44 protein-coding genes and 1 pseudogene (1 of these 45 only partly in view) are annotated in these 49,981 nt (G+C 76.0%); 21 read left to right on the forward strand and 24 right to left on the reverse strand.

From position 1 onward, the window contains the following. Positions 1-413, forward strand: the 3' portion of a protein-coding gene (locus ACZ7LB_RS18730; RefSeq protein WP_471469468.1) for a DUF5709 domain-containing protein. The gene continues 112 nt to the left of window position 1, outside the view; 413 of the gene's 525 nt are visible here — the last part of the coding sequence; its start codon lies beyond the left edge, outside the window; the stop codon is at positions 411-413. 303 nt (positions 414-716) lie between these two features. Here the strand turns inward: ACZ7LB_RS18730 and ACZ7LB_RS18735 are convergent, their stop codons facing one another. Beyond that, positions 717-938 (reverse strand): hypothetical protein, encoded by a 222-nt coding sequence (locus ACZ7LB_RS18735; RefSeq protein WP_471469470.1) that lies wholly within the window; start codon positions 936-938, stop codon positions 717-719. A gap of 423 nt (positions 939-1,361) precedes the next feature. On the opposite strand from ACZ7LB_RS18735, the gene ACZ7LB_RS18740 reads away from it, so the two are divergent. Then, positions 1,362-2,255 (forward strand): GNAT family N-acetyltransferase, encoded by an 894-nt coding sequence (locus ACZ7LB_RS18740; protein ID WP_471469472.1) that lies wholly within the window; start codon positions 1,362-1,364, stop codon positions 2,253-2,255. A 199-nt stretch (positions 2,256-2,454) separates the two neighbouring features. On the opposite strand, the gene ACZ7LB_RS18745 is transcribed toward ACZ7LB_RS18740, so the two are convergent. Next, positions 2,455-3,336, reverse strand: coding sequence for a Gfo/Idh/MocA family protein (locus tag ACZ7LB_RS18745; RefSeq protein ID WP_471469474.1), 882 nt, complete (start codon positions 3,334-3,336; stop codon positions 2,455-2,457). A 351-nt stretch (positions 3,337-3,687) separates the two neighbouring features. Between ACZ7LB_RS18745 and ACZ7LB_RS18750 the strand changes: the two genes are divergently transcribed. Both ACZ7LB_RS18750 and ACZ7LB_RS18755 read left to right on the forward strand, forming a co-directional pair. Then, the gene (locus ACZ7LB_RS18750; RefSeq protein WP_471469475.1) at positions 3,688-4,506 is read left to right on the forward strand and encodes an SAM-dependent methyltransferase; all 819 of its coding nucleotides are present in this window, start codon (positions 3,688-3,690) and stop codon (positions 4,504-4,506) included. Between the two features lie 606 nt (positions 4,507-5,112). Continuing rightward, a complete protein-coding gene (locus ACZ7LB_RS18755; RefSeq protein ID WP_471469476.1) occupies positions 5,113-6,489 on the forward strand; it encodes a TolB family protein in 1,377 nt (458 codons plus the stop codon). 100 nt (positions 6,490-6,589) lie between these two features. Here ACZ7LB_RS18755 and ACZ7LB_RS18760 read toward each other — a convergent pair whose 3' ends face one another. Then, the gene (locus ACZ7LB_RS18760; protein WP_471469478.1) at positions 6,590-7,504 is read right to left on the reverse strand and encodes a helix-turn-helix domain-containing protein; all 915 of its coding nucleotides are present in this window, start codon (positions 7,502-7,504) and stop codon (positions 6,590-6,592) included. 154 nt (positions 7,505-7,658) lie between these two features. Continuing rightward, complete coding sequence (locus ACZ7LB_RS18765; RefSeq protein WP_471469480.1) at positions 7,659-7,886, reverse strand: DUF397 domain-containing protein; 228 nt, start codon at positions 7,884-7,886, stop codon at positions 7,659-7,661. A 358-nt stretch (positions 7,887-8,244) separates the two neighbouring features. Here ACZ7LB_RS18765 and ACZ7LB_RS18770 point away from each other — a divergent pair, with 358 nt between their 5' ends. The 4 genes from ACZ7LB_RS18770 to ACZ7LB_RS18785 all read left to right on the forward strand — a co-directional run bounded on the left by ACZ7LB_RS18770 (position 8,245) and on the right by ACZ7LB_RS18785 (position 10,080). After that, positions 8,245-8,643 (forward strand): ATP-binding protein, encoded by a 399-nt coding sequence (locus ACZ7LB_RS18770; protein WP_471469482.1) that lies wholly within the window; start codon positions 8,245-8,247, stop codon positions 8,641-8,643. A gap of 28 nt (positions 8,644-8,671) precedes the next feature. After that, positions 8,672-9,214 carry a hypothetical protein gene (locus ACZ7LB_RS18775; protein WP_471469484.1) on the forward strand — a complete coding sequence of 181 codons (543 nt, stop codon included), beginning with the start codon at positions 8,672-8,674 and terminating at the stop codon, positions 9,212-9,214. Between the two features lie 165 nt (positions 9,215-9,379). Beyond that, on the forward strand, positions 9,380-9,640 hold the full coding sequence (locus tag ACZ7LB_RS18780) for a DUF5133 domain-containing protein (protein WP_471469486.1): 261 nt from the start codon (positions 9,380-9,382) through the stop codon (positions 9,638-9,640). A 209-nt stretch (positions 9,641-9,849) separates the two neighbouring features. Further along, the gene (locus tag ACZ7LB_RS18785) at positions 9,850-10,080 is read left to right on the forward strand and encodes a hypothetical protein (protein WP_161224264.1); all 231 of its coding nucleotides are present in this window, start codon (positions 9,850-9,852) and stop codon (positions 10,078-10,080) included. Between the two features lie 181 nt (positions 10,081-10,261). Here the strand turns inward: ACZ7LB_RS18785 and ACZ7LB_RS18790 are convergent. Continuing rightward, positions 10,262-10,582, reverse strand: a pseudogene (locus ACZ7LB_RS18790) (DUF1232 domain-containing protein); the annotation flags it as partial. A 210-nt stretch (positions 10,583-10,792) separates the two neighbouring features. On the opposite strand from ACZ7LB_RS18790, the gene ACZ7LB_RS18795 reads away from it, so the two are divergent. Then, the gene (locus tag ACZ7LB_RS18795; RefSeq protein WP_471469488.1) at positions 10,793-12,061 is read left to right on the forward strand and encodes a hypothetical protein; all 1,269 of its coding nucleotides are present in this window, start codon (positions 10,793-10,795) and stop codon (positions 12,059-12,061) included. A gap of 205 nt (positions 12,062-12,266) precedes the next feature. Here the strand turns inward: ACZ7LB_RS18795 and ACZ7LB_RS18800 are convergent, their stop codons facing one another. From ACZ7LB_RS18800 to ACZ7LB_RS18820, 5 genes are all read right to left on the reverse strand, one after another. Continuing rightward, on the reverse strand, positions 12,267-14,417 hold the full coding sequence (locus tag ACZ7LB_RS18800) for a xanthine dehydrogenase family protein molybdopterin-binding subunit (RefSeq protein WP_471469490.1): 2,151 nt from the start codon (positions 14,415-14,417) through the stop codon (positions 12,267-12,269). After that, on the reverse strand, positions 14,414-15,433 hold the full coding sequence (locus ACZ7LB_RS18805) for an FAD binding domain-containing protein (RefSeq protein ID WP_471469492.1): 1,020 nt from the start codon (positions 15,431-15,433) through the stop codon (positions 14,414-14,416). The genes ACZ7LB_RS18800 and ACZ7LB_RS18805 overlap by 4 nt, the downstream gene beginning before the upstream one ends. Then, complete coding sequence (locus ACZ7LB_RS18810; RefSeq protein WP_471469494.1) at positions 15,430-16,002, reverse strand: (2Fe-2S)-binding protein; 573 nt, start codon at positions 16,000-16,002, stop codon at positions 15,430-15,432. Before ACZ7LB_RS18810 ends, ACZ7LB_RS18805 begins: the two co-directional genes overlap by 4 nt. A 409-nt stretch (positions 16,003-16,411) precedes the next feature. After that, entirely contained in the window at positions 16,412-17,641 is a 1,230-nt protein-coding gene (locus ACZ7LB_RS18815; RefSeq protein WP_471469496.1) for a hypothetical protein, read from the reverse strand. Positions 17,642-18,182: 541 nt separating this feature from the next. Further along, positions 18,183-19,547, reverse strand: coding sequence for an FAD-dependent oxidoreductase (locus ACZ7LB_RS18820; RefSeq protein WP_471469498.1), 1,365 nt, complete (start codon positions 19,545-19,547; stop codon positions 18,183-18,185). A 416-nt stretch (positions 19,548-19,963) separates the two neighbouring features. On the opposite strand from ACZ7LB_RS18820, the gene ACZ7LB_RS18825 reads away from it, so the two are divergent. From ACZ7LB_RS18825 to ACZ7LB_RS18845, 5 genes are all read left to right on the forward strand, one after another. After that, complete coding sequence (locus ACZ7LB_RS18825; protein ID WP_471469547.1) at positions 19,964-21,364, forward strand: MFS transporter; 1,401 nt, start codon at positions 19,964-19,966, stop codon at positions 21,362-21,364. 175 nt (positions 21,365-21,539) lie between these two features. Continuing rightward, on the forward strand, positions 21,540-21,713 hold the full coding sequence (locus tag ACZ7LB_RS18830) for a CsbD family protein (protein WP_161224270.1): 174 nt from the start codon (positions 21,540-21,542) through the stop codon (positions 21,711-21,713). Between the two features lie 169 nt (positions 21,714-21,882). Further along, positions 21,883-22,161: a hypothetical protein gene (locus tag ACZ7LB_RS18835; RefSeq protein WP_471469499.1), complete on the forward strand. Its 279-nt coding sequence runs from the start codon at positions 21,883-21,885 to the stop codon at positions 22,159-22,161. A 240-nt stretch (positions 22,162-22,401) separates the two neighbouring features. After that, a complete protein-coding gene (locus tag ACZ7LB_RS18840; protein ID WP_471469500.1) occupies positions 22,402-24,000 on the forward strand; it encodes an FAD-binding oxidoreductase in 1,599 nt (532 codons plus the stop codon). Positions 24,001-24,137: 137 nt separating this feature from the next. Further along, positions 24,138-25,019, forward strand: a complete 882-nt coding sequence (locus tag ACZ7LB_RS18845) for a diacylglycerol/lipid kinase family protein (RefSeq protein WP_471469502.1) — start codon at positions 24,138-24,140, stop codon at positions 25,017-25,019. Between the two features lie 130 nt (positions 25,020-25,149). On the opposite strand, the gene ACZ7LB_RS18850 is transcribed toward ACZ7LB_RS18845, so the two are convergent. The 4 genes from ACZ7LB_RS18850 to ACZ7LB_RS18865 all read right to left on the reverse strand — a co-directional run bounded on the left by ACZ7LB_RS18850 (position 25,150) and on the right by ACZ7LB_RS18865 (position 29,974). Then, the gene (locus ACZ7LB_RS18850; RefSeq protein WP_471469503.1) at positions 25,150-27,429 is read right to left on the reverse strand and encodes a catalase; all 2,280 of its coding nucleotides are present in this window, start codon (positions 27,427-27,429) and stop codon (positions 25,150-25,152) included. Between the two features lie 501 nt (positions 27,430-27,930). Further along, complete coding sequence (locus tag ACZ7LB_RS18855) at positions 27,931-28,569, reverse strand: class I SAM-dependent methyltransferase (protein WP_471469505.1); 639 nt, start codon at positions 28,567-28,569, stop codon at positions 27,931-27,933. Between the two features lie 100 nt (positions 28,570-28,669). Further along, positions 28,670-29,122, reverse strand: coding sequence for a hypothetical protein (locus tag ACZ7LB_RS18860; protein ID WP_471469507.1), 453 nt, complete (start codon positions 29,120-29,122; stop codon positions 28,670-28,672). 255 nt (positions 29,123-29,377) lie between these two features. After that, positions 29,378-29,974 carry a TetR/AcrR family transcriptional regulator gene (locus ACZ7LB_RS18865; protein ID WP_471469509.1) on the reverse strand — a complete coding sequence of 199 codons (597 nt, stop codon included), beginning with the start codon at positions 29,972-29,974 and terminating at the stop codon, positions 29,378-29,380. Positions 29,975-30,088: 114 nt separating this feature from the next. Between ACZ7LB_RS18865 and ACZ7LB_RS18870 the strand changes: the two genes are divergently transcribed. The 3 genes from ACZ7LB_RS18870 to ACZ7LB_RS18880 all read left to right on the forward strand — a co-directional run bounded on the left by ACZ7LB_RS18870 (position 30,089) and on the right by ACZ7LB_RS18880 (position 32,823). Continuing rightward, a complete protein-coding gene (locus tag ACZ7LB_RS18870; RefSeq protein WP_471469511.1) occupies positions 30,089-31,102 on the forward strand; it encodes a zinc-binding dehydrogenase in 1,014 nt (337 codons plus the stop codon). Between the two features lie 395 nt (positions 31,103-31,497). Next, complete coding sequence (locus tag ACZ7LB_RS18875; RefSeq protein WP_265291849.1) at positions 31,498-31,884, forward strand: BlaI/MecI/CopY family transcriptional regulator; 387 nt, start codon at positions 31,498-31,500, stop codon at positions 31,882-31,884. A gap of 6 nt (positions 31,885-31,890) precedes the next feature. Beyond that, entirely contained in the window at positions 31,891-32,823 is a 933-nt protein-coding gene (locus ACZ7LB_RS18880) for a M56 family metallopeptidase (RefSeq protein ID WP_471469512.1), read from the forward strand. A 69-nt stretch (positions 32,824-32,892) separates the two neighbouring features. Here the strand turns inward: ACZ7LB_RS18880 and ACZ7LB_RS18885 are convergent, their stop codons facing one another. The 4 genes from ACZ7LB_RS18885 to ACZ7LB_RS18900 all read right to left on the reverse strand — a co-directional run bounded on the left by ACZ7LB_RS18885 (position 32,893) and on the right by ACZ7LB_RS18900 (position 36,637). Continuing rightward, entirely contained in the window at positions 32,893-33,345 is a 453-nt protein-coding gene (locus ACZ7LB_RS18885) for a flavodoxin family protein (RefSeq protein ID WP_471469513.1), read from the reverse strand. A gap of 242 nt (positions 33,346-33,587) precedes the next feature. After that, a complete protein-coding gene (locus ACZ7LB_RS18890) occupies positions 33,588-35,144 on the reverse strand; it encodes an MDR family MFS transporter (RefSeq protein ID WP_471469549.1) in 1,557 nt (518 codons plus the stop codon). 133 nt (positions 35,145-35,277) lie between these two features. Next, positions 35,278-36,027 (reverse strand): TetR/AcrR family transcriptional regulator, encoded by a 750-nt coding sequence (locus ACZ7LB_RS18895; RefSeq protein WP_471469515.1) that lies wholly within the window; start codon positions 36,025-36,027, stop codon positions 35,278-35,280. Positions 36,028-36,058: 31 nt separating this feature from the next. Next, positions 36,059-36,637, reverse strand: coding sequence for a rhodanese-like domain-containing protein (locus ACZ7LB_RS18900; protein ID WP_471469517.1), 579 nt, complete (start codon positions 36,635-36,637; stop codon positions 36,059-36,061). Between the two features lie 74 nt (positions 36,638-36,711). On the opposite strand from ACZ7LB_RS18900, the gene ACZ7LB_RS18905 reads away from it, so the two are divergent. The 3 genes from ACZ7LB_RS18905 to ACZ7LB_RS18915 all read left to right on the forward strand — a co-directional run bounded on the left by ACZ7LB_RS18905 (position 36,712) and on the right by ACZ7LB_RS18915 (position 42,735). Continuing rightward, a complete protein-coding gene (locus tag ACZ7LB_RS18905; RefSeq protein WP_161224282.1) occupies positions 36,712-36,990 on the forward strand; it encodes a metal-sensing transcriptional repressor in 279 nt (92 codons plus the stop codon). A 944-nt stretch (positions 36,991-37,934) separates the two neighbouring features. Beyond that, positions 37,935-40,319 (forward strand): phosphoketolase family protein, encoded by a 2,385-nt coding sequence (locus ACZ7LB_RS18910; RefSeq protein WP_471469519.1) that lies wholly within the window; start codon positions 37,935-37,937, stop codon positions 40,317-40,319. Positions 40,320-40,359: 40 nt separating this feature from the next. Next, on the forward strand, positions 40,360-42,735 hold the full coding sequence (locus ACZ7LB_RS18915) for a glycoside hydrolase family 65 protein (RefSeq protein ID WP_471469521.1): 2,376 nt from the start codon (positions 40,360-40,362) through the stop codon (positions 42,733-42,735). A gap of 5 nt (positions 42,736-42,740) precedes the next feature. On the opposite strand, the gene ACZ7LB_RS18920 is transcribed toward ACZ7LB_RS18915, so the two are convergent. From ACZ7LB_RS18920 to ACZ7LB_RS18940, 5 genes are all read right to left on the reverse strand, one after another. Continuing rightward, the gene (locus ACZ7LB_RS18920; RefSeq protein WP_471469523.1) at positions 42,741-43,196 is read right to left on the reverse strand and encodes a hypothetical protein; all 456 of its coding nucleotides are present in this window, start codon (positions 43,194-43,196) and stop codon (positions 42,741-42,743) included. A gap of 174 nt (positions 43,197-43,370) precedes the next feature. Further along, the gene (locus tag ACZ7LB_RS18925) at positions 43,371-44,234 is read right to left on the reverse strand and encodes a DMT family transporter (protein ID WP_471469524.1); all 864 of its coding nucleotides are present in this window, start codon (positions 44,232-44,234) and stop codon (positions 43,371-43,373) included. A gap of 70 nt (positions 44,235-44,304) precedes the next feature. Beyond that, positions 44,305-45,198 (reverse strand): hypothetical protein, encoded by an 894-nt coding sequence (locus ACZ7LB_RS18930; RefSeq protein WP_471469526.1) that lies wholly within the window; start codon positions 45,196-45,198, stop codon positions 44,305-44,307. 642 nt (positions 45,199-45,840) lie between these two features. Then, entirely contained in the window at positions 45,841-46,851 is a 1,011-nt protein-coding gene (locus tag ACZ7LB_RS18935; RefSeq protein ID WP_471469528.1) for a hypothetical protein, read from the reverse strand. Then, positions 46,848-47,435: a DUF488 domain-containing protein gene (locus ACZ7LB_RS18940; protein ID WP_471469529.1), complete on the reverse strand. Its 588-nt coding sequence runs from the start codon at positions 47,433-47,435 to the stop codon at positions 46,848-46,850. The genes ACZ7LB_RS18935 and ACZ7LB_RS18940 overlap by 4 nt, the downstream gene beginning before the upstream one ends. Before the next feature lie 297 nt (positions 47,436-47,732). Between ACZ7LB_RS18940 and ACZ7LB_RS18945 the strand changes: the two genes are divergently transcribed. Continuing rightward, entirely contained in the window at positions 47,733-48,473 is a 741-nt protein-coding gene (locus ACZ7LB_RS18945) for a class I SAM-dependent DNA methyltransferase (RefSeq protein ID WP_471469531.1), read from the forward strand. 174 nt (positions 48,474-48,647) lie between these two features. On the opposite strand, the gene ACZ7LB_RS18950 is transcribed toward ACZ7LB_RS18945, so the two are convergent. Further along, positions 48,648-49,772, reverse strand: a complete 1,125-nt coding sequence (locus tag ACZ7LB_RS18950; RefSeq protein ID WP_471469533.1) for a lipid II:glycine glycyltransferase FemX — start codon at positions 49,770-49,772, stop codon at positions 48,648-48,650. Positions 49,773-49,981 lie beyond the last annotated feature (209 nt).

The raw sequence follows: 49,981 nt of genomic DNA on the forward strand, positions 1-49,981 counted from the left end.
ACGAGGTCCTCGACGAGGGCTGCTCGCCGCCGGAGAAGCCCCTCGGCGTCACCCGGCACGGCACCACGGCCGCCGAGCAGCGGGACGGCGAGACCCTGGACCGGCGCCTGGCCCAGGAGGTCCCCGACATCGCCCCGCCCCCCGGCGACGGCCTCGGCGACACCCCCGGCGGCGAGGGCGAACCCGCCGACCCCGGGACCGGCGCGGAACGGGCCGGCCGCCTGGTCGCCCCCGACGAGGGCGTGCGGGCCGACACCACCGAGGAGTCCGTCGCCGAGGACGTCGGCGTCGACGGCGGGGCCGCCGGGGCGGAGGAGGCCGCGGTGCACGTCGTCGAGGAGCACGACGCGGAGTCCCCGTCCGGCGGGGGCGCGGGTTCCGGCGGCGCGGACCGTCCCGGCGGGGGCGGCTGAGGGCTGACGCCCCGCCCCGGGCGGATGCGCGGGGGTGCCGGTCCCTCCGGGGCGACCGGTTCCGCGCCGGTGCCGGTCACCCCGGGAGCCGGACGCCGCGCCCGCCCGCCGGCGGGGAAACGGAACGGGACGGAGGGCATGGCGACGGCCCCGCGGGCATCCGGCGCCGCCGCGCCCGGGGCGTCGCCCCTCGGCACCGGAGGGAAAGGGCCGGGGGAGCCCCGCGGGCGCGGGCCGGAGTCCGCGCGCCGCGGCGCCGGGCCGTCCGGCCCCGCCCGGATCCTCCCGCCGCGTCGGGCCGCGTCAGGGCAGCAGCTTGTCCATCGCCGCCGGGCCCTCCTCCGCCAGCTTTCTGCGGGCCCATTCGAGGTTCTTCTCGGTGACGTCCCGGCCGGCCGCGAGCACCAGGTCCTCCGGGGACACCTCCGTGCCGTTGCGGGTGTGCAGCAGTGCGTCGGGGGTGGCGCGGTCGCCGTTCCCCCCGTCGCCGGACGGACGGGAGGCACCGGGCTGTGACGTCGACATGATGACTGCTCCTCGCATCCGCATCGCTGCTCCGGTCCGGCCCCCGGACAGCGCCGGTACCGGTCCCGAATATCCCGATAACACCATTCAACGCCCGGGCGGCCCGCGCATCCGGAGCGCCGGGCGCGGACCCGCCCCACCGGGGTCCCCGGCGTCCCCTGCGTCCGGCGGACGTGCCGGGCGGCCGCCCCGCGCGGGCCCGCTCACCGCCCCGGGCCCCACCGTCGCCTCCGCCGTCCCGCCCGGAACAAACCGGTGGCGCCCCGCCCGCCGTGGCGCCTACGGTGTGCCCACCACGCCCCGGACCGACGGAAGGAGGACAGAGCCGTGCCGTTCACACCCCGCCCGCGCTCCCTCCCCGTTGTCCCGGCGTGCCGGATCTGACCGGGAGCGCGCCCCGCAGTACGCGACCCGGAGGACTCCGTGACCGATCTGGTCATCCGCGCGCTCGACGCGAGCGACGCCCATCTCTTCGACACCCTTCCCGACCCCCTCGGCGCCCGCGAGGGACACCGGCTCACCCGCTTCCGCCCCGAGTGGCAGCGCGTCGCGCTGCGCGACGGCACCGTCGTCGCCCGGGGCGCCTGGTGGGGCGGCCCCGACGACACCGAACCCCTCACCGTCAACTGGTTCGACGTGGCCGAGGGCGAGGAGGAGGCGGGAGCCGCACTCCTGCGCACCGCCCCCTGGCGCGTCGAGCTCGAACTCAACCCGCCCGGCGACTGGCGCGAGGACCCCGCGCTGCGCGCCGCCGCCGAGGCCCGTTTCGCCGCCGCCCGCGCCGCCGGGTACGAACCGCTGGTGGAGCGCTTCCTGTACCGCTGGACCCCGGAGTGCGGGCTGCCCGGACGCCCCGGGCGTCTGGAGTTCCGCCCCGAACCCGACGACGAGGTCTTCCTCGACGCGCTGCGCCGCATCCACTCCGTCACCCTGGACGCCCACGCGCTGCTGGACATCGAGCAGGGCGGTCCGGACCGGGCGGCCCGGTCCGAGCTGGAGTTCTTCCACTGGTGCCCCTCACCGCGCGCGTGGTGGCAGGTGGCGTACACCCCCGGGGGCGACCTCGCGGGCATCCACATCCCCGCGCACAACCCCTCCGGCCCGTGCGTCGGGTTCATCGGCGTCGTACCGGAGCAGCGCGGACACGGCTACGCCCTGGACCTGCTCGCCGAGTGCACCCACTTCCTCGCCGCGCGGGGGGCCGCGTTCGTCTCCGCCGCGACCGACCGCGGGAACGTGCCCATGGCCAGGGCCTTCGCCCGGGCGGGCTATCCGGTGACGAGGGAACGGATCAACTTCCGGGCTCCGCGCGGGTAGGCGGCCCCGACGCCCCGGCCGGTCCCGGGCACGCGGGGCCGGCCGGGGCGGGGCACCCGTCCCCGTACCGCCCACGTCCGCCGCCGACCCCGGCCCGACGCGCCTACCGGGACCCCGTGCCCCTGGGCTCCGGTGCCGCGTCGCGGTCCCGGACCCCCCGGGTCCGGCCTCCGCGGTCCCGGGCCCCGGGGGTCCGGGCTCACGCGTTCAGCAGCGCCTCCGCCTCGGCGAGGACCTCCGTGATCCGCAGTCCGAACGCGGCGTCGCAGGGGTGCGGTGCGCCGGTGCGGGCCGAAGCGAGCAGGGCGTCCACCGCGCGCAGGTACGCGGGCTCCACCCCCTCGCCCGGGTCCGGAGGGAGCCGCGTGACCCCCGCGGGCCCCCGCAGCTCCAGCTCGACCCCCGCGGCGGCGGGCGGCGCGGTCAGGCTGAGCGCCAGGGTGCTGGTCGCGCCGCCGGCGTGCTCGACGACGAGGTGCGTGGTGTCCCCGGGCCCCTGGGCGGCGGCGGCCACCCGCCGGGCGTCCCCGAGCGCCGGCAGCAGGACGGAGAGGGCGTGCGGGCCCACGTCCCACAGGGCGCCCCTCTCCCGCCGCCAGGGCGAGTGGGCGAACGGGCTGTCGCTGGTGAACACCGAGCCCAGCCACTGCGCCCGCGCGGTGAACCAGCCCTCCCGCGCGGCCTGTTCGGCGACCCACGCCTCCACCCCGGGCCGGAAGCGGAGGGTCAGGAAGACCACGGCGGCGACCCCGGCCTCCCGCACCGCCGCGACCACCTCCCGCCCCTCGGTCACCGACGCGGCGAGCGGCTTGTCCAGCAGCAGATGGCACCCGGCCCGCGCCGCGCGCACCGCCAGCCCGGCCTGCACGGACGGCGGCAGCGCCACCGCCACCGCGTCCACGTCGGACAGCAGGGCGTCGACGTCCCCGTAGGCGCGGGTGCCGTGGCGGGCGGCCAGCTCCTCGGCTGCCTCCGGACGCCGTCCCCACACCCCGGCGAAGTCCACGTCCGGATGGTGCCGCAGGGCGGGGGCGTGTGCCATGTCGGCCCAGGGGCCGGTGCCGAGCAGTCCGATGCGCATGCCGCCGCCTCTCCGTTTCGCCGGGACCCGCCCGGGCCCCGCCGGCCGGGGGCGCGCGGGAGCGCGGTCCGGCCGGTGCCGAGCCTGTCACACGGACGCCGGGCCCGCACCGCCCCTGCCGCGCCCGCGCGGCGGCTCCGCGCGCTCCTGAGCGCGCCGCCGGGGATGGCGCGAATCGGGCGCTCGTCGGCACCGGCCCGGTTCACCACCCCGAGTGACGATCAACTCGACCTATGGGTAATGATGTTGACGGTCATTCAGTCCGACCTCTGGTTTCTTCGAACGGTGCTTCCCTAGGATGTACTGTCAGTCAGGCCAGCACGGTTGGCGCGATGGAGAGCTGGGGGAACGATGCGGTCCGAGAAGCGGTTGTCCACGGAGATCGACGCCAAGGTGCCGACCGCCGCGCGGATGTACGACTTCTACCTGGGCGGCAAGGACAACTACGCGGCCGACCGCCAGGCCGTCGCGGAACTGGACAAGGTCGTCCCCAGCACCCGTCGGCTCGCCCTGAACAACCGGAGGTTCCTCGCGCGGGTCGTCAAGACCCTCGCCGAGGACTACGGTATCCGCCAGTTCCTCGACCACGGCTCCGGCCTGCCCACCCAGGACAACGTGCACCAGGTCGCGCAGCGCATCGCGCCCGACTCCCGCGTCATCTACGTCGACAACGACCCGATGGTGCTGGTCCACGGCCGGGCCCTGCTCGACCAGAACGACCGCACGGCCGTCATACACGCCGACATGCGGTCCACCGACGAGATCTTCGACCACGCGGACACCCAGCGGCTGATCGACTTCTCCCGCCCGGTCGCGGTGCTCTTCAACTCGGTCTTCCACTGCATCCCGGACAGCGACACCGACGGACCGCAGGCCGTGGTCCGCCGGGTGGCGGAGCGGCTGGTGCCCGGCAGTTGCGCCGTGATGTGCCAACTGGTCAGTGAGGACGCCGAGGTCCGCGACTCCGTGACGCGGTTCATGGACGACGCGACCCACGGGAACTGGGGCCGGGTGCGCGAACCCCGGGACGTGGACGCCCTGTTCGAGGGAATGGAGATCCTGGAGCCGGGTCTCGTCGAGGTCTCCACCTGGCGTCCGGACAACGAGGTGGCTCCCCGCCAGCTCACCCAGGAGTGGATCGAGTACGGCGGCGTCGGCCGCCTCGCCTGACCGGCCCGGACCGGCCCGCGCGCCGGGTGACGGCCGGGGTCGGAGCCGCCCGGGCGGGGCGCCGTTACCGGCCGATCCGTCGCACGGCTGACGAGGTCCCGCACCGCCCTCCCGGCGGCGTCGACGGGCGGACCCACCCCTTCGCGCCCTCGGGAGCGTCCGCGCGGCCGTGCCGTCCGGTCCGCCCCGTCCTCCGCTCCGCCGGTCCCGTGCCCGGCGCCCAACGCGGTTCGTCCGTCCGTACATCCGGCCAGGCCGCACCGGTGATCCGCGGCGGCGGACCGGGGACCGCGCCGCCGGGGAGCCGCGGACGCGGTCCCCGCCCGTACGGCCGGAGTCGTCCCCTCCGCGAGAGGGCCGCCCCGGCCGGACGGCCGGACCCTCCCGCCGTCGGCCCGTACGCGGCACGAGGATTGCCCGCCGTCCTCCCCGGCCGGGCCGCCGGAGTACGGCCGGTTGTGGCCGGTGGGGTCTTGACGACGCGTCAGATCCGGCTGTTTGCTCTCCCGCAGCCCGGCCGCCGGGGGGAGGTCGGTGCGCGCACACGGCCGTCGTCCCTGCCCGGTCACGCCCGGCCAAGGTGAGGAACCGTCAAGGGGAGGGACCATGGCGAGGACACGCAGGAGAATCAGGGACACGGGAAGCGACGGGCCCCCGAGGGCCCGCTCGGGCCGTCGCTGGCTGGTCCGGGGCGGGTGCGCCCTGGCGACCGCCGCCCTGGCCGCGTCGGCGCTGCCCGCGCACGCCGAGCCGCTGCCCACGGGCACCATCCGGGTGAGCGCCGGTCCCGGCGGGGTGCCGGCCGACGCCATGTCGTGGGGAGTGGACGTGAGCGGCGACGGCCGCTACGCGGTCTTCGTGTCGGACGCGGACAATCTGGTGCCCGGCGACACGAACGGGCAGAGCGACGTGTTCGTCAGGGACCTGTGGACCCGGCGGACCGAACGCGTCAGTGTGGGCGACGGCGGCGAGCAGGCCGACGGCGCCTCGTACGAGAGCGCGATCAGCGGCAACGGCCGGTACGTGGCCTTCACCTCCGACGACACCTCACTGGTGCCCGGCGGCCCGCCCGGTGACACCGCCGTCTACGTCCGTGACCTCCGGACGCGCCGAACCGAGCGGCTTCCCACCGGGGCCACCTCGGAGGAGTGGTCCAGGGGATCGAACCCCAACCTGCCGTCGCTGAGCTGGAACGGCCGGCAGGTGGCCTTCGCCGCGCAGGGCGGCGTGTTCGTCACCGACCGCCGTACCGGCACCACCCGGCTGGCCAGCGTCGGCACCGACGGCGCCCCGGCCAACCGGCTCGTCACCCTGCCGGTGATCAGCGGGGACGGGAACCTCGTCGTCTTCATCTCGACCGGGACGAACCTGCCGCAAGGGCAGGAGCCCGGCACCGAGGAGGGCGAGGGCATCCTCAAGCCGGCCTACCGCCGCCTGTACCTGCACGACATGCGCACCGGGGAGACCCGGGGCGCCAGCATCGACGCGGACGGCAAGCTGATCGGCATCGCCCCCGGATCGGGCTCGATCAGCGCGGACGGACGCTACATCGTCTTCGCCGACCGCGTGGCCGGGACGGGGCTGGCGCCCGTTCCCCGGTCGCGCAACGACGTCTTCGTCCACGACCTGAAGCTGGGCACCACCACGAGGGTCAGCGGTGGCATCGGCGGTGCCCCGGCCGACGGCTCGGCGGGCGGCGCCAGGATCACGGCCAACAGCCGCTGGGTGTACTTCGAGTCGACGTCGGCCAATCTGGTGCCCGGTGACACCAACGAGGCCGAGGACATCTTCCGGCACGACCTGCGGACCGGCCGCACCGAGCGGGTGAGCCGGGCGTCGGACGGCTCGCAGAGCACCAGCGAGTCCTGGGGGGTGGCGGTCGACGCGCTCGGCACCACCGCGGTGTTCCTCACGGTGGAACCGGCCGCGCCCGTGAACGATCCGTACTACGGCGTCTTCGCCCGTCACCTGTCGCCCCTGTAGCGGCCCGGAGCAGCGGAGCGCCCGGCCCGGCGGCGGTACGGCTTCGTCCGTGGCGCCGCCGGGTTCCGGCCGGCCGGTGCGGGGCGGCGGGGGAGTGCCGTCAGGGGTACCGCGCGGCCATCGTGGCGCGCAGCAGTTCCCGTGACTCTCGGGGCGTCAGCGCGTCATCGGCCAGGCGGTCCAGGGCGACCCGGTACTCCTCGGTCTCGTCGACGTCCTCAAGGAAGTTGGCGCTCTTGATGTGCTCCAGGTAGACCACGTCCGGCAGATCGCTGCCGCCGAACCGCAGATAGGTCACCGGAATCGGCGGCATGGGGGCGTCGGCCACGTCCAACGGGACGATCTGCAGGGTCACGTGCGGGTGCGCCGACATCTCGATCAGGTGCGCGAGCTGCTCGCGCATGACGTCGCGGTTGCCGAGCACCCGCAGCAGGACCGACTCGTCGATGATCGCCCACAGTTGCGGGGCGTCGGCGCGGTGCAGCAGCCCCGCCCGCCGGGTGCGCAGTTCCACCCGGCGCTGGATCTCCGCCGCGGGGGCGTTCGGCAGGCCCCGCTCGACGACCGCCCGGGTGTAGTCGGCCGTCTGGAGCAGCCCGGGCACGTACTGGATCTCGAAGGTGCGGATGGTGGCCGCCGCCTCCTGGAGTCCGACGAGCCGGTCGAACCACTCGGGCATCAGCCGCTTGTCGTACCGCTGCCACCAGCCGGGCTCCCCGGCCCGCTCCAGGAGCTGGAGCAGTACCGAGACCTCGTACTCCTCGGTGCCGTACCGCTCCAGCAGGGCGCGGACATCGCGCTCGGTCGGCGGTCTGCGGCTCTTGCCCGACTCGATGCGCGACAGCTTCGCCGCGCTGAACCCGACCTCGCGCGCCGCCTGGTCCTGGGAGAGGCCCGCGTCCTCACGGAATCCCGCCAACTGCACGCCCACGAGCATCTTCAGCAGAGTCGGGGCGGGCTCGGTCCGGTCCAGGTAGGGTGCGAGGCGGGAGACGTGAGGTGACGCGGCGGACATCCTGACTCCCCGGTCGACCGGCAAATTTGAGTAAACACACTATCTCATTCCGCCGGGCGGGAACGCCCCGGTCCGGAGTAAACCCCGGTGAAATACCGGGAGTCGGCCTCCGGGCCACCGCCGGCGGACGGCGGTGGCGGCGCGACTGCCCCGGTCAGAGCAGGTGGTCGAACTCGCCGTCCTTCGCCCCGGCGAGGAACGCGGCCACCTCGGCCGTGGTGTAGACGAGCGCGGGGCCGTCGGGGAAGCGGGAGTTGCGCATCGCGATCCCCCCGTCGACGCGCGCGACCTCCACGCAGTTGCCCTCGGCGGCGCTGTACCGAGTCTTGATCCAACGAGCGTCCAGCGAGCTGGCCCGTACACCGTTTCGCACTGTTGGCACCGAAGTCTCCTTGCCGTCCGGGGGAGCGGGCCGCACCGTGCCGGCCTTCATCGCTCCCGGCCGATTCCTTTCGCGCAATTTCTCGTGCAATTGCACGCGAGCGCTGTCACGGGGATACTAACGGTGGCGTCAACCCCTGTGTAGGCGCCCCGTCCTGACGTCGCATCAGGGAGATGCTGTGCCGTTATCCGTGCATCGAACAGTTCGGCCCACCGTCCGATCCGCGCCGGAGGCGGGCGCGGCCGGCCGGGCCGACGGTTTCGCGCACACCGCCGCGCCGGAGCTCCGCTCCCGTGACCGGCCGTCCGTTCCCCGTGCCCCCTCGGACGCCGCCCCCTCGGCCCACCCCGCCCGCGCGGTGCTGCGCATCGGGTGCAGCCGGGAGGGATTCGCCCGGGCCCGGACCTTCACCCGCGAGACGCTGCGCGGCTGGTCCGTCGGTCACCTCGGCGACGACGCCGTCCTCGTCCTCACCGAACTGGCCGCCAACGCCATGGCGCACGCGCTGCCGTCGCCCGCGGCGGGCGAGCCGGAGGTGCGCCTCGGGCTCGCCCTGGACACCGGTCACCTGACCCTGACCGTCTCCGACTCCGGGGACAACGCACCCGTGCCCGGTCCGTCCGACGGATCCGCGCTGCGGGAGCGCGGGCGCGGCCTGCGCATCGTCGAGGCCCTGGCGGAGGAATGGGGCTGGCACCCCCGGCCCCCCGTGGGCAAGACCGTCTGGGCCATGTTGCCGGCCCGCCCCCTCATCTGACCCGACTGCCGCGGAAGGGCCCCACACCATGCGCAGCGCTCCGACGCCACCCCCGAGTTCCGAGCGTGCCGCCCGCCACGGACCCCCCGGAGCGGCCCGGACCACGCCCCTCGCGGGACTGGACCGGGTGCCCTGGGACGAGATCCGGGACTCCAGCGGATCGGCCGAGGCCATCCCCCGGCTGCTCGACGAGGTCGCCTGGGGCGACCCCGAGACCGCCCGGGGCGCCCTCAGCGATCTGCGCGGGCGCATCTGCCAGTACGGCTTCGTGGTCGAGCAGGCCACCGCCGCGACGGTCCCCTTCCTCTGGGAGCTGGCGCAGTGGCCCCAGGTGAGCTGCCGGGCCCAGATCATCCAGCTCCTCAAGAGCATCGCGGACGCCCGGCAGTGGGAGAGCACCGCCACGGTCTACCCCAAGCTGCTCAACCACCGGGAGAACCCCGTGGTGTGGGAGCGGGCCGCCCGCCAGGCGGTGCGCAGCCGCCGGAGCGCCCTGGAGGACCTGCTCGCCGAGGACGACAGCGAGATCGCCCGGGCCACCACCGAACTGGCGCGGGTCATCGGGGAATGAGGCCCGCGCCCGCCACGGGTGTGGAGGCGCGGGTTTCCGCTTCGCACCCGCACATTCTTTCGCCATGCGCGCTGTTTCCGGTCAATTCCGGGCGTCAGCGTGCACTTGAGGAATGTTCCGAGCAGGTCCGGGCATACGGAGGCCACATCGAGAGAGGGGCGCCACGTGCTCGAACCGGACCCGAAGGTCGTCAGGGAGTTGCTGACGCGGTACGCGTCACTGCGGATCGCTCAGGCCGAGCGGGAACTGCCGGAGGCGGCACGCGAACTGGCCGACGTCAGTTACACCCTGTGCGTGATGACGGCGACCAGCCGCATCCACGAGGCGGTGGCCAGGGCCGACGCTCTGCTGAGCCGAAGGCGGTGCGCGGCGCCCGCCCGCGCGGCCGACCCGGAGGGGGAGAGCGGCCTGCCGCTGGCCGTGTGACCCCGTCGCACCCCGGCACGAGCGACACCGCACGGGCCCGCCCCGCGGGGCGAACCGGCCGGACGGCACCGGACCGGACCGCGCGGCGGGTCCGACGCGTGGCGGCTCCCACATCCTGGACGGAATGGGCCGCACCGCCCGACGGGACGCCTAGACTGCTCAGTCGCGCCTCCGTGCGGGGGCGGACGACACGAAAGGCACGTTGACGGGTGTTCCAGGATTCCCCCATCTACGACCGACTCGTCGCCGAGTGCGGCGACGTCCCCGCGCAGGTGCGCGGGGAGGCCGAGCGCCTTCACCGGGAACTGGAGGTCGTCATGCGCCCGCTGCGCACGCAGGGCCACCTCCCCGGCCATCTGCCCGGCACCGACCGGCCACCGCCCTCCCCGGGGGCGGGCTGGCAGCGCACCGCTCTGCTCCCCGGACCGCGTCCGAACTGACGTACACCCCCCGCTCGTCGCCCCGCCGCCCCGTGCCGCCCGCTCACCGCTTCCGCGGGACCCGGACGGACCGGCCACCGGCGGCGGAGCGGGCGGACGGCCGACCCGTCACCCCCCACCCCTGCCGGGCCGTCCGGCCGCCGGGCCTCCCCGGCCACCACCCGCGCCCCGTCCCCGGGACGGCGCCGTCATCCGGCGCACCGGCTTCCGGACGCCGCTCCCCGCCCCCTCCCCGCCCGCCGAGCGCGCCCCGGGTCGAGCGCAGCGCGAGCAGCAGGACACCGATGTCGTCGAGATAGACCGGGTCCGGGAGCAGATCGGCCGGGAGCACCAGATAGAGGACGGCCCCCCAGAAGACCCACCTGGGCCCCGCGGGCAGCCCGGCGCGCACCAGATCCCGCCGGGCGCGCACCAGCCGCACCAACACCGCGACCGCTACGGCCAGCACGGCCGCCGCCGCGAGCGCCAGCCCCGTCAGGATCACCACCGTGGACGTGTCCATCGGGCCCCTTCCGCCACGGGCGCGCGGCGCGCGCCCCTCCTCCGTCCGCCTTCCCCGGCACGGCCCCGGCGCTGCCGCCGTCCGCCGCCTCCCTCATCCCCGTGGCGCATCAGGAGTGGCACCGGGCGGCGGACCCGCCTAGTAATGGTCACCACACCACGCGTGTCGCACATCGGGGAGCAGGGCGGCACCCCCTCACACGGAGAGATGATGACCACCGGCTCTTCCTCACCTCGCTCGTCCGCAGACGCCATAGCCCTCCTCGACCCGCCCGCCGCGCCCACCACCCGCGGCACCGGAACCCTCCGGACCTGCCCCGCCGCCGGGGAACGGCCCCCGGAACCCGGACCGGGCGAACCCGGCCCCGCGGCCCACGGCGACCCCGTCGGCGACCTGGTGCGCGCCGCGGTGGCCGACCGGCCGCTGGAGGAGGTCGTGGACCTGATCACCGCACTGGAGCTGTCGCCCCGGTACCAGAGTGCCACCGCGGACGCGCTCCGCGCGGTCGGCGTCCACCGCTCCGTGGAGGACGTGGCCCGGCTGGCCGTCCTCCTGACCCGGCCCCCGCGCCGCCCCGACGGCGCCGACGAGGCGGTCCGCGCCGCGGTCCGCAGCCGCTCGGTGGAGGACGTCACCCGCCTCGTCGACCTGCTGCACCGCGCCCCCCTGGAACCCCGCTGCGGCCAGGAGGCCGTGCGCACCGCAGCCCTCGGCAGACCCGTCACCGAACTGGTCGAACTGATCGGCCGCCTGACCGACGAACGGCAGGGGACCCCCGGCCCGGACCGCCGCCCGCCCGCCGGGGAGGGCCCGGACGGCACCCCCGCGGGCGACCGGCCCCGCCCCTCCCCGCGCGGCGGCTCGACCGGCGTCCTCTGCGCCCGTGTCCTGCGCCGCGTCCTGCGCGCCGGACGCCGCCGGGCCCCGCACCGCACCCGGGACCGCGAACCGGCCGCCCCGGCACGGGACCCCCTTCCGGGGCGGCGCCACGCCCTCCCGGTACGGCGGCCCGCCTCGGCGCCGGAGCCCGCCGAGGTGCCCCCGGCCACCGCGCGCACGGCGGCCTGGCCGACCTGGCTCACCGTCGCCCTGCTCGCCTGCTGCGGAGTGGCACACTTCCCGCCGGACCACGACGGCACCACCGTCCGCGCCTACGCCCTCGCGCTCGGCCTGTCGGCCTTCTGCCTGGCCGTGGCCCTGCTCCTGACCGTGCGCCCCGCCCCCGTGGCGCTCGCCCTGGCGGTCGTCGCCCCGGCGGCATCCGCCGTCGCCGCGCTGCACGCCGCCACCGGGCCCTCGCCGCGCCTGGCCCGCGCCACGGAGCTGGCACTGGCCCCCACCTGGGCCGCCGTCGGCCTCGCCGTCCTGGCCTCGCTCAGCGCGCTCGCCGCCCTCTGCGCCCGGGTCGACGGCCGGCCCTCCGGCGGGCGGGCCCGGCCACCGGCGACGATGGCCCGGGTCCGCCGCGTCACCCACTGACCTCACCGCCTCCGCCGCGCCCCACCGCCCGGCGCCGGCCCTCCGGCCTCCGCTCACCGCCGGCGCCCGGGTTCGGCCACCACCGCGCCCGCCGCCGGGAGGCCCGCGCCCCTCGTAGCGGCGGCCGGGGCCGCGGAGGCCGCGCGCCCGTCGCCCGCGTCCGCCGCCGCGCCCCGTACGGGGGCGGCCCGCGCCACCCGGTCGGTCACCCGTTCCGCCGCGGGGACCGGACGCCCAGCGTGCCCGGCGGATGCCCGTGATCCAGCAGCCCGGTCAGCACCCGGTCGGGGGTGAGCGGGAGCTCACGGAAGCGGACACCGGTCGCGTGGTGCACGGCGTTGCCCACGGCGGCCGCCGCGCCCACGATGCCGATCTCCCCGATGCCCTTGCTGCCCATGGGGTTGAGCCGGCCGTCCCGCTCGTCGACCCAGTACGCCTCCACGCACCCCACGTCGGCGTGGACCGGCACGTGGTACGACGCCAGGTCGGGCCGGGCGAAGTCGCCGAACGCCGGGTCCACCGGACCGTCCTCGGTCAGCGCCATGCCCAGGCCCATCGTCATCCCGCCGATGAACTGCGAGCGCGCCGTGCGGGGGTTGAGGATCCGCCCGGCGGCGAACACACCCAGCATCCGGGTCACCCGCACCTCCCCGGTCACCGTGTCCACCGAGGTCTCCACGAAGTGCGCGCCGAAGGCGTGCCGGGCGAAGGGGCTCTCGGCGTCGGCCGTCCCCGTGGTGTCGGCGGTGGCGGCGACGCCCTCCTCGGGCAGCGGGCCCGCCGTCCCGGCCAGCCGCTCGGTGAGCCGCGCGCACGCCTCGTGGACGGCCCATCCCCAGGAGGCGGTCCCCGCGGAGCCGCCCGCCACCGGGGCGGACCCGATGCCGCTGTCCGCGATCTCGACGGCCACCCGGTCCGGCGCGGCCCCGAGCGCCTCGGCGGCGATCTGCGCGCAGACCGTCCGGGCGCCCGTGCCGATGTCGGTGGCGTTGACCCGGACCAGGAAGTCCCCGCCCGGCAGGGCCCGCGCCGTCGCGGCGCACGGAGCCACCAGGACCGGATAGGTGGCCGCCGCCACCCCGGTGCCGGTGAGCAGGGACCCGGCGGCGCGGGTCCCCGGACGCGGATCGCGGCCGGTCCAGCCGAACCGGCGCGCGCCCTCGCGCAGGCACTCCACCAGATGCCGGCTGCTGAACGGCCGGCCGCTGTCGGGCTCGGTGTCCGGCTCGTTGCGTATCCGCAGCTCCACCGGGTCGACGCCGAGCCGGACGGCCAGCTCGTCCATCGCGGACTCCAGCGCGTACATGCCGGGGCACTCGCCGGGGGCCCGCATCCAGGACGGCGTCGGCACGTCCAGGGGGACCACGCGGTGCACGGTGCGCAGGGCCGGGGCCCGGTACATCACCCGCGCCGGGACCGCCGCCTGCTCCACGAACTCCTTGATCCGGGAGGTGTGCGTCGTCACCTCGTGCACCAGGGCGGTGATCCGGCCCTCCGCGTCCGCGCCCAGCCGCAGCCGGTGCAGGGTCGGCGCCCGGTGGCCGACGACGGACGGCAGATACCGGCGCGACAGGGCCACGGTGACGGGGCGGCCGGTGTGCCGGGCCGCCATCGCGGCCAGCACCGCGTCCGGCCGGGGCGTGCCCTTGGAACCGAAACCGCCGCCCACGTGCTCCGCGAGGACCCGGACCCGGTCCGGCGGCAGCGCGAACATCCGGGCCAGCTCCCGGCGCACGGCGGTGGTCCCCTGGCTGGAGGTGTGCACCGTCAGCGCGTCGCCGTCCCACCGGGCGGTGGTGGCGTGCGGCTCCATGGGGTGGTTGTGCAGCGGCGGCACCCGGTACGCGACGTCGATCCGGGCCGCCGCCGCGGCGAGCCCCGCCTCGGTGTTGCCGTGCGCGGTGACGGCCGGGTAGCCGCCGTTGGCCGTCTCGGGGACCACGGCGTCGCGGTGCCCCTCGGTGAGGGTCGCGTCGAAGCCGTCCGCCTCGTACGCGACGCGGACCGCGGCGGCGCCCTCCCGCGCGGCCTCCGGCGTCTCGCCCACCACCAGGGCCACCGGCCAGCCCCGGTGCGGGACGCGGGGCCCGCGCAGGACGGCCAGCACGGGATCGTCGGGTTCCGCCAGCCGGGGGGCGTTCTCGTGGGTCAGCACCGCCAGCACCCCGGGCAGGGCCAGCGCCGCCGCCGTGTCGACGCCGGTCACCCGGCCGCGCGCGATCGCCGCCGGGACGGGCCGGGCGTGGGCACGGCCGGGGAGGTGGTGCTCGGCCGCGTACCGCGCCGTGCCGGTGACCTTCTCCGGTCCCTCCCGGCGCTCGACGGGCGCGCCCAGCGCGGTCTCGGTGCCGGTCATGGGTCCTCCTCGGGGGCGCGGGGTCGGTCCGCGGCGGGCGGTGCCAGCCGGGCCAGTACGTCCAGGGCCAGCCGCCGGGCCAGCGGCACCTTGTAGGCGTTGTCGCGCAGTGGCTCGGCGGCGGCCAGCTCCAGCTCCACGGCGTGCTCGAACGCCGCGAGGGTCGGCGCCGCCCCCCGCAGGGCGTCCTCGGCCCGGTGCGCCCGCCACGGCTTGTGCGCCAGAGCGCCGAAGGCGAGCCCGGCCCGCTCCACGACCCCGTCCGCCACGTGCAGCACGGCGGCGAAGGAGGCGAGCGCGAAGGCGTACGACGCCCGGTCGCGGGCCTTGCGGTAGGCGGAGGGAAGCCCGGCCGTGGCGGCGGGCAGGACCACACCGGTGATCAGCTCGCCGGGATGGATCTCGGTGTCCCGCTCCGGATGCTCCCCGGGCAGCCGGTGGAAGTCGGCGGCGGGTATCCGGCGCGATCCCTCCGGGCCGTGCAGCTCCACCCGGGCGTCCAGCGCGGCCAGCGCCACCGCCATGTCGGAGGGGTGGGTGGCGACGCACCTGTCGGAGTACCCGAGCACGGCGTGATCACGGTGCAGGCCCTCCAGCGCGCCGCAGCCGGTGCCGGGCTCCCGTTTGTTGCAGGGCTTGGTGACGTCCTGGAAGTACGGGCAGCGGGTGCGCTGCAGCAGGTTGCCGCCGGTGGTCGCGGCGTTGCGCAACTGCCCGGAGGCGCCCGCCAGCACTGCCTGGGACAGCGCCGGATAGCGGTCCCGGACCGCGGGGTGCGCCGCGAGGTCGCTGTTGCGGACGGTGGCCCCGACGCGCAGCGAACCGTCCGGCAGCTCCTCCACCGCGTCCAGCGGCAGCCGGGTGATGTCGACCAGCGCGCCGGGCGCCTCGACGCCGAGCTTCATCAGGTCGACGAGGTTGGTGCCGCCGCCGAGGTAGCGGGCCCCGGGGTGGGCCGCGAAGGCGGCGGTGGCCTCCTCGACACCGGTCGCCCGCACATAGGCGAAGGGCTTCACGGGATCACGTCCTCGACCGCGTCGGCGATGCGCGGATACGCCCCGCACCGGCACAGGTTGCCGCTCAGGCGCTCGCGGATCTCGTCCCGGTCCAGCGGCACCGGCCCGCCGGACGGCACCGCCGGGTCCGTGACGCGCGAGGGGTGTCCGGCGGCGGCCTCCGCGAGCGCTCCGACGGCGGAGCAGAGCTGGCCGGGGGTGCAGTACCCGCACTGGAACGCGTCGCGCTCCAGGAACGCCCGTTGCAGGGGGTGCGGCTCCCCGTCCCGCCCGGCGAGGCCCTCCACGGTGGTGACCGAGGCGCCGTCCAGGGCGACGGCCGGGAGCAGGCAGCCGTTGACGCGCCGCCCGTCCACCAGGACGGTGCAGGCGCCGCACTGGCCGTGGTCGCAGCCCTTCTTGGCCCCGGTCAGCCCGAGGTCCTCCCGCAGCAGGTCCAGCAGGACGCGGCGGTGGTCGACGGTCAGGGTGTGCGGGACGCCGTTGACCGTGAGGGCGACCGGTGAGCTGTGGGCGGGCGCGGGGTCCGGTGCGGGGGCGGCGGGGCCGTCGTGGTGCTGGCTGTCCATGGCGTCGGTGACCTTCCGGGACGGGCCGTGCTGTGCGGTCCGCGTATCCACGCAGCGCGGGCTGACACGTGGGGACGCCGTCCCGCGCTCCCCGCCCTTCCCGGCGCCCCCGGCCCCGCCCCTGGTCGTCGGGCGTTCCCCCGTGCCCCTTCAGGGCGTCGCGGGCTCCCGGGCGTCGAGGGACCAGGGCCGGTCGGGCGGCGCGCACCGGGGCGGAGACGCCGTCCGCCCCTACGGGGTGGGAGGCCGCGCCCGCGGGGATGGCGCCGGTCACGCCGGGGCCGGGGCCCGCCTCGGGTCCCGGGACGGTCGTGCCCCGTTCCGGTGCCGGGCCGCCGGTTCCCCGGAGGACGCTTGTGACCCGTGTGCCCCTCCCCGTGGACGGCCCGGAGGCTCGGACCGGCGGGTGTCAGTCCTCCGCGCCGTCCCGCGCCGAGGTCCCGTCGGAGCCGGAGCCGGAGCCGGAGCCGGAACCCGGTGCCGGGTCGTCGGATCGCCGCCCGTCCGCGCTCGGGTCCGGGCCCGGGGCGCCGTCCGGAGCGGGCCGGGAGGTCCGCCGCCCGCCGCGGAACCGCTCCAGGGTGCGGGTGAACTGCCGCAGCGGGGACGTGGCGGAGCCGCCCGCCCGGCGCCCGGCGAAGGCGCCGTCGGACTGCTGGTAGGCGGCCAGGGCCTCGTTCGCGCGTTCGGCCGCCTCCCGGTACAGGTCACGGGACTCCGTCATCGCCGCCAGCGCCTCGGCGTACATGGCCACCAGCTTGCGCTGCCGGACCAGCTCCTCCTCCGTCGTCAGCAGCCGCCAGTCCTCCCGCAGCGCGGCCAGCTCCTCCTCGGCGCCGTCCGTGAGCGGCCGGGGCAGCCCGGCGAAGGCCGCCACGGCGTCCATCAGCTCCGTGGGCTCCGAGCCGTCCAGGTACACGGTGCGCACCGTGTACTCCGCGGCCGAGTAGCCGTCCGGTGCCGGGCTGCCCGGCAGGACGACCGCGCCGCCGCGCGGCACCTCGGCCCCGAGGTCGGCCAGCGCCCAGTTCACGGCCCGCAACTGCTGCGGGGCCGCCCGGTGCTCCACCACGCGGTGCCGCAGCCCCGGCGGCAGGCGGTCGGCCAGCGGCACCCGGCCCCGGTGGTCGGGGGTCATCGCCTCATGGACGACGACATGGATGTTCCAGGGGCTGCGCCGCGCCTCCTTCAGCAGCCGCCGTGCGGCCCTGTCGTCGTCCGGCAGGTTGTTGACGCCGCGCATCCGCAGGCCCGTGGCGATGTCGCGGTCCCAGGTGACGTCGGGATCGTCGGGCCAGAACATGGTGGCCGGGGACGGCCCCGCGGGGTCCCAGGCGTCCTCCGCCTCGGCGAGGAGCGTCCACACCTGCCCGCCTCCGCCGGGCGGCGCCAGGGTGAGCCGGGCCCGTACGGTGACGGCGCCGGCCGCCCTCCAGCGGGCTTCGAAGACGTGCGGCCCGGGGAGCCGGTCGCCGGTCTCCTCCGGAGTGAACTCCTGGAAGTCGTCGAGGACTTGGGCGTCCTTGTGCCGACGCAGGGTGTGCCGCACGGTGTCCTCCGCGGCGGAACCGACATGGCGGCCACGCGCCGGCCACAGCGTGGGCGGGGTCGTGGGACGGGCGGTGGAATGGCTCGGCATCGGTCCATGGGGGTGGCGGGGTACGGGCGGACCCCCAGTATCGCCGTTCCGGGCCGTTTCCGGGAATCCGGGGTCCGGCGGTCCGGCCCGCCGACGGCGCGTTGACGGACGGCCGCCGACCGGAACGCCCCCGGCCGGTACGGCCCGGCCCGGCATGGGCGCGGAACGGGGGGCGCCCTCCCTCCGTCGCCGGGTGCCCGGAGGCGCGGCCCACCCGCCACCGGCCCGTCGCGGTGCGCGCGGGCCCGGGTCCGGCCGATCCGGGTCCGCCTCTGGCCTACGGGCCCCGCGCCCCCGCACAATGAGCGGCGCGGGCAGGTCCGCCCACCATCCGCGAAGGGGCGGGCCTGTCCGTGCCCCGCCTGTCCGTGCCTCCGCGCGCCCGGGGCGCACACCCCGTCTCCTTCGCGCGCCCGCCGGGCCCACCCGTCCGTCGGCGCGCGCCCGGGCCGTGGTCGCCGCGACCGCGCGCCCGTCCCGGACAGGCCGACGGCGCCGGGGTCCGCGTACGGTCCCCGGCGCCGGTCGGTCGGTGTGCCGGTCAGGCGCCGCTCTCGCGGAGCATGTCCTCCCGCTCGACGAGCTTCACGCGGTCGCGGCCCTGCGGCTCGCCCAGGGCGCGCTCGGCGGCGTCGAGGCTGTGCCAGCCGTCCCAGGTCGTGCAGCGGACGCCGTGCTCGGCGAGGAAGGCGTCCACCGCCTCCGGGGCGGGCGCGGTGGGGGTGTGCAGCCTGCCGTTGGCGTGGTCGTCCAGCAGGCTGGCGACGGTCTCGTTGGCGTCGCCCTTGGTGTGGCCGATCAGGCCGATCGGGCCGCGCCGGATCCAGCCGGTGACGTACGTGGAGGTGAGGTGCTCCCCGGAGTCCTCGATCACCCGGCCGCCCCTGTCCGGGACGGTGCCGGACCCGAGGTCCCAGGGCAGCTTCGGGAGCTGGTCGGAGAGGTAGCCGACGGCGCGGTAGACCGCGCTGACGTCCCAGTCCCTGAACCGGCCGGTGCCCTTGACGTTGCCCGTGCCGTCCAGGGCGGTGCGCTCGGTGCGCAGGCCCACGACCCGGCCGTCCTCGCCGAGGATCTCGGTGGGGGACTCGAAGAAGTGCAGGAACAGCTTGTGCGGACGGTCGCCGGCGTCCCTGATCGCCCAGTTCTCCAGCGTCTTCGCGACCATGTCGGCCTGCTTGTTGCCGCGTCGGGTGGCGATCGAGCCGTCGTCGTAGTCGATGTCCTCGGGGTCGACGATCACCTCGATGCTGGGCGAGTGGTCCAGTTCGCGCAGTTCCATCGGGCTGAACTTCGCCTGGGCGGGTCCGCGGCGGCCGAAGACGTGGATCTCGACGGCCTTGTTCGCCCTGAGCCCGTCGTAGACGTTCGGCGGGATCTCGGTCGGCAGCAGTTCGTCGGCGGTCTTCGCCAGCACGCGGGCCACGTCCAGGGCGACGTTGCCGACCCCGAGCACGGCGACCTTCTCGGCCTCCAGCGGCCAGGTGCGCGGCACGTCGGGGTGCCCGTCGTACCAGGAGACGAAGTCGGCGGCCCCGTAGGAGCCGTCGAGACCGATGCCGGGGACGTCCAGCGCGCGGTCGGCGGTGGCGCCGGTGGCGAAGATCACGCCGTCGTAGAAGGCGCGCAGGTCGTCCAGGCTGATGTCGGTGGGGTAGTCCACATTGCCGAAGAGGCGGATCTGCGGCTTGTCCATCACCTGGTGGAGGGCGGTGATGATGCCCTTGATCCGCGGGTGGTCGGGCGCCACGCCGTAACGGATCAGACCGAACGGCGCGGGCATGCGCTCGAAGATGTCGATGGAGACGCCGGGGTCGGCGGCCACCTCGGACTTGAGCAGGGCGTCGGCGGCGTAGATCCCGGCGGGGCCGGATCCGACGATGGCTACCCGCAGAGGGCGGGGCATGTTCAGGTTCCCTTCGAGCGGCGACGTATCGACTCGGAGTGAAGCCTAAACTAAGGCAACCCTAAGTCGGTACCGGGGTCCGGTCTATGGCCCCATAAGGCCCGCTTATGGGATGTCACACAGGGGGTTTTGATTCCGCCGCCCGGGCCGTCCGCCCCGCGGAACGGTGGCGGCTCGTGCGACGGACCCGGCGACCGGCGCGGCACGATCCCGGCGAGGCCCCGCCGGGGCCCGGCCGGGGGCGTGCCGGACCGGCCTTCTCGCAGGCCACGGGTTTGGAACGGTTGTCACGGGTGACGCGGCGGGGGAACCGCGCACCGCCCCGGCGTCCGTGCCGGAGCGGCGGTCTCGCGAAGGGAGCCCGTGTGGACCCCAACCGGTGGCGGGCTCTCTGGGTGACCCTGGTCGCCGGGTTCATGACGCTCCTCGACGTGACCATCGTCGCCGTCGCCCTGCCCTCCATCCAGCGGGAGCTGGGCGCCTCGGCGGCCTCGGTGCAGTGGATCGTCTCCGGCTACGCGCTGGCCTTCGCCCTCAGCCTGGTGACCGCCGGACGCGTCGGCGACGCCTACGGCAGACGCCGGGTCTTCCTCCTCTCGCTGGCCGGCTTCGTGCTGTGCAGCGCCGCCGCCGGGGCCGCGCCCGGGATCACCCTGCTGGTGGTCGCGCGGCTCGCCCAGGGGGTGGCCGCGGGCTGTCTGGCCCCGCAGAACTCCGCGCTGATCCAGCAGCTCTTCCGGGGCGCGGAGCGCGGGCGCGCCTTCGGCCTCTTCGGCGCGACCGTCGGGATCTCCAGCGCCGTCGGCCCCGTCGTCGGCGGCCTGATCCTCTCCCTGGCCGGACCGCACGGCTGGCGGTGGATCTTCTACGTCAACGTGCCCGTCGGCATCGTCGCCCTCGTGCTCGGCGCCCGGCTGCTGCCCCGTGTCGAGCGCGGCGGCCGGGGCAGGCTCGACCCCGTCGGCGTGGCGCTGCTGGGCGCGGGGATCCTGGCGCTGATGCTGCCGCTGGTGGTCGCGGACGCCGGAGGACTGCGCCGCATGTGGTGGCTGTTCCCGGTGGGCCTGCTGATCCTCGCCGGCTTCACCCGCTGGGAGCGCCTGACCGCCCGGCGGGGCAGGGAGCCCCTGCTCCACCCCGGCCTCCTCACCGAGACCCGCGGCTATGCCACCGGTGCCGTCGTGGGCACCTTGTACTTCATCGGCTTCAGCGGGGTGTGGCTGGTGTTCGCGCTGTTCTTCCAGGACGGGCTGGGCTTCTCGCCGCTGCGGTCGGGGCTGGCGGTGACCCCCTTCGCCGTCGGCTCCGCCGTAGCGGCGGCCGTGGCCGGGCGGCTGGTGGACCGGCTGGGCCGGACGCTCACCGTGTGGGGGCTGATCGCGGTCATGGCGGGCCTCGGGGTCACGGCCCTGGTGCTCTGGCAGGTCCCCGCCGACCGGGCCGCCTGGGTCGCCGCGCCCGCCCTGCTGATCGGGGGGCTCGGCAGCGGCTGTGTGATCTCCCCGAACGTCACCATGACCCTGCACGACGTCCCGGTGCGGATGGCGGGCGCCGCCGGGGGAGCCCTCCAGACCGGGCAGCGGCTGGGCGGCGCGGTCGGCACCGCCGCCCTGCCGGGGCTGTTCTACCTCACGCTGAACGCCACCGGCCACGACTACCACGCGGCCGTGGCCCTGGCCGTGGGCTCCGGGATCGCGGCCATGCTCGGCGCACTGGCCGTGGCCGTCGTCGACTGGCGGCGGGACCGGGTGGAGGACGGCCACCGCACCTGTCCGCCCGAGACGGCCCACAGCACCACCCACGCGGGCCAGGGCTGACCGGGAGTCGCGGGGAGGGGTGGAAATCGGTGAACACTTCGCTTCGAAGTGTTCACCGATTTCGGATACCCACCGGAGACCGGACCCTCCCTCGCCCGGCCGCCGGGTTTGATTCCGGCGACACGGGCGACCCGCAGGGGGAACAGCATCCGAACGCCAGGAGAGGTGAGCACCAGTGGCCGGCAGCGAGAAGTCCAAGAGCCGGATGGAACAGGCCAAGGGGAAGGCCAAGGAGGCGGTCGGACGGGCCGTCGGCAACGAGCGGATGACGGCCGAGGGCCGGGCCGACCAGGCCAAGGGCGACGTCCGCCAGGCCAAGGAGAAGGGCAAGGACGCGTTCCGGCACTGAGCCGGGGCCCGACCGCCAGGCGCGGTGTCGAGGGCCGGGCGGCCGACAGCGAGTCGGCCGCCCGGCCCTCGCGCGCGCCCGGCGCCGCCCGCCCGCACCGGCGACGCCCCGGCCCGACGCCCCCGGCTCGACGCGCGGAACCGCGCCCGGCTCACTAGGCTTTTCGAGTGTGGCTCACACATTCGACGAACTCGTGCACAAGCGTCGCGCCGCCGACCAAGCACAGCGCCGGGTCGAGGTGCTGCGCGACTCCTACGGACCCCCGACCCAGCATCGATGGACTCCCCGGCAGTCCCATACCTATGAGACCGCGCTGAGGGCCTGGCGCGACCTGGACCGGGACGCACGCACCGCGATGGCCGAGTACGTCAGGGCGGGGGACGAATCGCGGGACCGGGTCGAGACCGGCATCCGCGAGGCCCTCCAGGAACCCGATCCCGGCGCCTGAGCAGCGGCAGGTGACCCCCGTACGGCGGGCCGGCGGCCGGGCACGAGCCCCGGCCGCCGGCCCCTTCGTTCCTCGTTCCGATCCGGCCCCCACACCCCGTCGGCCTCGCCGGCCGCTCCCGGGCCCCTCACCGCCCGTTCCCCATGGTTGTGACGGCTGCGTGTCATGTGTCACGGTGTAGCGCCCTGTGAGGCCGTGCACACGGCATCGCGACCAGACGACCGGTGAGGACGACAGGCCATGGACATGCTGTGGAACGGCTGGGGCGATCCGGACCGGGCGGCGCCGCTGCCCGCCACGGTGACCGGACTGCTGCGCGACATGCTCGGCGTCACCCCCCGCGACACCGCCTCCGTCGCCCTCGCCGACGTCCGGCCCCCGGACTCGCCGATCGCCCCGGACGCCCGCGGCGCGCTGCTCGCCGCCGTCGGCGGCCGGGCCGACGCGGTGCGCACCGACCCGGTCTCCCGCGTCCGCCACACCCGCGGCAAGTCCACCCCCGACCTGCTGCGGATGCGGGCCGGGGACACCGCCGACACCCCCGCCGCCGTCGTCCTGCCCGAGAGCCACGACGAGGTCCTCGCCGTCCTGCGGGCCTGCGCCGCGCACGGGCTGCCGGTCGTCCCGTTCGGCGGGGGCACCTCCGTCGTCGGCGGCCTCGCCCCCGAGCGCGCCACCGCCTCCGTCGCGCTGGACCTCGCCCGCATGAACCGCCTGCTCGGCCTCGACCCGGTCTCCCGCACCGCCACCCTCCAGCCCGGACTGCGCGCCCCCGAGGCCGAGGCCCTGCTCGCCCGGCACGGCTTCACCCTCGGCCACTTCCCCCAGTCCTACGAATGGGCCACCATCGGCGGCTTCGCCGCGACCCGCTCCAGCGGCCAGGCCTCCGCCGGATACGGCCGCTTCGACGAGACGGTGCTCGCCCTCACCCTCGCCACCCCCGAGGGCACCCTCGACACCGGCCGCGCCCCCCGCTCGGCCGCCGGGCCCGACCTGCGCCAGCTCGTGCTGGGCTCGGAGGGCGCCTTCGGCGTCATCACCTCCGTGACCGTGCGCGTCCGCCCCGTGCCCGAGACCCGGTCCTACGAGGGCTGGCGCTTCCCCTCCTTCGACGCGGGCGCCGACGCGCTGCGCCGGCTCGCCCAGGACGGACCCCGCCCCACGGTGCTGCGGCTGTCCGACGAGACCGAGACGCTGATCGGCCTCGCCCGGCCCGACACCATCGGCACCGCCCCGGACCAGCCTCTCGGCGGCTGCCTCGCCGTCGTCGGCTTCGAGGGCACCGCGGCGGACACCGCCCACCGCCGTGAAGGCGCCGAGGCCGTGCTCGCCGCGGCCGGGGGCACCTTCGCGGGTGGTGAACCCGGGGAGCGGTGGGCCGAGGGGCGCTACGCGGCGCCGTACCTGCGCGACTCCCTGCTCGACGCCGGGGCGCTCGCCGAGACCCTGGAGACCGCCGCCTACTGGTCCCGGATCCCGGCGCTGTACACCGCCGTGCGCGACGCGCTGACCGCCACGCTCACCGCCGCGGGCACCCCGCCGCTGGTCATGTGCCACATCTCGCACGTCTACGAGAACGGGGCCTCCCTGTACTTCACCGTCGTCTGCGCCCAGGGCGAGGACCCGGTGGCCCACTGGACCCGCGCCAAGCACGCGGCCAACGACGCGATCCTCGCCGCGGGCGGCACCATCACCCACCACCACGCCGTCGGCACCGACCACCGCGACTGGTACGTGCGCGAGGCCGGGACCCTCGGCATCGACGCGCTGCGCGCCGTCAAGCGGCGGCTGGACCCCTCCGGCGTGCTCAACCCGGGCGTGCTCCTGCCCGCCGACTGACCCTGCCGTCCCGCCCCCGCCCCACGCCGGCCCCGTCTTCCTCCCCTCCCCGTCCCGCACGGCGCGGGTCCGCCACCCGTCCGTTCCCCGGCGGAGGGCCGGCCCGGTGCCGTCCGCCGGTCCCGAAAGGCACAGCGATGCGACAGTTCACCGCCGTCGTCAACCCCTCCGCGGGCGGCGCCACCGCGGCCGCCGCCCTGCTCGGGGTGGCCCGGCTGCTGCGGGAGGCCGGGGCCGGGCTGGAGACGGAGCACAGCGGCAGCCTCGCGCATGCCCGTGAACTCGCCCTGCGGGCCGGGGAGCGGGGCCGGGTGGTGCTGGCCGTCGGCGGCGACGGCATGGCGGGCTGCGTCGGCGGCGCCCTCAGCGGCACCGGGATGCCGCTCGGCCTCGTCCCCGCGGGCCGGGGCAACGACTTCGCCCGGGCCCTCGGCCTGCCCGACGACCCGGCCCGGCTCGCCGCCGTCCTGCTGCACGGGGAACCGCGTGCCGTCGACACCATCGAGGTCACCTCGGCCGTCCACGACCGCACCGCCGTCCTCGGCAGCGTCTACGCCGGGGTCGACGCGCTCGCCAACCGCCACGCCAACCGCTCCCGGCTGCTGCGCGGCACCGCCGCCTACTACGGGGGCGCCCTCCGCGCCGTCGCCGGCTGGCGCCCCGCCCGCTACCGGGTCACCGTCGACGGCGCGGAGCACTCCTTCACCGGCTACACCGTCGTGGCCGCCAACTCCGGCTACTACGGCTTCGACCGGCTCGTCGCCCCCGGTGCCCGGATCGACGACGGACTGCTGGACGTGGTGATGATCCACCACGCCCCGCGACGGCTGTTCTTCGCCCTGATGAACGAACTGGCCTCGGGCGCGCATGTGCGCCGTCCCCAGGTGCGGGTGGTGCGCGGCCGGGAGATACGCGTCGAGGCCGACCGGCCCCTGCCGTACGGCGCGGACGGCGAGGTGGACGCCGTCCTCCCGGTGACCGCCCGGGTCCTGCCCGGCGCGCTGCGTGTGCTCTGCTGAGGCGCACGAAGCCCCGTGCGGAGCGCGGCTGTTCTTCCGGTGGTCTGATCGGCGGAGCGGCCGGGGCGACAGCGGCGACGGGGGCGGGAGCGGCGGCCCGTCCGCCGCCCGTCCCGCCCGTTCCCCCCCGTCAGCCCGTCGGTGTGGTGAAGCGTTCCCACACCCGGTGGGAGCCCAGCAGCTCCGTGATCCGCGCCAGGGCCGCCGTGCCCGAGTCGGCGACGACCACCCCCGGCGCGTCGGCGGGAACGGCCGCCGAGGCCAGGGCCGCCTCGCCGCCCGCCCAGACCCCGATGGCCTTGCCGTGCCGGAAGGCCTCCGCCAGCAGCAGGCTCACCCGGGGATCCGTGGTGGCGGGCGTGGCGGGGGACGGCGGTGACTTGTAGTCCCGGGCGGTGTAGGCGTCCCCGCCCAGCGCGGGCACCCCGGCCAGCAGGACGGCGTCGAACTCGACGGACCGTGCGGTGAGGTAGCTGCGCTGCACCGTCAGCTCCGTGCCGCCGGAGCCGAGGACGCCGCCGGTCGGCGCGACCACCAGCGGGACCATGCCCGCGTCCAGCACGGCCTCCCGCACCGCCGCCACCCCCTCCAGATCGGCCCCGCCGGTGACGATCCCGATGACCCGCCCGTCGGTCGGCCACGCACCGCCGATCTGGGACAGGGCGGGACTCGGCGCCACGTCGGCCAGGGGCACCGTCGGCCCCGGCGCGGGCAGCCCGAGCCCCTCCGCGACCCCCGCGCACAGCTCCGGGTCGATGTTGGCCAGAACCTGGAGCGTCCGCTCCCGGATGGCCCGCTCGTAGCACTTGCCCAGCTCGAACGTGTAGGCGCCGATGATGTGCTCGCGCTCCACCGGGCTCATGCTCAGCCAGAACCGCCGGGGCTGGCTGAAGTGGTCGGCGAACGACTCCGGGGCCTCGCGGACCTTCGTCGCCTCCGGCACCCGCACCGGCGCCTCCACGAACGCCCCGGTGTCCACCCCCGCCGTGAACGGGCAGCCGCCGTCCAGGGAGTTGGGCCGGTACGGCGCCACCCCCCGGTGGACGGCGGTCTGGTGCATCCCGTCCCGCAGCATGTCGTTGACCGGCGCGTGCGGCCGGTTGACCGGGAGCTGGGGGAAGTTGGGCCCGCCCAGCCGGGAGATCTGCGTGTCCAGGTACGAGAACAGCCGCCCCGCCAGCAGCGGGTCGTCGGTGACGTCGATGCCCGGTACCAGATGGCCGACGTGGAACGCCACCTGCTCGGTCTCCGCGAAGAAGTCGGACGGATTGCGGTCCAGGGTCATCACCCCGACCGGCTGGACCGGCGCCAGTTCCTCCGGCACGAGGTTCGTCGGGTCGAGCAGGTCGATGCCCTCGAATGTCTGGTCCGGGGTGTCCGGGAAGGTCTGGATGCCCAGCTCCCACTGGGGGTGGGCACCCGCCTCGATGGCGTCCGCCAGGTCCCGGCGGTGGAAGTCCGGGTCCACGCCGTTGATGAGCTGCGCCTCGTCCCACACCAGGGAGTGCACACCCAGCCGGGGCTTCCAGTGGAACTTGACCAGGGTGGTGGCGCCCTCCGCGTTCACCAGCCGGAAGGTGTGGACGCCGAAGCCCTCCATCATCCGGTACGAGCGGGGGATGCCCCGGTCGCCCATGAAGAACAGGGTGTGGTGGGTCGCCTCGGTGTGCAGGGAGACGAAGTCCCAGAACGTGTCGTGCGCGCTCTGCGCCTGCGGGATCTCCCGGTCGGGGTGCGGCTTGGCGGCGTGCACCACGTCCGGGAACTTGATGGCGTCCTGGATGAAGAAGACCGGGATGTTGTTTCCGACCAGGTCGAAGACGCCCTCGCTGGTGTAGAACTTCGTGGCGAAGCCCCGGGTGTCGCGGACGGTGTCCGCCGAGCCGCGCGAGCCGACCACCGTGGAGAACCGCACGAACACCGGTGTCTCCACGTCCCCGGCGAGGAACCCCGCCCGGGTCACCCGGGCGGCCGTGCCGTAGCTCCGGAAGACCCCGTGGGCTCCGGCGCCCCGCGCGTGCACCACCCGCTCGGGGATGCGCTCGTGGTCGAAGTGCATGACCTTCTCGCGCAGATGGTGGTCCTGGAGCAGTACCGGCCCGCGCGGTCCCGCCTTCAGCGAGTGGTCGGTGTCGTACAGCCGGGTGCCCTGCGCGTTGGTCAGGTAGCTGCCGGACTGCGCCACGCGGGCCCGGTCGGCGCCGGTCGGCTGCCCGGTCGGCGACACGGCGGCCGGACCGCCCTGGTCGGGTTTCGGGGGCAGGGGCTCCCGGGGCTCGGTGGGCTCGGCCACGGGAGGCGACTCGGCGGCCGGCCCGCCGGGGATCCCGTCCGGCGGCCCGTCGTCGTCGCCCCGCAGGGCGTCGGTGACCTTGTGGGCGGCGCGCCGGAGGGGGTTGGCCTCGCTCATCGGGCTGCTCTCCGTTCTGCTCCGGCCACCGCGCGGCCGGGCGTTCAGCGTTCCGCGTTCCGCGGACGGGCCGTGACCGCGTACCCGGGCCCCGGCGATCGAGGCATCCCCGCTCGCGCCGCCCGCCGGGGGCGGTACGGAGGGCCGACACCGGAATCGGACCGCGCCGGGCGGGACCCGTCGGCGAGCCGTAGGGCGGCCGCAACCGGGGCGGCCCGCGTCCGCCGTGGTGCGGGGAACGCGACGGAGGGGCCTCGCGGCGCGGGTACGGGGTCGGGAACGGAGCCGGGTTGCGGACGGCGCCTCTCGGGGCGCCCGTACCAGCCTCACCGCCGGACCATCGCCACGCCACCGGGGGAGAGCACCCGGGGGAGGGGCCGGTACCGCGTCGGCGGGAGAGGGCGGGCCGCTCTCGGGCCGCGTCGCGCCGCCCTCGTCGGGCCGCCACGGTGGCCTCCGCCTCCCACCGGGCCGCGTCGCGGCCCGGTGGCCCGGACGGCTCTACGCGCGGCGGCGGCAGTGCAGGAACAGGTGCGATTCCGGGGTGGCGTCGGGATACGCCGGAGTGAACTCGCTCTCCTCCCGCTCCAGGACCTCCAGGCCCGCCTCCTCGGCCAGCGCCGTCAGGCCCGGCGCGGTGAAGCTGCTCACCCGCACCCGGTGGCCCAGGAAGAGGGCGTCGACGTTCTCGATGTCCAACGGCACCGTCGCCAGGGCGAGATGGCCGCCGGGCACCAGCGCCCGCGTCAGCCGTCCCAGGGTCTCCGCCTGCTCCCGCCGGTCCAGTTGGAGCAGGGAGAAGTAGGCGCAGACCGCGTCGAGCGACGCCTCCTCCAGCGGTTCGTCACGGATGTCGGCGCAACGGAAGGAGGCCGCCGGCACCTGCCGGGCCGCCAGCTCCGTCATCACCGGGGAGACGTCGACGCCCAGCACCCGGTGACCTGCCTCCGCGAGGGTCTCGGCGGTGGGCCGCCCGGTACCGCTGCCGACGTCGAGGACCCTGCTGCCCGGCGCCAGCCGTCCGAGCAGCCATTCGAGGGAACGCCGACGCGCGGGGTCCCCCGCGAAGGCCCTCTCGTAGTCGGCGCCCAGCTCGTCGAACACGGTGATGGGGGGCGGGAGTTGCAGGTCGTCGGTCACGAAGGTCCTCCGGTGGACGGCGCGGTACGATACCGCGGGCCGAGGTGGCCGGGGCATCGTTCCACCGTCGGCGACCCACCGGCAAGCGGCGTCCGGCGGCTCAGCGCAGCGCCTGGTACACCGATGCCGTGGTGTAGCCGTACACCAGGTGCGGGACCAGATCGGACAGCCACGAGACCCGGTCCCACCGGCCGGGATCGGTCACCGCCAGCGCGGTGGCCGGCAGATCGCTGCCCGCCATGGCGACCGCGCCGAGCAGCGGCCCCGCCACCCAGTCCGGCAGCGGTCCGCGCCGTCCCCGCAGCAGCCCGTAGGCCGCGCCCACGCCGAGCCCCGTGGCATGTCCGAGGAGAGCGCCGACGGCCTGCTCGCGGTGGGGGCCGGACTCCTCGTCGCCGAGGACCAGCCCCACCCGGTCGGCGACCGCGTCCACGAGCTGGGCCGGCATCTCGCTGGAGCCCCGGCCGCGCAGCAGCATGTCGCCGTAGGAGGTGAGGTTGAGCGCGACGGTTCCGGCCGCGCCCGCGATCAGTCCCTTGATCCAGGATCGCATCCGGTGGCTCCTTCGGCACGGGGCGCGGCGGCGCGCGCGGACGGTCACGACCCGGTCCGGGTTCCCCGCCGCACGGGTCCGAAGAGTGCCCGGCGGGGCCCGCGCCCGGAACCGCCGCGCCCCGCCCGCAGCGCCACGGGGTGACCGATGGGCCCCCTCGCGCCCGGACCACGCCGCCCGGGCCCGCCACGCCGCCCGGACCACGCCCGCCCGCCGGCCGTCGCGCCCCGCGGCAGGAGCCGGGAGCACCCCCTCCTAACGGCCCCGGGGCCGACCGCCGTCCAGGGCGAGATCGACCAGCCCCCGCACCAGATCCCCGTCCAGCGGCGCCTCGCTCAGCAGGACGCGCACGAACAGCGGGCCGCTCACGGCCTCGATCAGCAGACCGGGGTCGGCGTCCGCCGCCAGCTCGCCGCGCCGCACCCCGCGCCGGACCATCTCCCCGGCCCGGTCCAGGCGCTCGCTCCAGAACGAACGGCGCCGGTCGTCGAGGGACGCGTCCTGCTGGGCCTCGACGCTCAGCCGCAGCAGGGCCCGCCCCTGCGCGGTGCCGAGCAGCCCGGCCAGCGCGCCGAAGAACTCCAGCAGGTCCTCCCGGACCCGCCCGGTGTCCGGCACCGGCAGCGCCGTGTCCATCCGGGTGGTGAGCGCGTCCAGGACCAGGTTCTCGCGGGAGCCCCAGCGCCGGTAGACGGAGGTCTCGTGCACCCCGGCGGCGCGGGCGACGGCGCCGACGGTCGTCGCGGCCAGCCCCTGGGCCGACAGCAGCTCGACCGTGGCGGCGAGCACGGCCCGGCGCATCGGCTCCCCCCGGCGGCGCAGGGGCGGGACGGAGGGTTCCGGAGAGGTCATCGGCCCAGCCTAAAGCAACTCGACCTGCGTTGAGTGCTACGGTTAACGCAAGTCGACCTGCGATGGGGACCGATCGTCCGCCACCGGGGGCCGCAGCACCAAGGAGGTCATGACATGGCGCAGATGCTCGCCGCCCGCCTGCACGTCCCGAGCCGCACCCTGCGGATGGAGGAGGTGCCCCGGCCGCAGCCCGGCCCCGGGGAGGTCCTGGTCAAGGTCGAGGCCGCCGGGGTGTGCCTGTCCGACGTCCACCTCATCGACGGCACCCTCACCCCGCTGCTCCTGCCCGGCGACACCGTCACCCTCGGCCACGAGGTCGCGGGCACCATCGCCTGGACCGGCCCCGGCGTCACCGCCTGGTCGCCCGGTCAGCGGGTCGTGCTGCACGCCGGAGAGGTCCGCGGCGGGGTCACCCACACCCGGGGCGTCGACTACGACGGCGGCTGGGCCGAGTACGCCCTGTCCTCCGCCACCGCCCTGACCGCGCTGCCCGACTCCATCCCGTTCGAGCAGGGCGCGATCATCCCCGACGCCGTCTCCACGCCCTGGGGCGCCATCACCGACACCGGTGCCGTCCGCCCCGGTGAGGCGGCCGGTGTCTGGGGGGCCGGCGGCCTCGGCGTGCACGCCGTGCAGCTGCTGCGCGCGGTGGGCGCCTGCCCGGTCGTCGCCGTCGACCCCAACCCGGTCGCCCGCGAGCGCGCCCTGGCCGCCGGTGCCGATCTCGCCCTCGACCCCGCCGACCCGGAGCTGCCGCAGGCCGTCGCGGCGGCGACGGGTGGGGCGGGGCTCGCCGTCGCCTTCGACTTCGCGGGGGTGCCGCCGGTGCGCGAGCAGGCCGTCTCCGTCCTCGCCCCCAAGGGCCGGCTGGTGCTGGTGGGCCTGACCGACAAGCCGCTCACCCTCACCGACGGCACCCGCTTCAGCTATCTCCAGCAGCGGGTCCTCGGGCACTACGGCTCCGACATGCCGGTGGCCCTGCCGCAGCTCCTCCGCCTCGTCCAGGGCGGGCGGCTGGACTTCTCCGGCTCCATCAGCGGGGTGCTGCCGCTGGCCGACGCCGCCGAGGCGGTCGCCCGGCTGGAGAGCAAGGAGGGCAACCCGGTCCGTCTGATCCTGCGCCCCTGATCCACCCCGCGCCGCCGTACGGGGCGGGGCTCGTCCCCGCCACCCGGCCACCGAGCCTGGTCGAGCCGGTCCGGCCCCGTGGCGTCCGAGCCAGGTCCTCGACGGCTCCGGCGCACCGGCCGGTGAGCCCCGGCTCCGTCCGCGGGATCGCGGTGACCACCACGGGGCCGCCCGGTCGGCACACGTCGTCCGCGCCGTCCGGCAGGCGTCGCGCCCGGGACCGGGTGCCCTTCCCCCACGGCGCCGCCGGCCCCGGCCGGGGCGCCGCCCGGTCCGCGGGGCGTGGGGCCCCGCCGCCCGGGCCGCGTCGCCCACCGCCCGCCCCGGGCACACCCCCCGGCCGTCTATACGATGTCCCCCTCGGACAACGGACGGCGGCGGAAGGGAGGCGGGCGGTGACGGATCACCGGCGCCCGAGGCGCAGGGGCCAGGGCGAGCTGGAGGCACTGGTGCTGGCGGCGCTGCGCGAGGCGGACGGCCCCGTCACGGCGGGCTGGGTGCAGGAGCACATGGGCGGCGACCTCGCCTACACCACGGTGATCACGATCCTGACCCGGCTGCTCGACAAGGGCGCCGTCGGCCGCGAACGCGCGGGCCGCTCCTTCGCCTGGACCCCGGCGGCGGACCAGGCCGGGCTGGCCGCGCGCAAGATGCGCAAGGTCCTGGACGGGGAGAGCGACCGCATGGCCGTCCTCGCCAGCTTCGTCACCGGGCTGGACCCGGACGACGAGCGCCTGCTGCGCGAACTCCTGGAGCACGGACGCGGCCCGGGGGATGTCTGACGCCTCATGGGGTTCTTCGTCTTACTGCCACTGGTCCTGCCGCTGACGGCATGGCCCGTCGCACGGCTGGCGGAGCAGCATCTGCACCCGCGCACCGCCACCCGCCTGCTGTCCGCCGTGGCCGCCGTGATGGCCCTGTGCAGCACGGTCTGCCTGGCCCTGGTCATGGTGGTCGGCACCGCCCAGCTCCCCGGCAACCCGCTGCCCGACGCCTGGTCCGACCCCGAGGTGCGGGCGGCGGTGCCCCACGACGAGATCATCGGCCGGGCGGCCATACCCGCGCTGTGCGCCGTGGTGGCCGCCTCGGCGCGGGCCCTGTGGCGCCACGGCCGGGTGCGCCGTCGCGCCCACCGCGCGCTGGCCGGACTGCCCGGCCGGGAGGTGGCCGTCCTGCCCGACGCGGCTCCGTACGCCTACGCGCTGCCCGGCGGGGAGCGGGACCGGGTGGTGGTGAGCACCGGACTGCTCGGCCTGCTCCGGCCCGGAGAGCGGCGCGCGCTGTTCGCGCACGAGCGGGCCCATCTGGCCGCCCGCCACCACCGCTTCCTGCTCACCGTGCGGCTCGCGGCGCTCGCCAACCCGTTCCTCCGGCCGCTGCGGACGGCCGTCGCCTACACGGCGGAGCGGTGGGCGGACGAGGAGGCCGCCCGGACGGTCGGGGACCGCCGGGTGGTGGCGGTCGCGATCGGCAGGGCGGCCCTGGTCTCGCGCGGCACCCCCCTCGCCACGCTCGCGGGGCTCGCGGCGCCAGGCCCGGTGCCGCGCCGGGTGGCGGCCCTGCTGGGCCCGGCCCCCGCGGTGCGCACCTGGCCCTCGGTGTTCACCTCCGTGGGCCTGGCGGCCTGGGCGGCGGCGGCCGGTACCGCCGTCTCCGCGATGTCGTCCGCGAACTCCGCCGTCACGATGTTCCTCATCCTGCGCGCCGCGACCCCCCTGTAGCGGCCGGGCGGGCCCGGCGGGGGTGACCGCCGTCGCGGCCCGGGGCCGCGGCGTGCCGGCGGCCGCGGGTCAGTCCGTCAGCCCGGCGGCCAGGGCCGCGCCCAGCTCCCAGCAGGCGTCCAGGTCGCCCTTGGCGGGCTCACCGGTCACGCCGACCGCCGGGGCGGCGCGCCGCCAGCCCAGTCCCGTGGTGATCGTCTCGATGGCGCGGGCCGCGCCGGTGGTGTCGTTGCCGCCGTGCACGTAGGAGCCGAAGGGCCTGCCCCGGGTCTCGTCCAGGCAGGGGTAGTACACCTGGTCGAAGAAGTGCTTCAGCGCCCCCGAGACGTACCCCAGGTTGGCCGGGGTGCCCAGCAGGTACCCGTCGGCCTCCAGCACGTCGACCGGGGTGGCCGCGAGCGCCGCCCGCCGCACCACCCGCACGCCCTCGATCTCCGGGGCCGTGGCCCCGGCCACGACGGCTTCGAGGAGCGCCTGGCAGTTCGGGGACGGCGTGTGATGCACGATCAGCAGAGTGGCCACCCCCGCAGCCTGCCGCCCCCCGCGCCGCGACCGCAACACGCGCCGGGCGTCCGGGACGCGTCCTTCCGGGGCAGGCACCCCGGTACCCCGGCATCCCGGCACTCCCGCACCGTCGGCCGGGTCGTCCGGCGCCCGCCCGCACCGTACGCCGCGTGTCGTCCGCCGGGCCCGACGCACGACGGAGCCGCCCGCCCCCGGCGCGGGGGACGGGCGGCTCCGTCATACGGGTGGCGCGGCCGGACTCAGCCGACCGGGGTGGCCGGGGCCTCGGTCGCCCCGGCGGACTCCTCGGCCAGCCGCTCCATGCCGCTGGTGGTCTTCAGCGGCTTCTCCTTGAGGAACACCACGGCCACCAGCGCGAGCAGCGCGAACGGCGTGGCGACCAGGAACAGGTCGGCGGTGGCCACGCCGTAGGCGTGCTCGACGACGGCGCGGATCGGCCCGGGCAGCGTGGACATGTCGGGGACGGTGGTCTCACCGGAGCCCCCGCCCGACGCGGCGGCGCCGGTCTCCCGCAGGCCCTTGGCGATCTCGTCGCCGACCCGGCTGGCGAGGACGGCGCCGAGGACGCTGGTGCCGATGGTGCCGCCCATGCTGCGGAAGAAGGACAGCACGGAGGTGGCCGTGCCCAGCTCGGCGGCGGGCACGTCGTTCTGCGCGGCCAGCACCAGGTTCTGCATCAGCATGCCGACGCCGATGCCGAGGATCGCCATGTAGATGCTGAGCAGCCCGAAGTGGGTGCCCGCGTCGATGGTCGACAGCAGCGCGAGGCCGACGGCCATGATGATCGCGCCCGCCACCAGGTACCGCTTCCACCTGCCGGTCCGGCTGATCACCTGCCCGGCCACGGTGGACGACACCAGCAGCCCCATGATCATCGGCAGGCTCATCAGGCCCGCGACCGTGGGCGACTTGCCCAGGGAGATCTGGAAGTACTGCGAGAGGAAGACGGTCCCGCCGAACATGGCGACACCGACGAACAGGCTCGCGACCGTGGTGAGCGTCACCGTGCGGTTGCGGAAGATGCCGAGCGGGATGACCGGCTCGGCGGTCCGCGCCTCCACGAGGACGGCCAGCCCCAGCACCAGCACACCGGAGGCGGCCAGGGTCAGGCTCTGCCAGGAACCCCAGGCGAACTCGTTGCCCGCCAGCGTGACCCAGATCAGCAGACCGCTGACACCGGCGACGATCAGGAACGCGCCGAGCCAGTCGATGCGCACCTGGCGCCGCACGGTCGGCAGCCGCAGCGTGCGCTGGAGCAGCGCGATGGCCAGCAGTGCGAACGGCACCCCGATGAAGAAGCACCAGCGCCAGCCCAGCCACGAGGTGTCGACCAGCACGCCGCCGACCAGCGGACCGGCGACGGTGCCCACGGCGAAGACCGCGCCGAAGATCCCGGCGTACTTGCCGAGCTGACGCGGCGGGATGATGGAGGCCATGACGACCTGGGCGAGGGCGGTCAGGCCGCCCGCGCCGACGCCCTGCACCACGCGGCTGAAGATGAGCAGGCCCACGCCGTGCGAGAAGCCCGCCAGCAGCGAGCCCACCACGAACATGGCCAGCGAGAGCTGGAGCAGCAGCTTCTTGTTGAAGAGGTCGGACAGCTTGCCCCACAGCGGCACCGTGGCCGTCATGGCCAGCAGTTCCGAGGTGACGACCCAGGTGTAGGCGGACTGGGTGGCGCCCAGGTCGGCGATGATCGTCGGCAGCGCGTTGGCCACCACGGTCCCGGCCAGGATCGCGACGAACATGCCGGCCATCAGACCGGACATGGCCTGGAGTATCTGCCGGTGGGACATGGCGGCGGGAGGCGCGGCGGCGGGCGCCTGGGTTGGGGTCACGGGATCTCTTTCATGGTGATCTGGGGCTCGCGAACGAGCGGGGGAGCACGGACCGGGGTCCTGGGGGACCGGCCGGCCTGTGTGCGAGGTCTCAGGCGGGAGGTGCCGGAAGACCGGCGGTGAGGAGGGCGAACGCCTCGTCGAAGACGGGGAGCAGGGAGGCGTCCTCCTGGTGCGTGAACCAGTGCTCCACGCTCGTGCGCACCGCGGTGACCGCGACCGCGGCCAGCAGCCGGGGATAGAGGCCGAGCGCCGCGCGCCGGTCCTCGTGCGACCCGGCACCGGTACCCGCGCCGGCCCTGTCCGCCGCGGCACCGCGGACGGGTCCGACGGGCCCGGGCGCGTCCGGACCGGACGGGCCGTTCCGGCCGCCGGGGGCGGTGGAGCGCAGCCGGAGCGTGACGGCCTCGGCCAGTTCCGTCTCGTGCGCCATGTGCGCGCACAGCATCCGCACCAGCAGGTGCGGGGCGGTGTGCAGCACCTTGATGTGCAGCCGCCACAGCTCCTGCTGGTGCTCCGCCTCGGCCAGTTCGGCGGCCAGGGCGTCGTGCAGGGCCTCCACCGGGGAGAGCCCGCGGGGCGCGTCCAGTACGGCGCGCCGCATCCGGGTGCCCGCGTCCGGGTCGATCGCCACGAAGGCGTCGTCGCGCGAGTCGAAGTAGTTGAAGAACGTCCGTACCGAGACCCCGGCAGCGGCGCTGATCGCCTCGACCGTGACACGGTCCGCCCCGTGCTCCGCGGCGAGCCGCACCGCGGACTCCGCGAGGGCGGCCCGCGTGGCGCGCTTCTTGCGCTCCCGCAGGCCGCCCCCGGGGACGTTCTTCTCGGACATGGCGTGCATGCTATGCAAATCTGCACGCCCTGCAAAATTATTATCCGGCGAGCTGCCGCAGCGTCTCCTCGAAGGGGACGGCGCCCGGCGCGGGCCGGTTGTGCGGCAGCTTCGCCAGCGCGGCGGCCATCCCGCAGGTGTTGGTCACCCCGGAGAACACCAGGCCCGCGCCGATCGCCCCGGACAGCACGTGCGCGGGCCGCCAGAAGCGCCCCGCCACGAATCCCGCGGCGACCAGGGCCCCGGCGGTGAGGCGGACCTGCCGGTCCATGGGCCACGGCGTCCGGGTCGCCCCGGCGGGCCGCTCGACCGGGTGCCCGGCCGCCTCCCAGGCGCTCGTGCCGCCCTCCAGGGCGGTCGTGGCTATGCCCAGCTCCGACAGCCGTTCGCAGCCCTTGGCGGAGCGGCCCCCGGAGGCGCACACCAGCAGCAGCGGGCCGCGGTCCGCCGCCGCGGTCAGCGCGGACGCCGCCTCGTCGAGCCGGTCCAGCGGCACGTTGCGGGCGCCGGGCAGGTGGCCGCCCGCGTACTCGCCGGGGGAGCGGACGTCGACGACGGTGAAGGAGCCGAGGCGCTCGGCGGCCCGGTCGGCGGTGAGGGTGGAAGTGGTGGTCGTCACGGAGGACATACCTTTCTCTCTGTACTGGCCCCCGCAAGGGTAGGATACCCATGGGGGTATGTGGAGGAGGAAGCGTGGAGCTCGACATGACGGCCGACGAACTCAAGTCGGCGCTGAACCGGCTGCGGCGCGCTCAGGGGCAGCTCGCGGGGGTCATCAGGATGATTGAGGAGGGCCGGGACTGCGAGGACGTGGTCACCCAGCTCGCCGCCGTCTCCCGGGCCCTGGACCGGGCGGGGTTCTCGATCATCGCCACCGGGCTGCAGCAGTGCATGACCAGTGAGGACCCGGCCGTCCGGGACTCGGCGCAGATGCGGGCCCGGCTGGAGAAGCTCTTCCTCTCCCTGGCCTGACCCGGACCGGCGGCCCGCCCGGCCGCCCCGACGGCCCGGTTCCCGACGCGGGGGCCGGGCCGTTCACCGTACCGCGGCCGTTCCCCTCGCCACCGCGAGCCCGGCGGGACCCGGCCGGGGATCCGGCGAGGGGCGTCCCACGGGACCCTCGCGCCCGACGGGACGTTCGCCGACGGCCGCCGATCGCCGGCCGTCCCGGGTGCCCGGCGTCGCGGTCGCCCGGGACGGCCGGCGGCGGCTCCGGGCCGGTCGGGACCGACGCGTACGGGCGGGGCACCGGGGCGGCCGTCGCCCGGGCGACCACCATCAGCGGGTCGGCGCCAGGGGGCCGGCGCCGACCACGGCGCCCCTCGGCGTCGGCGGTCCGCACACCCGCCGCCGACCCGCACACCAGCGCCGCTGCCGCCGGGAGGCCGCCGCCGACCCCGGGGAACCCGGTCACCGAGCCCGGCCCGCCCGGACCCCGGCCCGCCCGGACCCCGGCCCCACCCCGGCCGCTCGGGCGCGACACCGGCCCGGCGGAGCGCGGCGCCCGGCGAACCGCCGCGTCCCGACCGCGGCCGACACGGACGGGGCGCGGCGCACAGCGGCCTCGGGCACCCTGGCGCGGACGGCGCGGACGGCGCGGACGGCGCGCGCCACGGCGACCGGAACCCGGCAGGCCGCGGCGCGCGGCGGCCCCGTCCCCGGAGTGTCCGGCCCGTCCCGGGACGACGCCGTCCCGGCCCCGGTGTACGCCCCCGTCCCCGTCCCGGAGAAGTTCCGCCCCCGCGTCTCCGGGAACGCCCCGCCCCCTCGGTCCGGATCGTCCCGTGCCCCCTTCGGCCCGCCACGTGACCCGAACGGCCCTCACGGGTACCCGCCCCGTCCCCGCAGGGTGTGGGATGTGCACCGCGGCACCCGCCCCGGCGACGGCCGCCCTCCCGAACGGGAAAGGACCCCCGATGCCCGCCGACCCGCAGCAGGCGCCCCCCGGCCTCTCCGACGAGGAGGTGGCCGCCCTGGACGCCCACTGGCGCGCCGCGAACTACCTCTCCGTGGGCCAGATCTACCTGATGGCCAATCCGCTGCTCACCGAGCCGCTGAGGCCCGCGCACATCAAGCCGCGCCTGCTCGGGCACTGGGGCACCTCACCGGGCCTCAACCTCGTCCACACCCACCTCAACCGGGTGATCAGGGCCCGCGACCTGGAGGCCCTGTGCGTCTGGGGCCCCGGCCACGGCGGCCCCGCCGTCCTCGCCAACGCGTGGCTGGAGGGCTCGTACACCGAGACCTACCCGGACGTCACCCGGGACGCCGCCGGAATGGCCCGCCTCTTCCGGCAGTTCTCGTTCCCCGGCGGCGTCCCGAGCCACGTCGCCCCCGAGACCCCCGGCTCCATCCACGAGGGCGGCGAACTCGGCTACGCCCTCTCCCACGCCTACGGCGCCGCCCTGGACCGGCCGGACCTCGTGGTCGCCTGCGTCATCGGCGACGGGGAGGCGGAGACCGGCCCGCTCGCCGCCTCCTGGCACTCCAACAAGTTCCTCGACCCCGTCCACGACGGCGCCGTCCTGCCCGTGCTGCACCTCAACGGCTACAAGATCGCCAACCCCACGGTCCTCGCCCGCCTCCCCGAGGCGGAACTCGACGCGCTGCTGCGCGGCTACGGGCACGACCCGCTCCACGTCACCGGCGACGACCCGGCCGCCGTGCACCGCGCCATGGCCGCGGCCCTGGACACCGCCCTGGACCGGATCGCCGCCCTCCAGCGCGCCGCCCGCGAGGACGGCGCCACCGACCGCCCCCGCTGGCCCGTCATCGTCCTGCGCACCCCCAAGGGCTGGACCGGGCCCGCCGAGGTCGACGGACTGCCGGTCGAGGGCACCTGGCGCGCCCACCAGGTCCCCCTGGCCGCCGTCCGCTCCGACCCGGACCACCTGCGGCAGCTGGAGGGCTGGCTGCGCTCCTACCGCCCCGCCGAACTCTTCGACGAGCACGGCGCCCCCCGCCCCGCCGTCCTCGCCACCGTCCCCGAGGGCCCCCGCCGCCTCGGCTCCACCCCCTACGCCAACGGCGGACTGCTGCTGCGCGAACTGCCGCTGCCGCCCCTGGACACCCACGCCGTCCCCGTCGGCAAGCCCGGCGCCGGCAGCCACGAACCCACCCGTGTCCTCGGCGGCCTCCTCGCCGACGTCATGGCCGCCACCGCCGAGAGGCGCGACTTCCGCCTCGTCGGCCCCGACGAGACCGCCTCCAACCGCCTCCAGGCCGTCTACACCGCGAGCGGCAAGGCGTGGCAGGAGGAGACCCTGCCCGTCGACGAACACCTCGACCGGCACGGCCGGGTCATGGAGATCCTCTCCGAACACACCTGCCAGGGCTGGCTGGAGGGATACCTGCTCACCGGCCGGCACGGACTGTTCTCCTGCTACGAGGCGTTCGTCCACATCGTCGACTCCATGGTCAACCAGCACATCAAATGGCTGCGCGTCACCCGCAGGCTCCCCTGGCGCGCCCCCATCGCCTCCCTCAACTACCTGCTCACCTCGCACGTCTGGCGCCAGGACCACAACGGGTTCTCCCACCAGGACCCCGGCTTCGTCGACCACATCCTCAACAAGAGCCCCGAGGCCGTACGGGTCTACCTGCCGCCGGACACCAACACCCTGCTCTCCGTCGCGGACCACGCCCTGCGCAGCCGGGACTACGTCAACGTCATCGTCGCCGGGAAGCAGCCCTGCTTCGACTGGCTGTCCATGGACGAGGCCCGGGTGCACTGCGCGCGCGGCGCCGGGGTCTGGGACTGGGCGGGCACCGAGGACGGCTCACGGGAACCCGACGTCGTCCTCGCCTGCGCCGGGGACGTCCCCACCCTGGAGGTGCTGGCCGCCGCCCAGCTCATCCGCCGGCACCTGCCCGGACTCGCCCTGCGCGTGGTCAACGTCGTCGACATCGCCCGGCTGCTCCCCGCCGGGGAACACCCCCACGGCATGAGCGACTTCGAGTACGACGGCCTCTTCACCCGCGACCGGCCCGTCGTCTTCGCCTACCACGGCTACCCCTGGCTCATCCACCGCCTCGCCTACCGCCGGGCCGGACACGCCCACCTCCATGTGCGCGGGTACAAGGAGGTCGGCACCACCACCACGCCCTTCGACATGGTCGTCGGCAACGACATGGACCGCTACCGGCTGGTGATGGACGTCATCGACCGGGTGCCCGGCCTCGCCGTGCGCGCGGCGGCGGTGCGGCAGCGGATGGAGGACACCCGGCTGCGCCACCACGACTGGATCCGCGAACACGGCGTCGACCTGCCCGAGGTGGCCGACTGGACCTGGGGCGGCTGACCAAAACCGCCCGCCGCACCGCCGACACACAGGGAGCACCGTGACCGCCACCGCCTCCACCTGGGACTACGAGCACTACGACCCCGAGCGGGAGCGGCTCAGGGAGTCCCTGTGCACCCTCGGCAACGGCTACTTCGCCACCCGCGGCGCGCTCGCCGAGTGCGCCGCGGACGACGTCCACTACCCGGGCACCTACGCGGCCGGCTGCTACAACCGGCTCACCTCCACCGTCGCGGGACGCCGGGTGGAGAACGAGGACCTGGTCAACCTCCCCAACTGGCTGCCACTGCGCTGCCGCCCGGTCGGCGGCGACTGGCTCACCCCGGACACCGCCGAGGTGCTCGACCACCGCCAGACCGTCCACCTCGACTCGGGGATCCTGGAACGCCGCACCCGCTACCGGCTCGACGGCGGACGGGAACTGACCGTGCGTCAGGTGCGGATCGTGCACATGGGGGATCCCCATCTCGCCGCGCTGCGCACCGAGTTCACCGTCGAGGGCGGCCCCCTCGACCTGGAGGTGGAGGCCGCCCTCGACGGCCGGGTCACCAACGCGGGCGTGCCCCGCTACCGGGACCTCGCGGGCCGCCACCTCACCCATGTGCGGACCGGCGCCGCCGGCCCCGGAACCGTGTGGCTGCGCTGCCGCACCCGCACCTCCGACATCCGCGTCGGCATGGCCGCCCGCACCACCGCCGACACACCCCTCGCCCCGGGCCGGGGGCACCTGCGGATCACCCAGCACGCCGTCCTGGGCCTCGTCCCGGGCCGCCCCGCCACCGTCGACAAGACCGTCGCCCTGCACACCTCGCGGGACCACGCCATCAGCGACCCCCTCCAGGCCGCCGTCGACCGGGTCGAGGACGCCCCCGGCTTCGACGGGCTGCTCGCCGGCCACCGCACCGCCTGGGGCCTGCTCTGGCGCCGCGCCGGGCTGCGGGTCCCCGGCGAGGCGGGCGCCATCCTGCGCCTGCACCTCTTCCACGTGCTCCAGACGCTCTCCCCGCACACCGCCGACCTCGACGTCGGCGTGCCCGCCCGGGGACTGCACGGGGAGGCGTACCGGGGACACGTCTTCTGGGACGAACTGTTCGTCCTGCCCTATCTCAACCTGCACTTCCCCGAGGTCTCCCGGGCCCTGCTGCACTACCGGCACCGCCGTCTGGACCGCGCCCGGGCCGCCGCCCGCGCCCTCGGCCGCCGCGGCGCCCTGTACCCGTGGCAGAGCGGCAGCGACGGACGCGAGGAGACCCAGCGGCTCCACCTCAACCCGCGCTCCGGCCGCTGGCTGCCCGACCACTCGCACCTCCAGCGGCACGTGGGCTCGGCGGTCGCGTACAACGTCTGGCAGTACTGCGAGGCCAGCGGCGACGCCGAGTTCCTGCACACCAAGGGCGCCGAGATGATGCTGCAGATCGCCCGCTTCTGGGCCGACTCCGCCGTCTGGGACGACCGGCTGGGCCGCCACCGCCTGCTCGGCGTCGTCGGCCCCGACGAGTACCACGACGCCTATCCCGGCGCCGACCGGCCGGGCCTCGACGACAACGCCTACACCAACGTCACCGCCGCCTGGGTCCTCGCCCGCACCCTGGAGGTGCTGCGCGCCCTGCCCGAGCCCCGCCGCCGCGAACTCGTCGAGCGCACCGGCCTGGACGCCGCCGAACCGGAGCGGTGGGACCACATCTCCCGGACCCTCCGGGTGCCCTTCCACGAGGGCGTCATCAGCCAGTTCGAGGGCTACGGCGACCTCGCCGAACTCGACTGGGACGGCTACCGGGCCCGCTACGGCGACATCCGCCGCCTGGATCGCGTCCTGGAGGCGGAGGGCGACAGCCCCAACAACTACCGCGCCTCCAAGCAGGCCGACGTCCTCATGCTCGGCTACCTCTTCCCGCCCGGCGAACTGCGCTCCCTCTTCGCCCGGCTGGGCTACCACCTGGACGACGACACCTGGCGGCGCACCGTCGACCACTACCTGGAGCGCACCAGCCACGGCTCCACCCTCAGCGGACTCGTCCACGGCCGGATCCTCGCCAGGGCCCGCCGCGCCGAGGCGTGGGCCTTCTGCCAGGAGGCGCTCAAGGGCGACGTCGCCGACCTCCAGGGCGGCACCACCGGCGAGGGCATCCACCTCGGGGCCATGGCCGGCACCCTCGACCTCGTCCAGCGGGGGCTCACCGGACTGGAGACCCGGGACGGTTCCCTGCACCTGGACCCGGTGCCGCTGCCGGAGCTGTCGTCGTACGGCTTCTCCGTCCGCTTCCAGGGCCACTGGGGGGTGGAACTGAGGCTGCGGCACGGCCGGCTGGACATCGCCGTGCCCGACTCCGACCTCCCGGCCCTGGACGTCCGGCTGCCGGACCGGTCCGTGAGGCTCCGGCCCGGCGACACCTGCCGGCTGGTGCTTCCGAGCTGACCGGGTCAGCTCCAGAGGGGAAGGGTCACCACGCGGGGCGCCCCGTCCGGCGCGCCGTCGGTGTAGACGAGGGTGATCCGGGTGTAGTGCTCCAGTCCCGGGTCCTTCTCCCAGGGCCGGGGCTGGTCCAGACGGACCCGCACCGGATACGAGTGGAAGGTGCCGGCCGCGCAGTAGGGCACGCAGTCGTTGACCACGTTGACGCCCCGGCCCGCGGCGGCCCGCGCGTCCCAGCGCACCCAGCTCATCGAGGCCAGCCTGCTGTTGCCGTCCCCGCAGGCGAGGATGAACGAGGCCGGTCCCACCTCGGGCCGCGAGGCGCAGTCGACCAGGACGGGGTCGCCGCCCCGCCGGGTCGTCGTCCGGTCCGGCGACGGCGCGGCGGAGGCCGTGCCGAGGGGTACTGCGAGCGTGGCGGCGGCACAGAGTGTGACCACTGCCCTCATCGGGTTCCTGCCCATGTCTGCTCCCGGCCGTCTCGGGGTCGCGTGTCTCCGCGCTGTACCGACCGTACGGCCGCCCCCGCGAGCCCACCACTCGGACGGACTACCCCCACCCCGGAGGGGCAACGGCGGCCCCTGCCGGGACGGGCCGCGGGGTCCCGGGCGCACGGACCGGCCCGGGGCCCGCGCCGTTCACCGCCCCGTGCGCAGGTCGACGCCGCGCCGGGCCAGGGTGACCACTCCCGTCACGATCAGCACCACACCCGCGAGCTGGGGCAGCACCCACCAGCCCATGCGCAGGTCCTCGCGGTACAGGACCACGCCGAGCAGCAGGCTCACCGTCGCGTCCCCCAGGGTGAGGGCGGGCTGCGAGGCGACCAGCGGCCCGCCCTGCATGGCGTGCTCCAGCAGCAGCACCGCGCAGAGCCCGGCCGCAGCGAACCCGTAGGTCTGCCACGCGGTCAGGAACCCCACCACTCCGCCGGCGGACAGCTGCCGCATGGAGTCCTTCATCAGCCCGGCGGTCAGCCCGAACCACACCGCCGTGGACGCGCCGAGGCAGCCGGCGCGCGCCTTGCCGACGGGCCGCCGCAGCCCCGCCGCGGCCAGCAGCACCGCCGCCCCCGCGCACGCCCCCAGCGCCGGCACCCACCGGTCCAGCGGCACCCGTTCCGTGCCTCCGGAGGGCGCCGCCGAGGCGAGGGCGACGCCCAGGCCGACGACCACGGCGCCGACGGCGAGCCAGAGCACCCGCGGGAGCCGTCTGCCGGTCATCAGCGAGGCCAGCAGCAGGGCCAGCGGAAGCTCCAGCACGAACAGCGGCTGCACGAGCGACAGCGGCCCCGTCGCCAGGGCCGCCGCCTGCCCCACCCCGGCGACGACGACGGCCAGCATCCCGCCGAGCCACACCGGCCGCCGCAGCAGATCGAGGAGGAGGCCGGGTCTGAACCCCCGGGTGCGGGGCACCGTCAGCGCGGCCCGCCGCTGCAGCACGGTGGCCAGCGCGTTGCTGAAGGCGGCGAGGAGTGCGAAGAGCACCGGCAGGACAACACCCATCCTCCGATCCTCGCCCGGCCCCGGCCCGGCCGCGTCGGGTGTCCGGCGGCCGGGTGACACGGGGCGTTCGTCAGGCGTCGGCCGCCGCGGTGTCCGGCGCAGCGGAGGGGGCGTCGGTGGCGGTGTAGTAGACGGAGGTGCCCTGCTTGGTGCGCTGCGCCTGGTTGCGGGCGACGAGCCCCTCCAGGGTGCTGCGGACGACGGTGGTCTTCACGGTGCGCCCGAGGCCGGCGGTGCCGAGCGCCTGGGTGACCTCGGCGGCGGAGCGGGGTTCACCCTGCCCGGCCAGGTGCGCCCGGACCAGTTCGACCAGCGTGGGCTTGGCGGACGCCTCGGCCGCGGTGGCGGGGGCGGGGGCCACCTCGGTGGCGGCGGGCTTCTTCGCCGGCGCCTTCCGGACGGCCGGCTTCTTCGCGGTGGGCTTCGCCGCCGAGGGCTTCTTGGCCGACGGCTTGCCGCCCGGCCCGGTGGGCGACTTGGCGGAGGACCGGCCCGCCGCGCGCTTGCGCCCGCCCGTGGCCCTGGCGGAAGCGGACTTCGCCGCCGGTGACTTCGCCGCCGGGGCGGACTCCCCGGTGCCGGTCCCCTCCGCGCCGGACTCCTTCGCGCCGGACTCCTCCGGAGCGGTCCCGGCGGCCTCGTCGTGGGCGGGCTCGGCGGAGTCACTGACGCGGGGCGCGGGCACGGCCGCCGCCGCAGCCCGACCGGTGGACTCGTCCCCGGCCGCCGGTGCCCCGGTCGCGGGGGCGCCGCGCTCCGGCGCGGCGGGCGCCGTGAGGCCCAGGGCCTGCTGCATGTTCACCAGGAGCGCGTGGTCGTGCTGGAGCGCGGCGAGCCGCTGCTGGAGCGCGCTGATCTCGGCGCCGATCCGCTCCTGCTCCCGGACGTTGTGCTCCAGGTCGCCGGAGACCTGGGCGGTGTACTGCGATGCCAGTTCGGTGGCTCGGGCGGTGGTCTCGGACATGGGTCGACTCTCCTCGATTCGCGGCCGTGGAGGCGCGGGAGCAGTTGGGGGGCAGCCCTCGCGAGTCGCGTTGGGTGCCTGTTGTTCGCCTGCATGGTGTCGGGCCGGTATACCACGTCAGGACACTCCCGTGGTATGTGACGCCCGAGTGGCGAACGGTGAACGACGGGCCCCGGAACGGCCGTCGGTCAGGCGTTCCCCCGGGTGACAGGGGCCGCGCGGAGTCACCCCCGGGCCCACGCGCACCGTCCCGGACCCCCTCGTGACCGTGCCACGGCGGCACACCACTCCCGGTGGCACGGCGACAACTCGTCTGGCCAGCAAGACTGTTGGACACACATGTCCCGAAGGAACCGCTCGCGGGCATCCCGGGCCACTCACCCCCGGGACGCGCGGGGAGCGGTACGTCCGCCACGGCACGGGCCGGTGACGGTGCCGTGCGCCGCGCACGACACCGTGTCCGGCGGAGGGTGAGGTGAACTCGACGGTGAAGGCGCACGGTTGACTACTCGGATGACATGAGGCGCGCGGCGGTGTCCCGAGGGCCGGGTGACACACCCCCGGAACGGGTGACACGCCCCGGGAACACGGGTGCCCGGCCCCTGCCGCCGCACTCACCACCGTCCGGTCGCCCCCGGCGGCCTACCTGACCCGGTCGGCGAGCCGCTCCGCCTCGCGCGCGCCGTCAAGGGCCTCCCGTTCGGTCAGGCGCACCGCCCCGGCGGCCGCTTCGGCCCGTTCCCGTGCCGTCCGCCGCTGCTCCCGCGTCCGGTCGAATTCGGCACGTGCCGCACGAAGTTGCCGCTCGGCTTCCGACACCCGCCGCTCGGCGGCGGCGTGTTCGGCGTCCGCCCGGCGCAGCGCGGCCTCGGACTCCTCGTGCTCCGCACGCCGCCGTCCGAGGCGCTCCCCGGCGGCCCCGGCGGCCTTCCGGGCACGCGCCGACTCCGCGCGGCGCGCCCGCCGCCGTTCGGCGAGTTCGTCACCGGCCGCCGTCTCTTCCGCCGGTCCCGCCTGCGGCGCGCTGCCGGGCTTCGCGGCCGGTGCCGACGGGGTGTGCCGCCGCGCGCCGTGTCCCGGGACCGCCCGGACCGGCGGCGGGCCGGCGGGGAAGTCGGCCGGGGGAGTGAGGGCCGTCTCCAGGCGCCCGGTGGCCCAGCGGTCCGCCGCCTCCGGGTCGGCGAGCACCGCCCGCAGGGTGTCCTCGACCTCCCGCCGCGCCGCGTCCGACAGCGCGGGCCCCGCGGCGCGGGCCAGCCGCGCCGCCTCCCGGGTCAGCGCGGTGACCACCTCGCGGCGGGGCGCGGAGAGCTCCCGCAGCGCGGTGGCGTCCAGCGACCGGTGGGCCGCGCGCAGCGACCGCCCCAGTTCCAGGAGCCGCTCGCTCTCCTCGGGGCGGGACCGCAGCAGCAGGTTGGCCGCCCAGGCCGCCCGGGTGGGGCGGCGGGCGGCGCGGATCAGCCGGGCGTCCTCGGGCCGCCCCGCCGTGCGGGCCGCGGCGGCCCGCTCCCCGCGCAGGGCCACGAACGCGGGCGGTGGCGCCGTGTACAACTCGTCCAGGACCGACTCGACCGGTCCGCCGCCCTTGCGCCCGTCGCCGTTCTCCCGCCCGTTGCCGTCCCGCTGTCCGCCGCGCGGCCGCCGGCCGCTCACGCCGTGCCCCCGGCCGCCGCCCGCTCGTCGTCGTACACGAGGAGGCCGTCCGCCCGCAGCCGCACCCCGGGCGTGGGGGAGTGGGGGACGAGCCGGCCGTCGTGCATCAGGTGCTCGGCGGGGAAGCCCCGGGCCACCTGGGCGTGGTCCGCGATGAGCCGCCGGTGGCACCGCCACCACACCGTCTCGCCGCACATCACCGCCGTGCGTTCGCGCGCCGCCCCCGCCAGCAGTTCGTCCATGGCGGCGGTGAACTCCGGTGTCCGGGTGTGGGCCGCGTACCCCCGGAAGGAGGCGTTGCGCCAGACGGTGTCCGGCGAGTCCGGCGGTGCCGTGCGGAAGCCGCCCAGCCGCCGCTCCCAGCGGTAGCCGAAGCCCTCCTCCGGCAGCCACCGCGCGAGCCGCTCGCGCAGCAGCCCGGGGTCGCGACGGCTGCCCGGCGCCGTCCTGACGTCCACGACCGACTCCACCCCGGCGCCGCGCAGCAGCGCCACCAGCGCCGCGCGGTCCGCCGTGCCGTGGCCGAAGGTGACCAGTCGGGGCGGGGAGCCCCCGTCGGGCTCTCCCCGCTGCCTGCCGCTCATCCCTCCTGTCTACGCGATGCGCGTCCGCTCGGCACATCGCGGTGCCGGTACCGGTTGCCCGGTACCGGTGCGCGGCCCCGGTGCCCGGTGCCCGCGCCACCGCCTGCCCCGGCACAGCTCCCGGCGACCCGTCCCGCACCCCGCCCGCCCCCGCGCGGTCGCCCCGGTCCGGGAGGGTCACCGGCCGCCGCCCCCGTTCCCGGATCACCGGGCCGCCCCGGACAGCGCGGTACCGGCCCGTCACCCGTGGGGGAAAACCAGGGGCACCCGGGGCGGCCCCGGCGATACCGTCACCGCATGACGGACGAGGACGGCCATTTCGGGGAGCGCGTCGCCGCGCGCTACGACGAGACATCGGCGGACATGTTCGCGCCCGGGGCGGTGGACCCGGCCGTCGACCTGCTGGCCGGGCTGGCGGGCCGGGGCCGGGCACTGGAGCTGGGCATCGGCACCGGCCGCGTCGCCCTGCCGCTCGCCCGGCGCGGCGTCCCGGTGCACGGCATCGACATGTCCCGCGCCATGACCGCCCGGCTGCACGCCAAGCCCGGCGGCGACGGGGTCGGGTCGACCATCGGGGACTTCGCCACCACCCGGGTACCGGGCTCCTTCACGCTGGTGTACCTGGTCTTCAACACCATCAACAACCTGACCACCCAGGACTCCCAGGTCGACTGCTTCCGCAACGCCGCCGCCCATCTCGAACCGGGCGGCAGCTTCGTCATCGAGGTGGGCGTGCCCGAGCTGCGGCTGCTGCCGCCCGGCCAGAACGCGGTGCCGTTCCGGATCGGCCCCGGCGGATGGGCGTTCGACACCTATGACACCGTCACCCAGGCCATGAGCTCCCACTACGTCACCCTCGTCGACGGCGCCGCCGAGCACCGGGCCCTCCCGTTCCGGTACGTGTGGCCGTCCGAGCTGGACCTGATGGCCCGGCTCGCCGGGCTGCGCCTCGCCCACCGGTGGGAGGGCTGGACCAGGGAGCCCTTCACCCACGAGAGCCGGGGCCATGTCTCGGTCTGGGTGAAACCGGCCGCCTGACCCGCGGCGACGGTGCCGCCGGGCGGACCCGACGGCGGTGCCGGCCCACGGAGTCGGCGGTGGCACGCGGGCCCTGCGGCGGGGCGGAGGCCGGGGTGCGGCGGCGCCGCGAACCCTCCGCCCCCGCCGTCCGCCACCCGCCGCTCCCACGCCGCCCGGGCCCGACGCGCGCCGTCAGCGCCGGGACAGGTACAGCCCCAGGGCCCGGTGCAGCACGCGGTTGAGCGGCAGCTCCCACTCGCCCAGGTACTCCACGGCCTCGCCGCCCGCCCCGGTCTTGAACCGGAGCAGCCCGAGCAACGGGTCGTCCTCGTCCAGGCTGTCGGTGATGCCCCGGAAGTCGTAGACCCGGGCGCCCAGCGCGTGCGCGTCGCCGATCATGCGCCACTGGAGGGCGTTGTTCGGCTGCACCTCGCGCCGCCGGGCGGTGGAGGCGCCGTAGGAGTACCAGACGTGGTCGCCGACGGTCAGCATGGTGGCCGCGGCGAGCACCTCTCCGTCGTGGTGGGCCAGGTAGAGCCGCATGCGGTCGGGGTGCTCGGCGGTCAGCGCCGCCCACATGCGCTGGAAGTAGCCGAGCGGACGCGGCACGAACCGGTCCCGCTCGGCGGTCTCCGTGTACAGCTCGTGGAAGGTGCGCAGATCCTCCGCGGCGCCCCGGACGACCTTCACCCCGGCCTTCTCGGCCTTCCTGATGTTGCGCCGCCACTGCTGGTTGAGCCCGCTCCGGATCTCCTCCAGCGACCGCCCGGCCAGCGGGAGCCGGCACACGTGGCGGGGCTGCCCCGGGGCGAAGCCCTCCCCTCCACCGGGTTCCACCGGCCGCCAGCCCGCCCCGCGCAGCCGCTCCCCGACGGCGAGGGCCCCGGGGTCCTCCCAGGTGGCCGGCGCCTGGGCCAGCCGGTGCGTCCCGGGGTCGGCGATCGCGGCCTTGACCGCTTCCGCGCTCCAGCGGCGCGTGACCACCGGCGGCCCCATCCGCACCGTGAAGGCGCCCAGACCGCGCAGATGCGCCGCCATCGGCCGCAGCAGGTCCTCGGTGAGCCCGGGAGCGGTCCAGTCGAGGACCGGGCCCTCCGGCAGATACGCCAGGTACCGCCGCAGGCCGGGCAACGGGCGCAGCAGCACCAGCCCGGCACCGGTCAGCCGGCCGTCCCGGTCGAACCAGCCCAGGCTCCCGGACCGCCACTCCCGCTTCACCTCCCCCCACGAGGGCACCTGGAGATGGCTCACGGAGGAACGCCCCGCGACGAAGCGCAGATGCTCCTCACGACTGATCGCCCTCACTTGGTGGCTCATGCGCGCCCTCCGTGCTCCGCCGGACTCCGAGTGGTTCACCCCCAGGGAATACCGCGGGCGGCGGGTCCGCGCGGCCCGCCGGGCTGTTCGGGCGGGAACGGGACGGGGGCGGGGCAATTTTGTCCTGACCCCCCCGCCCGGTGGCCCTGCACCCCCCTTCCCCCTCCGGGCCCGCCCATCGTCCCCCCTCCCCCCCCTCACCCGACCCA

Source organism: Streptomyces sp. NPDC107521 (assembly GCF_055598485.1).

Excerpts from the sequence above, each read along its gene's own strand:
- ACZ7LB_RS18745 (WP_471469474.1), bottom strand. The coding sequence starts at position 3,336 with ATGCGCATCGGACTGCTCGGCACCGGCCCCTGGGCCGACATGGCACAC.
- ACZ7LB_RS18820 (WP_471469498.1), bottom strand. The coding sequence starts at position 19,547 with ATGCCCCGCCCTCTGCGGGTAGCCATCGTCGGATCCGGCCCCGCCGGG.
- ACZ7LB_RS18865 (WP_471469509.1), bottom strand. The coding sequence starts at position 29,974 with ATGACCTCTCCGGAACCCTCCGTCCCGCCCCTGCGCCGCCGGGGGGAG.
- ACZ7LB_RS18920 (WP_471469523.1), bottom strand. The coding sequence starts at position 43,196 with ATGGGCAGGAACCCGATGAGGGCAGTGGTCACACTCTGTGCCGCCGCC.
- ACZ7LB_RS18925 (WP_471469524.1), bottom strand. The coding sequence starts at position 44,234 with ATGGGTGTTGTCCTGCCGGTGCTCTTCGCACTCCTCGCCGCCTTCAGC.
- ACZ7LB_RS18840 (WP_471469500.1), top strand. The coding sequence starts at position 22,402 with ATGGACATGCTGTGGAACGGCTGGGGCGATCCGGACCGGGCGGCGCCG.
- ACZ7LB_RS18860 (WP_471469507.1), bottom strand. The coding sequence starts at position 29,122 with ATGCGATCCTGGATCAAGGGACTGATCGCGGGCGCGGCCGGAACCGTC.
- ACZ7LB_RS18755 (WP_471469476.1), top strand. The coding sequence starts at position 5,113 with ATGGCGAGGACACGCAGGAGAATCAGGGACACGGGAAGCGACGGGCCC.
- ACZ7LB_RS18930 (WP_471469526.1), bottom strand. The coding sequence starts at position 45,198 with ATGTCCGAGACCACCGCCCGAGCCACCGAACTGGCATCGCAGTACACC.
- ACZ7LB_RS18775 (WP_471469484.1), top strand. The coding sequence starts at position 8,672 with ATGCGCAGCGCTCCGACGCCACCCCCGAGTTCCGAGCGTGCCGCCCGC.
- ACZ7LB_RS18810 (WP_471469494.1), bottom strand. The coding sequence starts at position 16,002 with ATGGACAGCCAGCACCACGACGGCCCCGCCGCCCCCGCACCGGACCCC.
- ACZ7LB_RS18795 (WP_471469488.1), top strand. The coding sequence starts at position 10,793 with ATGACCACCGGCTCTTCCTCACCTCGCTCGTCCGCAGACGCCATAGCC.
- ACZ7LB_RS18940 (WP_471469529.1), bottom strand. The coding sequence starts at position 47,435 with ATGAGCGGCAGGCAGCGGGGAGAGCCCGACGGGGGCTCCCCGCCCCGA.
- ACZ7LB_RS18910 (WP_471469519.1), top strand. The coding sequence starts at position 37,935 with ATGCCCGCCGACCCGCAGCAGGCGCCCCCCGGCCTCTCCGACGAGGAG.
- ACZ7LB_RS18870 (WP_471469511.1), top strand. The coding sequence starts at position 30,089 with ATGGCGCAGATGCTCGCCGCCCGCCTGCACGTCCCGAGCCGCACCCTG.
- ACZ7LB_RS18850 (WP_471469503.1), bottom strand. The coding sequence starts at position 27,429 with ATGAGCGAGGCCAACCCCCTCCGGCGCGCCGCCCACAAGGTCACCGAC.
- ACZ7LB_RS18845 (WP_471469502.1), top strand. The coding sequence starts at position 24,138 with ATGCGACAGTTCACCGCCGTCGTCAACCCCTCCGCGGGCGGCGCCACC.
- ACZ7LB_RS18750 (WP_471469475.1), top strand. The coding sequence starts at position 3,688 with ATGCGGTCCGAGAAGCGGTTGTCCACGGAGATCGACGCCAAGGTGCCG.
- ACZ7LB_RS18945 (WP_471469531.1), top strand. The coding sequence starts at position 47,733 with ATGACGGACGAGGACGGCCATTTCGGGGAGCGCGTCGCCGCGCGCTAC.
- ACZ7LB_RS18800 (WP_471469490.1), bottom strand. The coding sequence starts at position 14,417 with ATGACCGGCACCGAGACCGCGCTGGGCGCGCCCGTCGAGCGCCGGGAG.
- ACZ7LB_RS18815 (WP_471469496.1), bottom strand. The coding sequence starts at position 17,641 with ATGCCGAGCCATTCCACCGCCCGTCCCACGACCCCGCCCACGCTGTGG.
- ACZ7LB_RS18880 (WP_471469512.1), top strand. The coding sequence starts at position 31,891 with ATGGGGTTCTTCGTCTTACTGCCACTGGTCCTGCCGCTGACGGCATGG.
- ACZ7LB_RS18890 (WP_471469549.1), bottom strand. The coding sequence starts at position 35,144 with ATGTCCCACCGGCAGATACTCCAGGCCATGTCCGGTCTGATGGCCGGC.
- ACZ7LB_RS18760 (WP_471469478.1), bottom strand. The coding sequence starts at position 7,504 with ATGTCCGCCGCGTCACCTCACGTCTCCCGCCTCGCACCCTACCTGGAC.
- ACZ7LB_RS18825 (WP_471469547.1), top strand. The coding sequence starts at position 19,964 with ATGACGCTCCTCGACGTGACCATCGTCGCCGTCGCCCTGCCCTCCATC.
- ACZ7LB_RS18895 (WP_471469515.1), bottom strand. The coding sequence starts at position 36,027 with ATGCACGCCATGTCCGAGAAGAACGTCCCCGGGGGCGGCCTGCGGGAG.
- ACZ7LB_RS18735 (WP_471469470.1), bottom strand. The coding sequence starts at position 938 with ATGTCGACGTCACAGCCCGGTGCCTCCCGTCCGTCCGGCGACGGGGGG.
- ACZ7LB_RS18950 (WP_471469533.1), bottom strand. The coding sequence starts at position 49,772 with ATGAGCCACCAAGTGAGGGCGATCAGTCGTGAGGAGCATCTGCGCTTC.